Raw genomic sequence first — 54,310 nt, forward strand, 5'->3', positions numbered from 1 at the left:
CGCTGCCGACTTCGACTGCAAAAAACCAATCACCTTGCCGCCGAGCGCAATCAGGTCCACCGGGTCGAGGCTGTTGCACTCCGCTTTGGTCAGCGCAGGCAGCGTAATACGCGGCAGCACCGTCAGCAGCGCATCGACGTCGGAGGAGGCCAGGTCGGCAAGGCGCACGCCGCGCAGCGAGCCGGCGCTCGGCTTAATCAGCTCAACCTGCGCGATGGTCGCATCGCCGCGTTTCAGCGGGGTTTCCAGCTCAACGCTATTTTCATTCTGTTCCATGCTTCTCTCCAGGTTCCCACAGGGTAAAAAAGCCAGCGCCGGGCGCTGGCGTCAGGGTTAAGCCAGGCCGAGGTTTTTACGGCGCTGCGCAAGGCGATCGTCGCCGTTCACCTTTTCGACCATGTTGACGGTATCGATCTCAATCAGCTCTTTACCGTTCCAGGTGAGTTTGAAGTAGGTATTTTTGGTGGTGATTTTGGTTTCGGTCTCTTCGCCCTGTTTGGCTTCGCCAAAGTCGAACGCCTGATGACGGCCGCGCACCTCAATCTCTACCGCGATCTCTTCGCCGGTGTCGTCACGCTGGTAAGAGCCGGTAAAACGCAGCGGCACGGCGGAACCGCCCCACTGGGTCAGCACCAGATCGTCCATCCCGGCGATGGTCCACTCCATATCGAGCGCGTCATCATCCAGGCCGTTATCGATAAAGGCGGCGCCGTTCATGCCGCCGCCGCGATAGGCGTCCAGCTTGCGAGAGAGTTTCGGCAGGGTGACGGAAGAGACAACGCCCTGATAGCTGTTTGAATCATTGAAAAGGTTCAGCCCTTTCAGTTTGCGGGGTAGTGCCATTTATCCGGCTCCTTAGCTGTTTACGGATGCGGCGAAGTTCGCCAGATAGGTGTCGGTGATGCGCTGGCGCAGGGTCAGATCTTCCAGCGGCGGCACCGGCGTGTAGTCGTAGTCGATAAAGAGTTTGCCCGCCTTCAGGGTGTCGGCGTCGTTGGCGCTCTCGTCGTACCAGGCGGAGACACCCAGCAGGTAGCCAGCGCTGACCAGCTCGCGGAATTTGGCGTTGATGCCCGCGATGATCTCGCGCACCAGAACCGGCGTCAGCGGTTTGTCTACCGCCCACATGTGCGCTTCAGCCATGGTGTCAGCCAGAACCTGCGCGGTGCGGGTGTAGTTCTCAAACTGAAACAGCGGGTCGTCGCTACAGGTGCGGTTGCCCCAGAAGCGGAAGCCGTCTTTGCGGATCAGCGTGGTGACGTCCGCCGCGTTGAGCAGGTCAGCGTCTGTGCCGGTCTGTTGCAGATCCCAGAACACCGACGCAGAGATGCCGGTGACGCCGTTGACGCCGACGTTCGACAGGGTTTTATGCCAGCCGGTGTCGTTGTCGATTTTGGCGCGCAGGCCCAGCGCACGCGCGGTGGCGTAAGCGGTATCGGATTGGCTGGTTGCGGTGTTCCAGGCAACAAAGTCCGGCCAGATCACCATCAGTTCGCGCTGGCTGAAATTTTTGCGGTAATTCATGGCGTCGCTGATGGTTTTGCAGTTCCAGGCTGACACATAGGCGAAGGCGCGCAGCTGCTGCGCGATACTCGCCAGCGCGGTCGCCACCTCCTGCGAGTCGAGGCCCGGTACGGCGAGAATACGCGGCTTAACGTCAAGCTGCGTCTGCGCCGTCAGCAGCGCCTTCATACCGGTGTACTGGCCATTCTCATCGGTGGAGCCGATGATATTGGAGGTGGTCGCTTCGGGGGTCTCGCCTTCAGCAACGCGTACCACGACGGTGACCGGTTTTGACTGATCGGCAATCGCCTGCAGCGATGCCGCCAGCGTGCCTTTGCTGCCGGCTTTGGCGATAGCGGCCTGCACGTTGGTCAGCAGCACCGGGGTGTTGAGGGGAAAAGCCTTAGCGTCTGCGTCCGCTGCAGTGCAGACCAGACCGACTACGGCGGTGGATACAGTAGAGATGGTGCGCGTGCCGTCATTGATTTCGACAACGCGTACACCGTGATGATAATCAGACATCTGATGTACTCCGTGTTGAGGGTGGAGTCAGATTGTCAGGTCAGCTGAGAGAAATCATGCGGTTGCGGTTTGCTGGGGGATGAGCGGACAGCGGCCTCGCGCGGGAAGAACCACTGCGGTTTTTCAGCCGTTGCTATTACGCTCAGGATGCCGCTTCCTGCCTGCTTTCGGGTGCTCTGGCCGGAAAGTATTTATAGAGGGTAGATAGCGCGACGTTATAAATGATCGCCAGCTGCTGGCGGCTGTGTCCCTTAGCCAGCAGCCGACTTATTTGCTCGACCTCCTCCGGGCTTAACGCTTTGGGCCGCCCGCCCAGCCGTCCTTTTGCTCTGGCAGCGGCCAGCCCGGCCAGGGTGCGCTCAACGATAAGCTCGCGCTCCATTTCTGCCAGCGCCGACATAACGTGAAAAAAGAAGCGCCCCATCGCGCTGCTGGTGTCGATGCTGTCGGTTAAAGAGCGGAAATGCGCGCCGCGTTCGTGCAGTTCGGAAATTAGCGCAATCAGGTTTTTCACGCTGCGGCCGAGCCGGTCCAGTTTCCAGACGACCAGCGTATCGCCTTTGCTGATGCATTTAAGCGCCTGTTTAAGGCCCGGACGGGTTGCGGTTTTGCCGCTGATACGATCTTCAAAAATACGGTCACAATTTGCGCTTAACAGCGCATCGCGCTGTAAGTCGCAGTTCTGGTCAATTGTTGATACGCGAATATAACCAATCATGGCCATACATTTTTCTCTTCGGCTTATCTGGGACGGTTTTTGGCGGATTTTGCCATGTGGAACGGGTTTATCAAAAACCTTGGTTTAGGAGAAGCAGCGAAAAAGAATGTGGGAAATGGTGCCGGGCAGCTCCCTGACATGAGTTTTTTTGCCGCTGTTAAGAGTGGAACTGGTTACTGCAAATTACCCAGCGGCATTATTTTTCAGTGGGGTTATGGGAGTTTTGCCCAGCAGGCAACTACTGTTGTGACATTGCCTATAGCCTTTCCAAATACAGGATTCTCAGTTGTTGCGAATAAAGGCTCATCGGTTCCACTAACTGGTGAGTATGCGGTTTGTGTGCAATTTCGCGATAAAACATCTTTTTATCTTTCGAATACCGGCCCCGAAGTCACACAGCAGGGTATTTGGTGGTTGGCGGTGGGCTTCTGAATGAAAAAATATTCCCCTTCATATAATGCTTTTTACGATACCCATATCAATGAATTTATTCCTGATGATGCGGTCGATATTACAGAAAACGAATGGTCAGATTTACTGAACGGCCAGGCAAATGGAAAGGCGATAACCAGCGGGCCCGACCATTTACCTTGCCTCACTGAGCAGCCCGCTCCGACAGTTGAGGAGTTGATCGCTCTTGCGGAGAGCAAGCGTAGCAAGTTGCGAGCAGAAGCTGATGCGGTTATACAGCCATTGCAGGATGCAAGCGATCTTGAGATAGCGACAGAAAATGAGACAAGTCAGCTTGTTGGCTGGAAGAAATATCGTGTGATGCTGATGCGAGTGAATACGGAAAAGCCAGAAGATATTGAATGGCCTAAAAAACCAAGTTAAACCAAGGCCCGCCGCTGCGGGCCTGTATTTATTACAATTAAGGTTTTTTCGGCCAGATAATGTCTGGCGCGGCTGAAATATCAACCGCCTGAACCGCCTGAATATATTTCATCCATGCGGTAAGCGAGGCTTTGTCTGCATCTGTAATAATGCCGAGCAGCAGCTGCGTCTGCCATGCCTGAGTGATGTCGTTCGCCTCGCTGATGAGCGCTGATTTCTCCCGAGCTGCGCTATTCACAGCGGCTGCCTGCTGCGCATCCGTATCCGTTACCCACTTTTCCCCGTCCCAACGATCCCAGTCGGTTACAGGTGCAATGGTGGTTGTTTCTTCCGGATAATCCCCTAACTCTGAAATTACGATTTTCGAACCATCAGCAATGGAGTAAACCGTTTCACCGCGATGGTCGGAAACAACCTGCCATTCGTCATCACGATAAACTGCTGTGTGCCCTGTCCTGGTAGCTGGCGGCACAGTGACGCAGGCGTTAGCAGGCAGTCCAACGCCTTGCGCCAGAAACTCATCGCTGGAGCCGGTAAACTCACCACTCAGCGCGTCGAAGTTATATATCGTTAATGTGCCGGCTGATTTTGCCAGGCCATTTTTATCCAGTACAGCCTTAGACATTAGGCGGCCCTCACGATGTAGTTAAATGCAATGTTGCGGGGACGTGTTTCGCTACTGCCTGTAGTTGTAGTTGAATATTTACTGTTAAGCATCCCATTGACAGTGCCTGTACTTGTACTGACAGCGTTATCAGTCGACAGCAGTCTGTCTCCCCCCTTATCGTTTGGTGTCAGCACGCTGCTATCCCAGGCATCCCAGGCGGGAACGTTGTGTGCATGGCTTGCGAACAAGTGCTGCTGAGAGCTTAGTAATTCACGCCCGGAATCCACTCCGCGCCCGTCATCCCAGCCCCTGATAAATTCACCTCGAAGATCTGGTAGCACCAGCCCCGGATAAATCAGCGCCAGCTTCGGATAAAGCGTACCGCTAAAACTTGCCCCGTTACTTTTCAGAAAGACCATGCCAGCCATCGAGGGAAACAGCTCATTTGGCATTTTTGAGTGCGGCCAGGGGAACGGTGAACCGATAACTGGCGAGCCTTCTCCTAAACCAAGGTTTTGTAGAACCTCCGCCACCTTCCCTGCACTCTTCACCTCCGCCAGCGCATTAGCGATCTGCAGATACTGCTGATGCGGATTAGCCGCGGCAATATGGTCGGCCAGCCCCTTATCCGCATACTGCTTCGCCTCAATCACCCCGTTGTCCACATACTGACGCGTCGCCAGCACCACCGACGGGTCAATCTTCAGCGTGACCGCATCCGTGCTGTTAACGATGATAATCATGCGCACCGTCTGCGTACGGCCGCTGCCCTCCTGCAGCTGCGGCTTATAGGTCTCCGCGCAGTTGGCGACGGCAATCATCACGCCATCGGCGTCAAACAGGCCGATTTCGCGGATCCAGAAGCCACCTTCGTTCTCCGGGATAATCTGCTCGGCGATAATCTGGCTGCTGTTGTTGGCGTCGACGCTGAGGGAATTAAGCGCCGCACGGCGTTTTTCTCCCACCAGCCCGGTCTGCGAGGCATTGGGCGTCGGCAGCGAACCGCCGCCGTCGCCTACCGCCATCTCTGTGATTTGCAGCTTAGTGCCGAGCGCCGTGGCGTTCGCCAGCTTAGCCGCGCCCTGATTAGTCAGCAGGGCATAATATTTCGTTGTCATGTGCGCACTTCCGTCAGGTCAATTAAATGTACCGCTGTGCCGGTGTAGCCCGGCCCGTTCACGGTGATGATTTCAGGGGTATAGGGGTAAACCGTCAGCTCGTCGCCGCTGTAGCTGGCAGCAGCCACCGGCAGCGTTCCGCTGGAGTCCAGATTGATAGAGAGGCCGATCAGATGACGACTGCACGGCTTCGCGTCAGCAATTAACCGCTCCAGCTCGTTGTACATCTCCTCGGTAATCCCGGTTTCGAGCACGCCAACATCGAGGCGAAACGTGCCCGGAGCCTCGCCAGACTTCCACCACTCGGTGATGCGGATCAGATAGCCGAGCGGCTCCACAACGCGTCGCAGCGAGCCAATGGTGCCTTTATGGCGATGTACATACTCCGAGGCGGCCACGACGCTGCGTTTGGTTGCCTCGCTCCAGCCAGCGTCCCAGCGGTCCACCGACCAGGCCCAGGCGAGATAAGGCAGCAGTTCCACCGGACAGGTCTGCGCATTCCACAGCTGGCGCAGCGGGACCGGCATCGCCTCGATAGCGGCGCAGGCCCGGGCGGCCGCCACCTCCAGCGGCGAGGAGCCAGTCGGCAGCAGCCGATCACTCATCAGAACCTCCTACCGTGATGCTGTAGCCGCTGCACCAGGCGGCCTGGGTTTTATCCAGCACCACATCTGCCGCCGGCTGCGCCAGCTCGACGCGCTGTACGCCTTCCACATGCAGCGCGGCGTAGAGCGCCGACTGGCGAATATCGCGCCCCAGCCGCGACTGGGCGTTGATAAAGGCGAGCAGCTTCGCCTCGGCGGCGGCGCGGATCGGCTCCGCTTCGGGGCCGGGATAGAGAAACAGCGTCGCGTCAACGCGGTAGCTGACGATAGTCGCCGCCTGTACCTGAACGCGATCGGCGACCGGACGCACATCCTCATCGTTAAGCGCGCTCGCCACGATTTCCAGCAGATCGGCAGGCGCAGTGCCGTCGCCTTCGCGGCTCAGCACGGTGATCACCACCTCCGCCGGCGCCGGACTGGTGGCGGAAACGTCCGCCACGCGTCCATCGGCACTTTTGGCGTGATACTCATAGGCGCCGCTCGGCCCCGCCACGCTCAGCCCTTCAAAGGCGGCGGCGATGCGCATGCGGAAGTTATCGTCGCTCTCCATCACCGCCGCGGTCGGCGGCAGCGTGCTGTTGTCCGCCGCCCTCAGCGTCAGCCGGGTCACGCCGTTATTGGCGCCCAGCTGGTCGAGATCGGCGCCGGTCGCCCAGGCGACCATATTGGCTTTCGCCGCCTCGTTGATGCGCTGACGCAGAATCAGCTCGCGGTAGGCGTTCTCCTGCAGCAGCTTCACCAGCGGCTCCGACTCCAGCGCCAGCGTGCGGGTTATCGCCGCCTGCTGCTCGGGCGGATAGAGGGAAATCAGCGTCGCCTTACGCTCGGCCAGCAGGGTTTCATAATCCAGCGCCTCCACCACATCGGGCGCAGGCAGCTGGCTCAGGTCAATGGTTGCCATAGGTTCAGCTCACGGGAATGGTCAGGGAAAATTCTTGCGCCGTATCGCTGCGGCTGCCGGTAAGCTCTACCGTCATGCCGCCGTCATACGACGCCTCATAGCTGATAGCGCTCAGCTGAATGCGCGGCTCCCACTGCAACAGCGCCATATAGCAGGCGGACATAATTTGCAGGCGCAGCGCCGGGTTTTGCGGCTGGTCGAGCAGCGCCGACAGCAGCGAGCCGTATCGGCGGCGCATCACGCGCGAGCCAAGCGGCGTGGTCAAAATATCGCGCACCGACTGCCGGATATGCTCCAGGTCCGTTAGCGCCGTGCCGCTGTCGCGGCTCATACCGAGATATTTTTCAGCCATTACTGCGGCCCTCCCGACAGATCGCCGCCCGATTTCACGCCGCCATGCTGATGGGCGTCAACCACGATGCCGTTAGAGCTCAGGCTGCCGCCGCTGTGGGTCACGTTGCCCTGCAGCGTGCCGCCGCCGGTTACCTCCAGCGTGGCGGTTTTCAGCTTTGCGCTGCACTCCACCAGCGGCGCGTCAAACAGAATGCGGGTTGCCGCCTGGATGCGGGCGGTCTGAATGCCGCTCGCCTGCAGCGCACCGTTCTGCGGCTCATACTCGATAACCGCGCCGTCGGGAAAGGCCCAGTGCAGCGCGTCAGCCGAGGCGGAAGGCGCGGGATGGCTGTCGGAAAAGATGCCCGGCAGGATAAAGCCGGTATTCAGCTCGCCGCCCAGGCTCAGCACCAGCACCTGTTCGCCGATCGACGGCGCGCTCCAGGCGCGGGAGCGTCCGGCGCGGGCGCTGAGCCACGGCAGCCAGCCGGTTTCAATGTCGCCGCTGCGTACGCGGCAGCGCCCGCTCTGGGGATCCACCGCCGAGACGGTGCCGATGCGGATAAGGTTGCGCAGCAGGCGCAGGATTTCGCTGATATGTTCGTTCATGTCGCTAGTGTTACCTCGGGTGCATGCGGCCAGCAACGCAGTGCCGACCGCTGAGAGATGACAGGACAGCTTTAGCGCTGCCACTCGCTGACCAGCGCGCCGTGCACCCAGAGCTGCAGCGGTGCCTCGTCGTTCGCGGGCGGCGTCGGCTCGCCGGGAAAGGTGACCTGCAGCGCGCTGTCCGCCTGCGTGACCAGCACGCGCTCGCTCAGCTGCAGGCCGATGCTGAGCGTGCCGGCGGCGTCGGACGCGAAGGTAAAATCGCTGCGTCGTTTCTCTGCGTTGCCCATCATCTCCGGCTGGTTATCACGCAGCCAGGCGAGCAGCGGCACGATAACCGCCTCGATATCCTGCTCAACGTCGGCGAGGGTTAATTCCAGCCGGTAGCGATACTCAAAAGAGAGCGACGGCGCGCTGGTCGCCACCACCGTTCCGGCGGCTATCGTCATGATCAGCCGCTCCGGGTTTTGCTGAAGCAGCGGGACGCTGCGGTTCAGCGCCGCGCGTAGCTGTTGAGGTTTCTGCATCTTGTTGCTCCTGACACGCTTTAATGGTTTCAATCTGCAGCCCGCACGACACGAGCGCAGCCTCTAGCTGACGGTTATCTGCCGCCAGATCGCCCTGGGTTTGCAGGCTGTTGCCCGGCACTGGACAGCTGTTCACGCGCGGACAGCCAGCCCAGATAATCGCGGGCGTTGTCGAAGGCGGGACGGCTGTGCAGCCGGATAAGATCGTCAGGCAGAGCGGCAGCAGACCACTCGCGTAACGCCTGATTTGCATCGGTTTCCCTCGCTATATGCACTTCACGGTTGAGGGCGAGGCGGCTGGCACGACTCTGCTGCTGACGCAGCGCCGCCTCGCGTTTGCTGTTCGCCTGCGCCTCGTCACTCAGGCGGGCGATGGTCTGGTCACGGCTGGCGAGATCGGCGGAGAGCGCGAGGCTGATGCGCTGCGCCTCGCGGAGCTGCGCCCCGACCTGAACAACGCGCCAGCCGGTGAGAGCGAGCGCCAGCAGCAGCGCCGCCAGCAGCGCGAGACAGAGGCGGGTCATACCACGCCTCGCAGGCACCAGGCGCGCTCCCGCTCGCGCCGCTGCGCCAGCCCGGTGCTTTTCACGCCGTTCACGTAGATCCAGCGCGGCAGCTGGTCGCACGCCGCGCGCCAGCGCTGCTGGTTGAGATAGCTCGCCATGGTTGAGCGGCAGGCGGCGCCGGTGCCGACGTTAAAGGCAAAGCTCACCAGCGCGTCCCAGACCGGCTGCGGCATCGCCACCGGCACGCAGAGAGAGAGCTGGCGTTCGACGCGTATCAGATCGTCCACCAGATTCACCGCCACCTGGCGCTCGCTGACGACGCTCTGCGGCGTCACGCCTGCGGTATGGCCGATGCCGTTGGTCCAGACGCCAGCGCTGCACTGATAGGGCGAGGTGCGGCAGCCCTCTGCGTCGGCCAGCAGCTGCAGGCCGCCGGAGGAGATTTTCAACGTAGAGAATGACGGCAGCAGCGCGGCGATCCCCAGTACGGCGGCCACGACGCAGCGCTTTGCGTTCTGGCTCAGGATCGCCTCCCTGCGCGCTGGCGCTGAAGCTCATAGGTTTTGCGGCGGTAGTGCCAGTTGATAAAAAAGGTCGCCACGTTAACCATCAGGGTGATGACCGCCACGCCGGAGCCGACCAGAAAAGCGATATCCTGAATGGTGTGACGGCCCAGCCACATCAGAAACAGGCTGACCAGGTAGTTAATCAGCGAGCTGGTTTTCTCCATCTTCAGTCCCACAGATTGACGGTTTCGCCGGTGGCCGCGTCCGGCAGATCGGGCAGCGTCAGGGCATAGCCGTGCGGCAGCACCGCGCCGCGTTCGGCGAGGCCGGGATTGGCGGCGTAAACCTGCTCGACCGCCTGCTGCGTGCGGCCGTAGTAGCGATAGCAGATCTCATCGACCGTATCGCCCTGGAGCGCGTAGATATTCATGGCGATAGCTCCCCATCAGGCCCGCGGACGGGCACGCTAAAATTGTGCGTCACTGTTGTTGTTCCCCGTTGGAGGTAATGTCGGCCAGCCCGGCTTCGGGCCGGCTTTGCGGTTGCGTGCGGCGGCGCTTGCGCGTCATCCGGTCTGCTCAGTCTCCCCGCTGCAGGGCAATGGCTCAACGCCAGGCCGCCCGCTGGAATATGGGCAAACAGCGAGATCGCGGCGCAAAAAAAACGGCACCCTGAGGGTGCCGTTAGCGCTTCCAGCTGGCCGTCGCCGAAGGGCGAGCGCGTTATAAGGAAAGGATGAGAATTAGTCGCTGTTTGTGCCTTGAGCCGTCGTATCTCATCGCCATACCTGCATTGTTATTTGTTGGTGGGTATCGCGGAGAACGAAACGGCAAATTCCTTGTTCTTTATCATCATATCGCCGGCAATCTCGGCAATCAGAGCGAGGGCCACTTCCCGGTCGCGTTCCCTGCAAACTCCTTCAGTGGTCAGACGTGCAATGAGCTCGACGCGCTCAAGCATTACCTGTTCTTGTAAATCAGTATCCACTTTCCCTCCCCCATCTTATAACTGTATATCTATACAGTAGCACAGCATGCAATCTGATATAAAGAAAATTAAGGCCCGAATACCCTCCTCTTAGGCTATTGATATAGCGACTTTTTTGGCGGCGTTAGCGCTAAGCCAAATGAGTAAAAAAGGCGGAAAAAGCGCGTCAGGGCGGCGCGTTCTGGCTGTATAAACCGCCCTCGCCAGCCGGTTTTGCCCGGTTTTTTACTGCCGGTTCGGGCCAATGATTTAACCGCGCTAATAGCCCTGGCCGATGCGCTATCCGCGTACAGTTAATGACAGAACTCGAACTACAGGCTGATGCGTTCTGCTCAACAGGGCCAGCCTCCGCTTTACGCTTCGGCACCAGCTTCCAGCTGACCAGTCGGGTCAGCAGCGGTTGCTTATCGCCCAGCACGTTGAGGTAGACCCCTTTAATGCGCGTAATCTCTTCGCCCCAGCTGTTGCACTCCTCCGCCTGTTGATACCAAACGCGCACCGCCAGCTCATCGCGACGCACGAACGGGCCGCCCTGGACGTTCACATAGGTGGCCCAGTCGCCGCTGTCGGCCGCCGCGCGCGCCTCGGCCAGCTCTGCGCTCAGCCCCTCGCCCTGAGTCAGACGGCGCAGCTCACGCCAGACGGTCACCGGCGCGCCGCCGACAAACTGAAACTGGCGGATATGCCAGCGCCCCGCCCAGGCGGAAACCGCGGCGGCGCAGTCGCGCAGCGGCTCGCCGCTCTCGCTGTCGCGCTCGCCGTCGAGGGCGTAGCCGTCGATATTTTTGGCGATATATTTCGCGATATAGCCCGTGGCGCTGCCCTTTTGCGGGTCGATGGCGGTGGTGTGGAAGCGGGCCTTGCGCGCTTTTTCGCCGGTCAGCTCTTCGCTGTCCTGCTGGCAGGCATATTCCGTCAGGATCTGGCGCACCTGCGCAGCCTGCTGGGGGCGCATAAACAGCAGCAGATGCCAGTGCGGCGTGCCGTCATGGTGGGGTTCAGCGACGCGGATGCCGAACAGGCGGATCTGCTCGCGGTGCAGCCTGGCGCGCACCTTTTGCCAGAGCTGACAGAGGTAGCGCTGCGTCTCAGCGGGGCTGGCACCGCCCCATTTGGGGTTGTGCTGGCCGCTGCTGAGCGTGGCGTGATAGCGCGCCGGCGCGGTCAGGGTGCAAAACTCGCCGATGTAGCCCATCTCATTGCAGATCGTCTCAAAGCCGCGAATGCGCGTCATCAGCTCGCAGCGGCGGATGGCGGGATTGGCAACGCTGCCGTCATGCTTGTCGATCAGGCTGATGCGGTTGCCCTCTTCATCTTCCAGCTCCATGCCCTGTAAAAAGTCGCGGGTGCGCCGCTTCTGCTCGCGCCATTCGGCAATGGTGGCGCGGCTGACATAGGGCGAACGCGTCTTACTGACCTGCGCCAGCGCAATCTGCAGATGCTCGCGCCATTCGGCGGCGAGACGGCGCAGCCGCCCTTTCCACCAGCTTTCACCCTGCATGCGCATGATCGCCGGCGTCACCTCTTCCGGTGCGAAGAGGCGCGTGGTGACCTTCTGCCACAGCGGCGGCGTCTGGCGGAATTCGCGGGTAAGGGTCGCGGCGGTCAGATAGAGGGAGTGGCTATAGCGCCAGTCCGATTCGCCGCCGTTCTGCCCGTGCAGCTGCACCAGCTCGGCGAAGATAAAGCTGGCGATATCCCCTGCCAGCCGATCGACATCGGCGCGCGCCATATCGGGCAGCTGGTTAAAGCGGCGCATCAGCTCCCACAGCGTGCCTGCCGCCGCTGCGGCACCCTTTTCCTGCGCCGCGTGGCCGCACAGCCGCGCGGCGGTGCCGTGCCCCATGGCGCCGAGCCGATACTGCGCGCTGACCCGCTCCAGGCGCGGCAGCAGGCGTTCGGCGAAGGCGCCTGTCAGCCAGTCCGCGGCGCTGGCCGGGCCGCGCTCGCGTTCCAGCTGGCCGTGACGCAGCCTGACCACGCGCTGCACCAGCGACGGCTGCTGCTCCAGCGCCTTCCAGGCCTGTGAGATCGCGGCCAGCCGGCGGCTGCGCTGCTGCATAGCGGCGTGCGTAGGATAAGGCGAGGCGATAGCCTGACGCGGCGCGCTCCACGGCCAGAGAAAATGCTGCACTAGCGGCCGCCCTGATAGTGGCGGCCGCGCAGCTCGGCGATCTCCTGACAGGCGACGCAGCGGGAGACGCCGCTCAGGGCACGGCGGCGCGCCTCGGGGATCGCGCTGTCGCACGCCTCGCAGAACAAGGCGCTGACGCCTTTCGGCCGCTGCGTCACCGCAGCGATATCGAGCGCCAGCTGCTCCGCCTGGCGCTGCTGTTCAATGTCCATGCTATCGACCATCAGCGCAGCTCCTGCGCTTCATTGCGGTAGCGCTGCGCTTCATAGCGAAGCAGCTCGGCAGCCTCAATACCGCTCAGACCCTGGCGGCCGATATGCGTCGCCATCGCGGCCAGACGGTTTGCCACCGCCTGCGCGCGACCTTTACGTTCGTCGTCGCGCGCCGCGCTGAGCAGAGCGTTCAGCGCATCACTGTCGGCGTTAAAATTCGGGTATTTCATCTCATCTCTCCTGAATGTGGGCAAAGGGAGGCCCGACGGGTTGACGTCATTGTTTTGCGGTTAAGATCGATTATTCAGACAGATACTGGTCGGCGTCGGAAAAGGGACGCGGCATCAGCCTGCCCCAGCGCACCATTTTGTTCATGGCGGCAATAATCAGCGCGCGCCGCGCCTCATCGAAAGATTCAAAGGCGTTGCCCACCTCCTGAAGCCGGAAGCTGCCGGGGCTTTCCCGGTTCGCCAGCGTCAGCACGCAGAACTTAAATTCATCGCTCTGCCGGTTAAAGGCGACCAGCGCCGGATTACGGCTGTCGCTCCGCATTCGCCGCCAGCTTTTGCGAAACTCATCGAAGCTCATGGTCGCCGCAGGTTCAGACGGGCTATTCATCATAAGTGAATCAGACTGGCTGAAAATTAACAGAAAAAGAAAACAGCGTTTTCGCCGCGCTCGCTGGCCCCTTTTGCCCCTCTTCTGCTGCTGCGGCTGGTGCGCAGGGCGTCGCGCGCAGCCAGGCTAACAGGCGGTTTGCCTGAGCAAAAAGGGGCGAAACAGAAGATTTAACGCTGATTCGTAATAAAAGGAGCGCAGCTATGGCATTTGTAATATCAGGCCTCATAGGGCATCATCTCCAGTTAACCAAATGTCAGTCATATGCGATAACATTCACAACGCAGTGATGCTAATTCAAATATGTTAGTAACACAAGAGGAAGCTCAAAAATGTTAGTCACTAATTTTAACGGGAGCGGCGGGGCTATCCTCGACAGGCTGATTCAGGCCTATGGGTTTAAACAGAAATCGCAATATGCAGAGCATGTCGGTCTCTCTTCGAGCAACCTGGCAATGCGTTATAAAAGAGACGCTTTCCCGGCAGACCTGGTGGTGCAGTGCCTTATCGACACCGATGCGGAGCTGAACTGGATCCTCTACGGTCAGGGTAATCCCCCCAGCGCGGTGCAGGCGCTGACGGCGGAAAAAGGCAGCGAAAGTCACCCGATGAAGAGTCTTACCGATATCGAACGGGTAAAGTTAACAAATGGTGAACTCGCGCCTGTCGATTTTGTGACTCTGGAGAGTAAGCTGTTCCTTGATAAGGTCGCGCCTCACAGCAACCTGCTGGCGGTGATTGAAGGGGAGCAGCAGTACATCGTTAACCGCAGCTTTAAGGCGGTGGTGGACGGCAAATGGCTGCTGGATATTGAAGGCATGGCCAGCCTGCGTAACCTTTCGCGCCTGCCCGGCGGCCGGGTCAGAATCAGCGGCGGCGACGCTGAATTTGAATGCGCGCTGAACGAGATTTCCGCCACCGGCATCGTTGTGCTGACCTTAATTTAATGGAGCCGCGTTTCGCCTCAGCGAACCGAACTGACAGATGAGATCCAGACTGACCCTTCTCCTTCCGCTTCTCCTCCTCTGCGTAGCCGCTGCCTGGTACTGGCTGACGCCGCACTACAGCAAAGAGGATGAGGCCTACTACATCTCGGTGTTCTGCGCGATTCATCATGACGACAGCCGCCGCTTTGTGGCGGATATGCGCACGGTTATCGAAGGCGGTAACTCCGACTATGCGCTGCAGAAAACCCACTTCCAGCCGCGCCTCGGCGAGCACATAGCGGAGGCCTGGCAGAAGCTGAGCGCCGGGCAAAAAGCGCAGGCCAGCGCCGACGCCGCCCAGTGCCGCGCCCTGCTCTCCGCCGCGCTGAATTAAGCTGCCCCCAGGCTGCGCCATGCCGTTACAGCGCGAAATCCGCGTGTTATCTTGTGGGTTTCGCAACATCTTTTCAGGCAAGCTCTAATGACAAAACTGCGGGTAGGCATTGTGTTCGGCGGCAAATCGGCCGAGCACGAAGTATCGTTACAGTCGGCTAAAAATATCCTTGATGCGATTGATAAGACGCGTTTCGAGCCGGTGCTGTTAGGCATTGATAAGCAGGGCCAGTGGCATCTGAACGACGCCTCTGACTTTCTGATCAACGCGCAGGATCCGGCGCTGATCGCCCTTAACCGCGCTGGCGAAAGCGTGGCGCTGGTGCCGGGCGAGTCGCAGCAGCAGGTGATCGCCCGCCAGAGTGGCGATGCGCTGTCGCAGATCGATGTGATCTTCCCTATCGTCCACGGCACGCTCGGCGAAGATGGGTCGCTGCAGGGACTGCTGCGCATGGCGTCGCTGCCTTTTGTCGGCTCCGGCGTGCTTGGCTCGGCGGTCAGCATGGATAAAGATTTCACCAAACGTCTGCTGCGCGACGCCGGGCTGCAGGTCGCGCCCTGGATTAGCGTTACCCAGGCGCAGCGGCCGCATATTCAGGCGGCGGAGATCGTCGCGCAGCTGGGCCTGCCGCTGTTTATCAAGCCAGCCAACCAGGGCTCTTCGGTAGGCGTCAGCAAAGTCGACAGCGTTGACGACTTCGACCGCGCGCTGGACCTCGCCTTTACCTTTGACCGTAAAGTACTTATAGAAACCGGCATCAAAGGCCGTGAAATCGAGTGCGCGGTGCTGGGCAACGACGAACCGCAGGCGAGCCCGTGCGGCGAAGTGGTGGTGCACGACGCCTTCTACTCCTACGAAACCAAATATATCAGCGAAACCGGCGCGCAGACGCAGGTGCCCGCCGCCATCGACGACGGGCGCAGCGAAGCGATCCGCGCCGTGGCGATCAAGGCGTTTCAGGCGCTGGAGTGCAGCGGAATGGCGCGCGTGGACGTTTTCCTGACGGAAGCGGGCGAGATTATTGTCAACGAGGTGAATACCCTGCCCGGCTTCACCAATATCAGCATGTATCCCAAACTGTGGCAGGCGGCGGGACTGAGCTATCGCGATCTTATTAGCCGCCTGATCGAGCTGGCGCTGGAGCGCCATCAGCAACTCAGCCAGCTTAAAAGCAGCGTGTAGAGATAAGGCGACGCGGCGGTTACGCCACGTCGCTGGCCAGCGTCAGGGTTCTGAAGGCGGGCGTGGTCTGGTTGCGCCCGTTGCGCTTGGAGAGATAGAGATTTTTATCCGCGGCGGATATGAGCTGGTTAACCAGGCTGTGCCAGTCGCGCTCTTCGCCCGCCTTACCCTGCGCCAGCCCCAGGCTAACGGTAACGGTGACGGTGTTGCCCTGCAGCCAGAACTTCTCTTTGCCGATCGCCTGCCGCACCGCCTCCGCCAGCTGGTAGAGCCGGGCGGGTCGCGCGTCGAACAGCACAATAGCAAACTCTTCCCCACCGAAGCGGCAGATGCGCCCCTGCGCGCCCACCACCTGCTGCATCCGCAGCGCAATCTCCTCCAGCACGCCGTCGCCGGCGTCATGGCCGAAGTTATCGTTGACCGCTTTGAAATAGTCGACATCCAGCAGGATAACGCCGACGCTGCGCTGCGCCGAGAACGGCTCCTCTTTCAGGCTTTCATACAGCCCGGATCGCGACAGCAGCTGGGTCAGAAAATCGTAGTTGGCGCGCAGCGCCAGCCGCTGATTAAGCTGGCGCACCGCATCCATACTGACGGCGACAATCAGGGGGCTGATGGCGACGGTGGCCACGCCGAGACGCGCCGAGGTGAGATGGCTTAAGTGCAGCAGGTTATCGTTGCCCTGAATGTTCATTACGCCGTGCGATACCAGCACGATTTCGCTGATGCCGGTCAGCAGGATCGCCAGGCTGGTGACCGGGATCGGCAAGACGATGGCGCACCAGATCAGCGCCGGAACCGGAAAGGTCAGACTGCCGGCGCCGCCCATCATGGCGCCGACTACCAGCGACAGCACTACGCTCAGCAGCGGCAGCCATTTGCCCGGCGAGAGCAGCGCGGCGAACGACAGGCTGCGCCAGTTGCGCGCCAGCAGGAACGGCAGCAGCATCAGGCCGGTGGAGAACTGTTCGCTGAACCAGTCGCCCCAGGCGGTGGCGAAGCGGGTGTCAAAGCTCATATCCTGCGCCAGCCCGCCCCAGGTGGCGCAGGCGAAGGCGGCCAGCAGGCAGGCGGGAAAGATGCGCAGCGCGTTGTTTATCTGTCTGCGGTCGGAGTCGCGCAGGTAGTGCTTCACCAGCATCGAGACGGAGATAATGATAAACAGCAGGTTGGCTACGTTCAGGGTCACGGCGGGCCACGCCCAGCCGGAAAAGAGCGTGTCGTTCACCACCATAGCGGCGAAGCTGGCAACGTAGTAGCGCATGCGGTGCAGCCAGGGGTGGCGCACGATAACGGCGGCGACGATGGCGTTTACCGGCCAGAAAAGCGAGAGTTCTGCGGGCACGCGCAGATGGCTGCCCAAAAAACAAAACAGCAGGGTAATAAGAAACAGCGAGAGGAGATTGGTTATCGTGTTGTGCTCTGCAAACAGCTTAACGCGCATAGGTTTAAACCCTGTAGCCTGTAAATTGCCTGCTCCCTGCCCATCCCGGACGTTCGCCGCACGCCATTAAACCGCATCAGCCGCCCGGGCAATTCAGTGAATAAACGGCAGGGATCGGCGCTACTCGCGATGTGGGCTGCGCCGCCTGGCTTACAGCGCAGAGATTATGCCTTAAATAAAAAAATCGGCTATCCGAGATATCCGATTTTTAGCGCGGTCAGCCTGGGTGCGACGGCGGGTGGCAGGGCCCGATCGCAAAGACGCAAAAGCGGCATCCTTGCCGGCTCGGCCCGCAACATCCCTGTTGCGGGACGCTTTGCTCTTCGTGCCCTGCCACCCGCCTGGTTGAACGCCGGTGCGGCCTGAAAAAGCGCAACTGCGTTACTTCACCGCGACCGGCCACTGGCTAAGGCGAATGCCGCGCTTATCCGCGTTGTCGCCGAAATCCTTCAGCACCGCCTTCACGTCGGGATCCAGATACTCAGCGTTATCGTGATCCACGATCACCACGCTGTTCTCCGGGATCTCCGCCAGCAGCCCCTGCAGTTTCGGATTGTGCAGAAAGGTCAGATTCTGCTGAAAGCGCAGCACATAGTGATCATCGTAGCGCGTCAGCTGCAGCGCATTGCGGTGGCTCTTATACAGGCTGTAGAGCATCTGCGTCGCCAGACCGATACCGATGCCCATCAGCATGCCGAAGACGATAATGCCGACGATGGTGGCGAGGAACGGCACGTACTGCTGCGCGCCCATGCGGAACTGCTCCACGAACAGCTGCGGCGTCGCCAGCTTATAGCCGGTATAGATCAGCACCGCCGCCAGGCTGGCCAGCGGAATGGCGTTCAGCATATCGCTGAACCAGAGCCCGCAGATCAGCAGCAGCACGCCGTGGATCAGAATAGAGAGTTTGGTCTGCGCGCCGGTGTTAACGTTCACCGAACTGCGAACGATCACCGCCGTAATCGGCATCGCGCCCAGCAGGCCGGCGCTGAGATTGCCGATCCCCTGCGCGAACATCTCACGATTGGGCGACGGCGGTGGATTTTGCGGGCGCAGCTTCTTCAGCGCCTCCTGGCTCAGCAGCGTCTCCAGGCTGGCGACCAGCGCCAGCGTTACCGCCACCACCCAGACCGACGGGTTTTGCCACGCGTTCCAGGCCGGACGCTCTATCTGCGCCGTCAGCGCGGAGAAGCTGTCGAACGACGGCAGCGCAATGCGCGACAGCTGATCGGCCATCTCCGGCATCAGCCGTCCGCCGAAAACCGTGGCGGCGCAGCCGAACAGCACCGCCACCAGCGGCCCCGGTATCCATCCCAGTGCGCCCGCCTTCTTCACCATCGGCGTGGTCCACAGCCAGAGGATCGCCAGGCTGCCGCCAGCGACCAGCATCGCGGGCGCGGAAAAGGTCGTAGCCCCGCTGGCGAATCCAGCCAGGCCGGCATCGCCCTCAATACCGAACGCCACCGGGATCTGCTGGATAATCAGCAAAATACCGATAGCGGCCAGCATGCCCTTAATCACGCTGCCCGGCACCAGCGAGATAAACCGCCCGGCGCGCAGCAGGCCGAGGCCACACTGCATCAGGCCAGCCAGCACCAGCGCGGTAAGGAAAGCGCTGAAGCTGCCGAGCGTCTCGACCGAGGCGACGACAATCGTCACCAGACCCGCCGCCGGGCCGCTGACGGCAAAGCGCGACGGGCTAAGGGCGGTGACCAGCAGCCCGCCGATCACCCCGGTCAGCAGGCCGACGAACGGCGGCAGACCGCTCGCCTGCGCAATGCCCAGGCAGAGCGGCAGCGCAACCAGAAAAACCACCAGGCCGGCAGGAATATCCTGACGAAGCGTATTCACATTCATGGCGAAGATTCCTCTGCTGATTGCTGGATTAACTCTTTAAGGTGGCCCGACTGCAGATCGTAAACGCAGCCGAACAGATCTAACGTCTGGCCCGCGCGCCATGCGTCGCGCACCGGCGCGGCGGCGGCGAGGCGGGCGAACTGCGCCAGCACGTTCACCTCCACCAGCCGGTTCAGCGTCTCCGCGGCTGGCTGCGGCTCGTCCGGCAGCGCCTCTCCTAATGCCTGACGCAGCGCGGTGATACGGCGCGCCAGCGCTGAATCTTCGTGCGCCAGCGGGCTTCGCGGCAGATCAAGCGCCGCCTGGACGCCCCCGCAGCCGTAGTGGCCGCACAGCACGATGCGCTTTACGCCGAGATAGATGATGGCGTACTGCAGCACGCTCATCAGGTTGTCATCGCCGTCGACCACCATATTGGCGATATTGCGATGCACGAAGAGTTCGCCGGGGTGCGAACCGGTCAGCACCTCGGCCGGGACGCGGCTGTCTGAACAGCCAATCCAGAGGGAGTGTGGTTTTTGTTGATGGAGGTATTGTTCAAAATAGTCAGGGCTACGCTCGCGGCGCTGCAGCGCCCAGCTGCGATTTTTCGCTAATAAAGGTTTCAGTGTCGTCACAATCATCTCTCTCAACAACCGGGGATCCCATATTCAGGCCAACAAGGCGGCGAACCGGCTCACAGTTAACCGGTATGGGTCAAAGGAATAATGCGGTTGATCGCAGAAATTGTTTATAGACGTTTATGTTTAATTACGCACCCGTAATTTCTTTTCAGACCAGAACAGCCCGATTTTTGTAAGGAATAATTCAGTTCAGGTAAATTACAGGTAAAGCTATTTAAGCAGGGCTAATTCAGATGGGATGAAAACCCCATCCAAAGCAGTTAATTATCAATAGCTTAAAATAACCACTTATTTAAAAAGGCTTTTTGGCTGACAAATAATGACATTTTAGCGCGTCCCGCTGTTAAGCAAGCTCAGTTACCAGCGGCACTTTAATACAGATAAATCCGAATTACATTTTTAATCAATAGCGTTTACCACTGGCTGCGAGCGAAAAAGGCAGCGTAATAAACTTAATAAAAGTGCTTTTGAAAGTAAGAGATAATTAAATTAGTTTGCATGAATATAGTTACCAATAACGTAAATAGCGGCGGTCAGAAAAACAGAGCCCGACGACGCGGGCTCTTTCGCTTGACGAATTATTTACCGTTCCACGCCTTCAGCTGCGCATCGCGCGTTGAGAGCTGCTGCTGCGGCGTCAGCTTGTTGTAGTTTTCCGCCATGCCGCTCTCCCAGTCGCCATAGAGCGGATTAGGCAACACGATAAACTGAGTGCCGAACAGCGCGTGGTTCTGGCTGACAAAGGCGCGACGCTGCGCGTTGCCCTGATGCCAGGTCGCCGCGCCAAAATCGTTCAGGTTATCGCCGACGTAGAGCACCACGTTATAGCCCGCCGCTTTGATGGCGTCGAAACGTGCCTGCTTGTTTGAGCTGCCGGTGCTGAGGCGCACGGTCTGCGGCGTCACCTGCGGGAAGCCAAGCTGCATCAGGTTAGCGACGGTGGCATCGAAATCCTTCTGGTCGCGGTTCGACACGTAGAAGAGCGTGCCACCGTGCGAGGTAACGTAGCGGGCGAAATCGACCGCCCCGGGCACCGCCAGCGCCTGCTTCGCCTGAGTCCATGTTGACCAGGTTTGCGCGCTGAACGGCTGGCCGTTTTTCGCCTGCCAGGCGCTGTAGGCGCTGTTGTCGATCATGGTTTCATCGAGATCGACGATCACCGCTTTGGGCTTGCCGGTCAGCGACGGCGCGGCGTCAAACGCCAGCCGCGCGCCGTTAAAGGCCTGCCACGTCAGCGCCTGATACTCGCCGGACTGCTGGAACCAGTTAAGGGCCAGCACCGACTGCTGGCCGAGCTGCTGCTGCGCATGTTGCGCCGACTGCGGGGCGCAGCCCGACAGCATCAGCGCCATCAGGCCGCTGGTCAGCAGCGTTGCGGTTATTTTCATCCTGTTATCCTTAAGCCGAAAGTGGGAAGAGGTAACGCTTTAAAAATGTAGCAGTTAACCTAAGCTGAATGCAGCTAAACGCCTCAGAGGAGATTCATATGGGAATCCGCGTACGCTCTGCCCTGCTCGATGCGCTGGAGTGGGTGGAATATGCCTTTCAGCCCGCCGGGGAAGCGCCGCCCGACAATGTCGCCTACGGCCATCAGCGCCACAGCGCGACGGTGGTGGATGACGAGGCCAACGTGCCGCCAAAAAGCTGCGAGTCGGACGGGATTATTGGCCTGGGCACCCGGCCGGTCGCGGTCTATACCGCCGACTGCCTGCCGGTGCTGATCGCCGATACCCGCCAGCGGCGCGTGGCGGCGGTACATGCCGGGCTGAAAGGCACGCTGGCGGGCGTGCTGGAGCGCGCCATAGCAAGGCTGTGTGAAGCGGGCAGCTCGCCCGACAGCCTCTGTGTCGCTATCGGCCCGGCTATCGCGCCCTGCTGCTATGAGCTGGGCGAAGAGATGCTGGGCGTTATCGCGCCTGCGCGCTCCGACCCCGCGTCACCCTGCTGGTGCCGCGAGCAGCCACAGAATCCGCTCGCCGTCAGGCCGCAGGCGAAGGCGACCCGCAATGGCGTCTGGTTCGATCTGCCGCAGCTGGCGACAGAGCGACTGATCGCGGTGGGCGTACCGGCGGCTAATATAGAGAACGTGCGCTTTTGCACCTACTGCATGGCGGAAACCGGCTCCAGCTATCGCCGCAATACCCACTTCAACAGCGGCTACCAGTCGCGCTTCTCATGGATACGCCGTCGGGAGAGCTAAGGCCTGCTTTTTTGATGCGCCTCACAGCGCGGCAAACTTTCACTTTTTTTTAACATCACGGCAGCTACATTACACTCATCCGACCACTTAACTGAGTGATGCCGCCGTGAAGAGTCCCGCCTACCCTGCTCTGTTCGCCCCGCTCGATCTGGGGTTTACACAGCTGCGCAACCGCTTCCTGATGGGTTCGATGCATACCGGACTGGAAGAGCATCCCGAGGGCGCGCAGCGCCTTGCCGCGTTTTATGGCGAGCGCGCGCGCGAAGGCGTCGCGCTGATCGTCACCGGCGGCGTCGCGCCCAACGCGCAGGGAGTGGCCATAAAGCATGGCGCGACGCTGGTCTCGCCGGAGCAGTGCGACTGGCATCGCCCGATCACCGACGCGGTACATGCGGAAGGCGGCAAAATCGCCCTGCAGATCCTGCATACCGGCCGCTACAGCTACCAGCAGGATCTGGTGGCCCCCTCGGCGATTCAGGCACCCATTAACCCTTATCTGCCGCAGGAGATGAATGAGCAGGCGATCCTGCAAACCATCGACGATTTCGCGCGCTGCGCCCGGCTGGCGCGGCAGGCAGGCTATGACGGCGTGGAGATTATGGGCTCAGAAGGCTACCTGATTAATCAGTTTTTAGCGCCGCGCACCAACCAGCGCAGCGACCGCTGGGGCGGCGACGCCAGGCGCCGACAGGCGTTTGCGCTGGCCGTTACCCGCGCGGTGCGCGACGCCGTGGGCCGCGACTTTATCGTGATTTTTCGTCTGTCGATGCTCGATCTGGTGGAGGACGGCAGCTCGCTGGAAGAGACACTGGCGCTGGCGGCGGAACTGGAAAAGTGCGGCGTCACCCTGTTCAATACCGGCATCGGCTGGCACGAAGCGCGCGTTCCGACCATCGCCACTTCGGTACCGCGCGCGGCCTTCGCCACGGCGGCGCAACGGCTGCGGCAGCATGTTTCGGTGCCGGTGATCGCCACCAACCGCATCAACCATCCGCAGGTCGCCGAGCAGCTGCTGCAGAGCGGCTGTGCGGATATGGTGTCGCTGGCACGTCCGTTTCTCGCCGACGCCGCCTTTGTCAGCAAATCGGCGCGCGGCGCGGCGCAGAGCATTAATACCTGTATCGCCTGCAACCAGGCCTGCCTCGACCAGATCTTTGCGGGTAAGGTCACCTCCTGTCTGGTGAATCCGCGCGCCTGCCACGAAACCCTGATGCCGGTCACGCCCTGCGCTGCGCCGAAGTTTATCGCGGTGGTGGGCGCCGGTCCGGCGGGCATGGCCTTCGCGCTGCAGGCGGCGCAGCGCGGCCATCGGGTGCAACTCTATGAAGCTGACGACGCCATCGGCGGCCAGTTCAATATCGCGCGCCAGATCCCGGGCAAAGCGGAGTTCAGCGAAACCCTGCGCTACTTTGCCCACCAGCTTGCCGCCGCTGGCGTCAGGATATCTACCGGCCGCCGGGTAACGGCGGCAGATCTGGACGAAGCCGATGAGGTGGTGCTGGCGACCGGCATTCAGCCGCGCACGCCAGCGATCCCCGGCATCGATCATCCCAGCGTGCTGAGCTATCTTGAGGTGCTGCGCGACAAAAAACCGGTGGGCCGCCGCGTCGCCATTATCGGCGCAGGCGGCATCGGCTTCGATACCGCCATGTACCTCTCTCAGCCGGCAGAAGAGCAGAACAGCGAAAGCTTCTGCCGCGAATGGGGCATCGATCTGACGCTGGCGCAGCGCGGCGGCCTGACGCACCCCAGGCCGCTGCCTGCCGTGCGCGCCATCTGGCTGCTGCAGCGCAAGCCGGGTAAACCGGGCGCGGGGCTGGGCAAAACCACCGGCTGGATCCATCGCGCCACGCTGCAGGCGCGCGGCGTGCAGATGTGGGGCGGCGTCGAGTATCTGGCGATCGATGATAAGGGGCTGCTGCTGCGCCGTGATGGCGCAGTGGAGAGAGTGGCGGTGGATAACGTGATTATCTGCGCCGGTCAGGAGCCGCAGCGTGCGCTGGAGGCCGCGCTGCGTGCGCGCGGCAAAGCCGTTCACCTTATAGGCGGCGCCGACGTGGCGCTGGAGCTGGATGCCCGCCGGGCGATCGCCCAGGCGGTGCAGCTGGCGCTGGCTATCTGATCAGCGCATCTTTACCGCGCGCAGCACCACGAACTTCTGGTTCGAAGCCACCAGCGTGCAGTTGCCGAACAGTTTTTTCAGCTTGTGGTGATAGTCGAGGTGGCGGTTGCCGACGATGCGCAGCTCGCCGCCGTACTGCAGGCAGCGTTTGGCGTCGCGGAACATCTGCCACGCCAGGTGGTCGGTGACGGCGTGCTGCTGATGGAACGGCGGGTTGCAGAGCACGGCGTGCAGGCGGTCTGAAGGGTAGCCGCTCAGCACGTTGTTGACGCGAAACTGGCAGCGCGCCAGATCCTGCGGCCGGTTCACCTCGACGTTAAGCTGGCTCGACGCCACCGCCATATAAGACTCATCGAGAAAATGCACCTCCGCCTGCGGATTGCTCTCCAGCGCCATCAGGCCGATCACACCGTTGCCGCAGCCGAGATCGACAATCTCGCCTTCGATATTTTCCGGCAGGTGCTGCATAAAGAGGCGTGCGCCGATATCCAGCGAGGTGCGCGAGAAGACGTTGGCGTGGTTGTGGATCTGGTACGGCGTCCCGTCCAGCGGCCAGACGATGGTCGATGCCTGCGGTGCCAGCGTCGGTGCGCTGAACTGGGTATAGATCAGACGCGCTTTTTTCCACGCCAGCGAGGTACGGGTGTCGCCGAGGATCTTCTCGAACAGCTGCAGCGTCGAGTTGTGGATCTCTTTGGCGCGCGCCGCCGCCAGGATCACCGTATCGGCGGTCACCACTTCGCGCAGGGCGCGCAGCTGCTGCTCCAGCAGCGCCAGGGTTTTCGGCACCTTAATCAGCACCGCCGCCGGCGCGGCGGGCAGCGGATCGAGGCTGCTGAGAAAATGCACTTCGCCGTCGTCGAGCGCGTTCAGGCGCAGGTTTTGCCGCGTCGCCTGCTGGCTGAGCCAGGAGTCGCTGACGTGCCAGACCGGACGCGGGTTAAGCGCGCAGGTGAGCGCGCCGAAGCTGTCGTTGAACACCAGGATCGGCCCTTCCGGCAGCGTCTGCTGCAGCAGATATTCATCCGCCGCGTCCCACGCCTGAAGCGGGCTCTCTTCACGCATTTGCGGAAAACGATGCAGGATCAGGGTGCGATCCACTAGTTCAAGTTGGCTCATGAATTCTCCGGCTGGTACAATCTGGCTGTTTTACGCCCTAAAAAGGGGGCGCAGTATACTGTCTTTCGCCGGGAATCCCTAATGTCCTCACTTATCTATCTGCAGGGTTATCCTGAGAACATCCTTCAGCAGGTGCAGACGCTGATCGACAATGAAAAACTTGGCGCTTTTTTGCAGCAGCGCTATCCCGACACCCACGATATCGTTAGCGATAAAGCGTTATACGACTATACCCAGGCGCTAAAAAACCGCTTTATGCGCAACGCTCCGCCCATCAATAAAGTGCTCTGGGACAATAAAATCAAGGTGATGAAGCACGCGCTCGGCCTGCATACGGCGGTATCGCGCGTTCAGGGCGGCAAGCTTAAGGCCAAAGCGGAGATCCGCGTCTCGACCTTTTTCCGCCTCGCCCCCGAGCCCTTTCTGCGCATGATCGTGGTACACGAGCTGGCGCACCTGAAAGAGAAAGAGCACGACAAGGCGTTCTATCAGCTCTGCTGCCATATGGAGCCGGACTACCATCAGCTGGAGTTCGACGCCCGCCTCTGGATGACGGATCAGGCGATGCGCGGCAACGCCGCCTAAAGGAACTCCTGCGCTTTCTGGATCAGGCTGGTTTTGGTCAGCGCGCCGAGGAAACGCTTCTCCTGCGGATTATTCAGCACCGGCAGGCGCTCCAGCGTGACGCGCGCGAACGCCTCCCAGCCTTCGCGCATGCTCTGGTTCTGGTAGACGAAGGGAAAGTTATCGTCCATTACCGTAGAGACCGGCGAATCCAGCGTGATCTCCTGCGCCAGCACCTTGCGCGCAATATCGTGGATCGACACCACGCCGAGAAAGGCGCCCGCCGCGTTGATAACGTAGACGTAGCGCTCGCGCTTCAGCGAGCTGACCGCCAGCGCCTGACCAACCGACTCCTGCGGCTGCAGCGCCGCTCCCGGAATAATCAGCTGCGCCACGCGCATATTGTCGAAGTCATATTTCGCCTCCGAGCGGTGAAAGTGGTTACCGACCACCGGATAGGTGCTGGCGGACTGCAGGCGGTAGACCACCATCGACGCCAGCACGGCGGCGATCATCACCGGAAAGAGCAGCGAGCTGTTGAGCGTCATCTCCAGCACCATCAGGATCGCCATCAGCGGCGCCTGGCTGACCGCGGCCAGCACCGCCGCCATACCGATCGCCGCGTAAAGCAGCACGTTGCCGAGCGGCAGATGCAGCGCCGTGCCCAGCGTCGCCAGCGCCACGCCCAGCAGCGCGCCGATCAGCAGCGACGGCGTAAACAGGCCGCCTACCGCGTTGGAGCCGACCGACAGGGTGGTCGCCAGCGTCTTCAGCACCAGCAGCAGTAGCAGGCCGGGCAGCAGATAGTCGCCCGCCATGATTTTAACGATCACTTCATAGCCGTTGCCCAGAATATCGGTGGAGATCAGCGCCAGCAGCCCCACCGCCAGGCCGCCGGCACCCAGCCGCAGCGGCAGCGAACGGATATGGCTGAACAGCGCTTTGCTGCGCGCGATAAGTTTAATCAGCAGCCAGCCCGCCAGCCCGGCCGCCAGGCCAATAACCACCGTCAGCAGCAGGCTGCTGAGGTCCATCTGAAAGCTTGCGTCCGCCAGCGGATAGAGCGCGTTGCGGAAGCCCAGCGACCACATGGTCATCACGGCGACCGAAGAGGCGATGACCAGCGGGATCAGACGCTGCAGCGCCGAGATGCCGAAGGCGATTTCCGCGACGAAGATCGCCGACGCCAGCGGCGCGTGGTAGACCGATGAGAGCCCTGCGGCGGCGGCCATCGCCACCACATCGCTGTTTTTCAGGTTGAGTGCGGCGGGCATACAGCGGCCCAGCACGCTGCCGCACAGCGCGGAGAGCTGCACCATCGGCCCCTCTTTACCGATAGAGGCGCCCGATCCGATGCTGGCGATAGAGGAGAGCGCGCGAAACAGCGAGGTACGGGTCGGCACCGCATCGAGCCGCGCGTTAATGACCTCCAGATAGTCGGTCTTAACCGTCTGCTGCTGCTCGATACTCACCGCGTAGCGCAGAAAAAATCCCGCCAGCACGCCGCCCGCGCCCACCAGCAGCGGCCAGAAGATCCACGGCCAGACGTGCATCGCCACGGTAATCTCACTGTCGCTGCTGAACAGCACGCGGTTGATCAGCTCAATAACGCCGCGAAACGCCAGCGTCACCAGCGACGCCGCGACGCCTACCGGGATTGCGACCAGCAGCGTGGTCCAGTTCAGTGCGTGTTTACTTCCTTTCAAGCGCCTTCTCCACCTTTTTCAGCCAGTCGCCGTTGCGTCATCACTATATTGGAAGGCGGATCGCAGGATCAAATACCCCTTCTTTCCGACGCTTGCGCCCGCTCGCCTGCATGCTACTCTGCCGCTATTTGCCGCAGGAGAGCCGATGTGATCCGTTTTGCTATTGTGGGAACCAACTGGATAACGCGCCAGTTTATCGATGCTGCGCATGAAACCGGCCATCTGCGCCTGAGCGCCATCTATTCGCGCACGCAGCAGCAGGCGGAGGCCTTCGCCGCTGACTATCCCTGTTCGCATCTTTTTACCTCGCTGGAGGCGCTGGCCGCCAGCGATCTTATCGACGCGGTCTACCTGGCGAGTCCGAACGCCCTGCACTGCGAGCAGGCGCTGCTGTTTATGGCGCACGGCAAGCACGTTATCTGCGAAAAGCCGCTCGCCTCCAACCTGCATGAGGCGGAGCAGATGATCGCCTGCGCCCGGCAGCATCAGGTGATCCTGTTCGAGGCGTTTAAAACCGCCAGCCTGCCTAATTTCGCGCAGCTGCAGCAGGCGCTGCCCGCCATCGGGCCGCTGCGCAAAGCGCTGTTCAGCTACTGCCAGTATTCGTCGCGCTATCAGCGCTACCTCGACGGCGAGCATCCCAACACCTTTGATCCGCGCTGGTCTAATGGCTCGATAATGGATATCGGCTACTACTGCCTGGCGACGGCGGTGGCGCTGTGGGGCGCGCCGCAGGGGGTGAAGGCCAGCGCGACGCTGCTGGCGAGCGGCGTTGACGGCCACGGCAGCGTGCTGCTCGACTATGGCGACTTCGACGTCACGCTGCTGCACTCCAAGGTGAGCGACTCGCGCATCGCCAGCGAAATTCAGGGCGAAGCGGGTTCACTGCTGATCGAAAAGCTGTCGGAGATGCAGTCGGTCAGCCTGGCGCTGCGCCAGAGCGCCCCACAGGTGCAGGATCTCAGCCAGCCTCAGCATATCAATACCATGCTTTATGAGGCCCACACCTTCGCGCAGCTGGTGCGGCAGCATTGCGTCGAGCATCCGGGGCTGGAGCGCGCGCGCATCACCGCCGCGCTGCTGACCGAGATCCGCCGCCAGACCGGCGTCATTTTCCCTGCCGATCATCGGCTTGTGTAAATATGTCTAAATATGAATGGTCCGCTATTGCCTCTTTCCCGGCCAGCGCCTATCTTAACTGCCAGCAAAGGGGAGTAACTTGTGAGCTGTACGATCGTCATTACGATGCCTGAGCATCCGGTCGGCAGGCAACCCGGAATCTGATTCTGCGTTGTAAGTGAGACCTTGCCGGAAGGCGAGGTTTGCTTACATCTTTGTAAAGCGGCTGACGTCTTCTGACTTCAGCCGTTTTTTATTTCAGGGCAGGAAACGCTATGCAGACTGTAGGAACGCCTCTTCTCTGGGGCAGCTTTGCGGTAGTGGTGCTTATCATGCTGGCGATCGATCTCTTTTTACAGGGACGTCGTGGCTCGCAGACCATGAGTTTTAAACAGGCGGCCGTCTGGTCGCTGATTTGGGTGTCGGTGTCGCTGCTGTTTAGTGCCGCCTTCTGGTGGTATCTGGAGGGGAGCGCCGGGCGCGAAGTCGCCACCTCACAAACCCTGGCGTTTTTAACCGGTTACGTGCTGGAAAAAGCGCTGGCGGTCGATAACGTCTTTGTCTGGCTGATGCTCTTCAGCTACTTCTCTATTCCCGCTGCGCTGCAGCGCCGCGTGCTGATTTACGGCGTGCTGGGCGCGATTGTGCTGCGCACCATTATGATCTTCGCGGGCAGCTGGCTGGTAACGCAGTTTAGCTGGATCCTCTATCTGTTCGGCGCGTTCCTTCTGCTGACCGGCCTGAAGATGGCCTTCGCCAAAGAGGATGATGAAAACGCGGTGGGCGACAAGCCGGTGGTGCGCTGGCTGCGCAAGCATCTGCGCATGACCGACGAGCTGGAGGGCGAGAAGTTTTTCACCCGCCGGAACGGCGTGCTGTTTGCCACGCCGCTGCTGCTGGTATTGATTATGGTTGAGCTGAGCGACGTGATTTTCGCGGTCGACAGTATCCCGGCGATCTTCGCCGTGACCACCGATCCCTTTATCGTGCTGACCTCTAACCTGTTCGCTATTCTCGGCCTGCGCGCGATGTACTTTCTGCTGGCCAACGTCGCCGAGCGCTTCTCGATGCTCAAATATGGCCTGGCGATCGTGCTGGTGTTTATCGGCATTAAGATGCTGATCGTCGAGTTCTATCATATCCCGGTGGCGGTCTCGCTGAGCGTCGTCGGCGTGATCCTCGGCTCGACCCTGTTGATCAACACCTGGGTGAATCGCAAAAGGGACCAGAAAAAACTCTCGCAATAATCCGCTACAGGGGCAGGTAATGCCCCTGTTTTATTTTGCCAGCCCCGGATGCGACATTTCATCGCTCTGTCACACTCTCTTCATACAGCATAATAGAAACCCGATCCTCCTCTCAGCGGCAGAATTATCTCTTTCCTCGCCCGCTCTTTTCCTTATACTTCGCCGGGCAAACCGCTTCAGGCGCGTTAATCGACGCCCTCTGAAGCCACATCCCGCTACAACGTAAAGAACAATTATGCAGAACTCACTTTCCGGTCGTCTGGGCGCGCTACTCGCAGGAAGCCTGGTGAAACAAATTATGGTAGGGCTGGTGGCCGGCGTGGCGCTGGCCTGGGTCTCGAAGGATGCCGCGCTGGCCGTCGGCCTGCTGGGCGAGCTGTTCGTCAGCGCGCTGAAGGCGGTTGCGCCGCTGCTGGTGCTGGTGCTGGTGATCGCTTCGATCGCTAATCATCAGCAGGGTCAGAAGACCAATATCAAACCGATTATCGCGCTCTATCTGTTAAGCACCTTTTTTGCCGCGGTGATTGCGGTAGTGTTCAGCCACCTGATGCCGCAGACGCTGACGCTGGCGGTGGGCAAAACCGAGATTACGCCGCCGTCGGGCATTACCGAGGTGCTGCGCGGTCTGCTGATGAATATGGTGGCGAACCCGATTACCGCGCTGATGGAAGCAAATTATATCGGCATTCTGGTATGGGCGATCGGTCTCGGTCTGGCGTTTCGTCACAGCACGCCCGGCACGCGCGCCCTGCTTAACGACGCCTCCAGCGCCGTCACCTGGCTGGTTCGCTGCGTGATCCGCTGCGCGCCAGTCGGCATTTTCGGCCTGGTGGCCTCGATTCTGGCCTCTACCGGCTTTGGCGCGCTGTGGCAGTATGCGCACCTGCTGGCGCTGCTGCTGGGCTGTATGGCGCTGATGGCGCTGGTGGTGAACCCGATGCTGGTCTACAGCAAGATCCGCCGTAATCCCTATCCGCTGGTGTTTACCTGCCTGCGCGAGAGCGGCGTGACCGCCTTTTTTACCCGCAGTTCTGCTGCCAATATTCCGGTGAATATGGCGCTGGCGAAACGCCTGAAGCTGGATGAGGATACCTATTCGGTGTCGATTCCGCTGGGCGCGACCATCAGTATGGCGGGCGCCTCTATCACCATTACCGTGCTGACGCTGGCGGCGGTGCATACGCTGGGGATTCAGGTGGACGTGTCGACCGCGATTCTGCTGAGTCTGGTGGCGTCGCTGTGCGCCTGTGGCGCTTCGGGCGTGGCGGGTGGTTCGCTGCTGCTGATCCCGGTGGCCTGTAATATGTTCGGTATTCCCAACGAGCTGGCGATGCAGGTGGTGGCAACCGGTTTTATTATCAGCGTGCTGCAGGATTCCGCCGAAACGGCGCTGAACTCCTCGACCGATATTCTGTTTACCGCCGCGGTCTGTCAGGCGGAAGCCGAGCGGGAAACCAGCCGGGCTTAATCTTTAGCTATGCGGCTGAGGTTGCGGTTAAAGCCGCAGCCAAAGCCGTTTCATCCGCGCTGGCTCGTCGTTACCTTTCGCTATTGCCGTCTGTTAGCGTCGTGCCGTCGCGGTGTATTGCCGTCTGTTAGCGTCGTGCCCTCGCGGGTGGCATGGATCGATCGCAAAGGCGCTTTTCGCATCCCTGCTCGCTCGGCCCGCGCCGTCCATGGCGCGGGACGCTTTGCTCCCCGTTCCATGCCGCCCGCGCTTTGAACTTTTGCGCCGTTTAATCCGCGCCCAGGCTCGTCGTTACCTTTCGCTATTGCCGTCTGTTAGCGTCGTGCCCTCGCGGGTGGCATGGACCGATCGCAAAGGCGCTTTACGCATCCCTGCTCGCTCGGCCCGCGCCGTCCATGGCGCGGGACGCTTTGCTCCTCGTTCCATGCCGCCCGCGCTTTGAACTTCTGCGCCGTCTCATCCGCGCCCAGGCTCGTCGTTACCCTTCGCTATTGCTGTCTGTTAGCGTCGTGCCCTCGCAGGTGGCATGGACCGATCGCAAAGGCGCTTTTCGCATCCCTGCTCGCTCGGCCCGCGCCATCCATGGCGCGGGACGCTTTGCTCCCCGTTCCATGCCGCCCGCGCTTTGAGCTTTTGCACCGTTTAATCCGCGCCCAGGCTCGTCGTTACCCTTCGCTATTGCCGTCTGTTAGCGTCGTGCCCTCGCGGATGGCATGGACCGATCGCAAAGGCGCTTTTCGCATCCCTGCTCGCTCGGCCCGCGCCGTCCATGGCGCGGGACGCTTTGCTCCTCGTTCCATGCCGCCCGCGCTTTGAACTTTTGCGCCGTCTCATCCGCGCCCAGGCTCGTCGTTACCCTTCGCTATTGCTGTCTGTTAGCGTCGTGCCCTCGCAGGTGGCATGGACCGATCGCAAAGGCGCTTTACGCATCCCTGCTCGCTCGGCCCGCGCCATCCATGGCGCGGGACGCTTTGCTCCCCGTTCCATGCCGCCCGCGCTTTGAGTTTTTGCGCCGTCTGAAATTGCTACATCAGCGTCTGTACTCTGTCAGATGGCTATAACGTAACGCCGCTTTTAAAAATCGCCAGCTCGCGGAAATCGTTCTTCTCGTTATTGGTCAGCTCGCCGCTGGCTATCGCCACGATGGTGTCGACGAAATCTTCCAGCAGCGCATCCATGCTCATCCCTTCCAGCAGACGGCCCGCATTAAAATCGATCCAGTGCGGCTTCTTCTCCGCCAGCGGCGTGTTGGTCGCGAGCTTCACCGTCGGTACAAAACCGCCGTAGGGGGTGCCGCGCCCGGTGCTGAACAGCACCATATGGCAGCCCGCGCCCGCCAGCGCGCTGGTGGCGACCGCGTCGTTGCCCGGCGCGCTCAGCAGATTCAGCCCCGGCGTTTTCAGCCGCTCGCCATACTTCAGCACGTCCACCACCTGGCTGGAGCCCGCTTTCTGGGTGCAGCCCAGCGACTTCTCCTCCAGCGTGGTAATGCCGCCCGCTTTATTGCCCGGCGACGGATTCTCATAAATCGGCTGCTGATAATCGATAAAGTAGCGCTTGAAGTCGTTGATCATCGCCACGGTCTTCTCAAAGGTCGACTCATCGCGGCAGCGGCTCATCAGAATACGCTCCGCGCCGAACATTTCCGGCACCTCGGTCAGCACCGTGGTGCCGCCGTTGGCGATCATCTGATCGGAGAAACGCCCCAGCAGCGGGTTAGCGGTAATGCCGGAGAAGCCGTCGGAGCCGCCGCACTCCAGCCCGAACTTCAGCTCGCTCAGCCTGCCCGGCTGGCGTCTGTCGTGACGCATCGCCTCATACAGGGCGCGCAGATGCTCCAGGCCCGCTTCTACCTCGTCGTCGTGCTGCTGGCACACCATAAACTGAATGCGATCGCTTTCCGGCAGCCCCAGCGTCTCGCGGAAGGCATCGACCTGGTTGTTTTCGCAGCCGAGGCCAATTACCAGCACCGCGCCGGCGTTAGGGTGGCGCACCATATTTTGCAGCATGGTGCGGGTATTCTCATGGTCCTGCCCCAACTGCGAACAGCCAAAGGTATGGCTGAACAGAAACGCACCGTCGGTGCCCGCCGCGTTATCGGTCTCTTTCAGAAAACGCTGCAGGATCTGACGCGCAATGCCGTTAACGCAGCCGACGGTCGGCAGGATCCACAGCTCGTTGCGGATCCCGACATCACCACTGGCGCGGCGATAGATCTGCACCTCGCGATCGCCCGGCTGCGGCGGCACCTCAACAAACTCCGGCTGGTAGTCGTACTCGTCGAGATCGCTCAGGTTGGTGCGTGCGTTGCTGGAGTGGATCACCTCGCCTGCGGCGATCGGCTGCGTGGCGTGCGCGATCGGCAGCCCATACTTGATCACCAGCTCGCCCTCGGCGAGGGGACGCAGCGCAAACTTATGGCCGCGCGTCACCGCCTGCAGCAGCTGCACCGCCGTCTGCTGCAGATCGATGGTCTGCCCCGCCTCTAAGTCGCGCAGCGCCACGGCGACATTATCCTGAGAGTGAATCTTAATCGCGTCTTGCATAGCTTTATCCCAGTGTGCTCAACGCCTCACGCATGCCGTGGACGATGATATTTTGCAGGTGTCGGCTGACCTCGTGCGCCAGCTTCGGCCACCGGGTCAAATCTTCTCCCCAGTGCTGCGCGTCGCTTAACACCTCGCGCACCAGCTGTTCCGGGGAGATCTGGTCGTTATTAAGGGCGTGCCAGTTTTTTTCAAAGCGCGCCAGCCAGTGCGCGTCATCCTGCAGCGGCCAGCTTTTTTCTCCCGACGCGCCGCGATAGAAGGCGATCAGCGCCGCCAGCGCAAAGGTCAGGCGCGGCGGCCAGACCCCGCTCTGCGCGTGCGCCGCCAGCAGCGGCGTCAGCAGGCGGGTGCGAAACTTGGTCATTCCGTTAAGCGCGATAGAGAGCAGCGCATGGCGGATAAAAGGGTTGCGGAAACGCCGCTCGACCGCGTCGGCAAAGGCGTGCAGCTCGCTGCGCGGCAGATCCAGCGTAGGAATGATCTCCTCGCGCAGCAGGCGATCGACAAAGTCCGCAATGGCGGGATCGGCCATTGCGTCGCCGACGCTCTCCAGACCCGCCTGAAACGCCACCGGCACCATGGCGGTATGCGCGCCGTTGAGGATCGCCACTTTCTGCGCCTTCCACGGCGCAATGTCCTCTACCAGCCGCACCTGCGGCGCCAGCGCATCGAGCTTCAGCTCATCGAACAGCGCGCGCGGCCCCTGCAGAATGAACTGGTAGTAGACCTCGCCCGCCACCAGAAAACGATCCTCGTAGCCGAGCTGAGCGGCAAGCGCCTCGCTCTCCGGCGGGAAACCGGTCACGATGCGGTCCACCAGTGTGTTGTAAAACACGCAGTGCTGCGACACCCAGGCGGCGAAGCTTTCCGGCAGCTGCCAGTGGCGCGCATAGCGCAGCACCAGCTCGCGCAGCGCGTCGCCGTTATGGTCGATCAGCTCGCAGGGCACAATCAGCCAGCCCTTGTCGCTGGCGCCGCTGAAGTGTTCAAAGCGCGTCCATAACAGCTGCGTCAGCTTGCCGGGAAAGCTGGATGCGGGCGCATCCGTCAGGCGATCCCCTTCGGCAAAGGTGATGCCCGCTTCGGTGGTGTTAGAAAAGAGGAACCGCATCTGCGGCGCGCGCGCCAGCGCCAGAAAATCGTCGTACTGGGTAGCGGGCTGGATCTCACGGTTCAGACTGCGGATCAGACGCGTTTCGCTGACGCGCTCGCCCTGCTCGTTAAGCCCGCGGATCAGGGTGGTATAGAGCCCGTCCTGCTGGTTCAGCGTGTCGCTGACGGCGCGGTTGCGCGGCCGCACCACCACGATGCCCGCGTCGATGCCCTGATGCTGGTTCAGCCAGTCGAGCTGCCAGTCGATAAAGGCGCGCAGAAAGTTGCCTTCGCCAAACTGGATAACGCGCTCGCTGTAGATCGCGCCGGGAAAGTCGTGACGGTTTAGCCGCTGCATGCTCAGGCTCCCAGCTCGATGCCGAAGTAGTCGCGCGCGTTATTGAAGCAGATGTTTTGCACCATCTGGCCCAGCAGCGCCTCGTCGTCCGGCGCTTCGCCGTTCTCAACCCAGCGGCCAATCATCTGGCACAGCAGGCGGCGGAAATATTCGTGGCGCGTATAGGAGAGGAAGCTCCGGCTGTCGGTCAGCATGCCGACAAAGCGGCTGAGCAGGCCCATCTGCGCCAGCTGCGTCATCTGGCGCTGCATGCCGTCGAGCTGGTCATTAAACCACCAGGCGGAGCCGAACTGCATTTTGCCCGCCTCGCCTTCGCCCTGGAAATTGCCCGCCATGGTCGCCAGCACCTCGTTGTCGCGCGGGTTCAGGCAGTAGAGGATGGTTTTCGGCAGCGCGTTATGCAGATTCTGCGCGCCGAGCAGCTTCGCCAGCGGTTCCGCCAGCGGCCGATCGTTAATGGAGTCAAAGCCCACATCCGGGCCGAGCAGCTCGAACTGGCGGCGGTTGGTGTTGCGCAGCGCGCCGATATGGTACTGCTGCACCCAGCCGCGACGCGCATATTCACCCCCCAGCCACACCAGCACGGCGGTTTTAAACTGCGCGATCGCCTCTGCATCCGGCGTCTTGCCGGCGCGGCGGGCGGCGAGAATGGCGTCCAGCGTCGCGTCGTCCGCTTCGGCGTAGAGCACCACGTCGAGCGCGTGGTCCGACACCTTGCAGCCGTGCTCGGCGAAGTAGTCGAGACGCTTGCTGAGCGCGCTGCGCAGATCGTCGAAGCGGCGCACGCTAATGTCGGTCAGTGATTCGAGCTTCTCAATCCAGGCGAGGAAGCCGTCCGCTTCGATATTAAAGGCTTTATCCGGACGCCAGCTCGGCAGCACCTTGACGTCAAAGCTGCCATCCTGCGCCAGCGCCCGGTGATGCTGCAGATCATCCAGCGGATCGTCGGTGGTGCCAACCATCTTCACGTTCATCTGCTGCATGATGCCGCGCGCGGTAAAGTCATCCTGCGCCAGCAGCGCATTGCAGCGATCCCAGATGGCGTCGGCGGTTTTCTCAGAGAGCAAGGTGTCGGTGATGCCGAAGGGGCGACGCAGCTCGAGGTGCGTCCAGTGATAGAGCGGGTTGCCAATGGTGTGCGGCACGGTGCGCGCCCATGCGTTGAATTTTTCGCGGTCGCTGGCGTCGCCGGTGCAGAACGCCTCCGGTACGCCATTCGCGCGCATGGCGCGCCATTTGTAGTGATCGCCTTTCAGCCAGATATCATAGAGGTTGGCAAAGCGGTAATTTTCGGCAATCTGCTGCGGAGGAAGATGGCAGTGATAGTCGAAAATCGGCTGATCCTTTGCGTAGTCATGGTAAAGACGACGGGCAAATTCGGTATCCAGTAAAAAATCCTCGGTCATAAAACGCGACATGCTTGCTTCCTCTTGGATAGAGCCTTAATGCGCTCAAAGTTATCATACCAATTTTAGCCCACCACAGAATTGTTTGAGATCTCGCTCACATAAACAGCAGTAATTCCCTGGTCTCATGGACGTTTTTGCTCTCCACAGCGTGCTAAATGGCTGTACTGACGCCTGTTTAAAGTATCCCACATTGCAAAAGGGGCTTTTGTGATGGCTCTCAACTTTTAAAGTTGTATAACAAGTTACGCTCTCGCTCCGTAATGGCAAGGTAAACACAGGGTCGCTTTTGTGCGGCCTGCGGGCGTGAGATTAGGTCGGATCACGGTTGTCCCGCTCCAGATAACAACAGCGGCAAGACCGCAAAGAGAACACTGGAAGAGGTAAAAGATGCGTAAGATTAAAGGGCTACGCTGGTATATGATCGGCCTGGTGACGCTGGGCACCGTGCTGGGTTATCTCACCCGCAATACCATCGCCGTCGCCGCACCGACGCTCCAGACCGATTTACATATCACCACCCAACAATACTCCTACATCGTGGCGGCCTACTCCGCCTGCTATACCCTTATGCAGCCGGTCGCCGGTTACGTGCTCGATCTGCTCGGCACCAAAGTCGGCTATGCCGTGTTCGCCGTGCTGTGGGCAATCTTCTGCGCTGCCACGGCGATGGCCGGCAGCTGGGGCGGATTCGCGCTGGCGCGCGGCGCGGTGGGCGCGGCGGAAGCGGCGATGATCCCGGCGGGGCTGAAGGCGAGCAGCGAATGGTTCCCGGCTAAGGAGCGCTCGATCGCCGTGGGCTACTTCAACGTCGGCTCCTCTATCGGCGCGATGCTGGCGCCGCCGCTGGTGGTGTGGGCGATCGTGGCGCACAGCTGGCAGATGGCGTTTATCATTACCGGCGTGCTGAGCCTGCTCTGGGCGATCTGCTGGCTGATCTTCTATAAACATCCGAAGCAGCAGACCAAACTCAGCGAGGAGGAGCGTCAGTACATTATTTCCGGTCAGGAAGCGCAGCATCAGACCGGCAACACGAAAAAAATGTCGGCGCGTCAGATCCTGCGCAACCGCCAGTTCTGGGGCATCGCGCTGCCGCGCTTCCTGGCGGAACCGGCCTGGGGCACCTTTAACGCCTGGATCCCGCTGTTTATGTTTAAGGTCTATGGCTTCAACCTGAAAGAGATTGCGCTGTTCGCCTGGATGCCGATGCTGTTCGCCGATCTCGGCTGCATCCTCGGCGGGTATCTGCCGCCGCTGTTTCAGCGCTGGTTCGGCGTGAACCTGATCGTGTCGCGCAAGCTGGTGGTCACCATGGGCGCGGTGCTGATGATTGGCCCCGGCACCATCGGCCTTTTCACCAGTCCTTATGTCGCTATCGCCCTGCTCTGCGTCGGCGGCTTCGCTCATCAGGCGCTCTCCGGCGCGCTGATTACCCTCTCCTCCGACGTTTTTGGCCGTAATGAAGTAGCGACCGCTAACGGTCTGACCGGCATGGCGGCCTGGACGGCCAGCACCCTGTTTGCGCTGGTGGTGGGCGCGCTGGCCGACACGCTGGGCTTCAGCCCGCTGTTCGCCGCGCTGGCGGTGTTTGATTTGCTGGGTGCCGTGGTGATCTGGACGGTACTGCGTAATAAGCCAGTCTCTGAGCTGGAAAAAGAGGTGACGCCGCCGCAGGCCACCCCGCTACGCAGCTAATCGCGCTGATAAATCGGCAGGTAATGCGTCCCGCGCATGGAGTGCGCGGGACCTTTTATTTCATGCCCGCAAAGTGGTATAACAACTTTATTTGCGACACGAGAATGCCCTATGGAACTGACCGAACCTCGTCGACTTTATCAACAGCTCGCCAGCGATCTGAAAAGCCGTATTGAAACAGGCGTTTATCCTGTGGGCGACAAACTGCCCGCCGAACGCCTGATCGCGGAAGAGATGAACGTCAGCCGCACCGTAGTGCGCGAAGCGATCATCATGCTGGAGGTGGAAGGCTACGTCGAGGTGCGCAAAGGCTCCGGCATTCACGTTATCGCCAGCCAGCAGCAAAACCGGGTGATGACCTCCAGCCAGCTCGAGTTCGCCAGTTTTGGCCCGTTCGAACTGCTGCAGGCGCGCCAGCTGATTGAGAGCAACGTCGCTGAGTTCGCCGCGACCCAGGTGACGCGCCAGGACATTATCGAGCTGATGGCGATTCAGGAAAAAGCGCGTCAGGAAGATCATTTTCGCGATTCGCAGTGGGACATGCAGTTTCACGTGCGCATTGCGCAATCCACCCAAAACAGTGCGCTGGCGGCCATTGTCGAAAAAATGTGGCTGCATCGCCTGCATAACCCCTACTGGCTCAAACTCCACGAGCATATCGACCAGCGCAGTATCCTCAGCTGGTGCGACGACCACGATCAAATCCTCAAGGCGCTTATGCGCAAAGATCCCGCCGCCTGCAAACTGGCGATGTGGCAACATCTGGAAAATACTAAGCAGATGCTGTTTAACGCGACCGCCGATGACTTTGAATTTAATGTGGATCGTTATATGTTTGCCGAAAATCCCGTCATCCTGCCGGACGGCTCGAGCAATTCACATTGATTCTGCTACCTTTTCAGGCAGTAAAGTCAGTTAATCTGCAATAGTGTCAGGTCGTGTAAAGCTCCTTTTGACGGGCCGCGTCAAAGGGTAAAACTCCTGTGCGGCGGGCACATTCCCCTGTCTCAGACCTGTGATTTTTGTTACAGTTATCGACCCTTTCTTACCCTTTGCGACAGGGTTTAAAAATTCGCTGATTTAACAATCTATTCTGGAAGGATCCGGAAAGCCCTGCACAGACTGCGCTCCAAAAACAGATAACCAACCGCCGGTCTGCGCTTATGTCTTCTAAGACGCGTTAAACAATGATGTTCAGGAATGATTGATGGATATTTTGCATGCGTTGCTGCAGGCGTTGTGGCAACAGGATTATGAAACCCTTTCCGATCCAACGCTGGTATGGGCCATTTACGGCGTGCTCTTCTTGATCCTGTTTCTCGAGAATGGCCTGCTGCCCGCCGCCTTTCTGCCGGGCGACAGCCTGCTGATTCTGGTGGGGGTGCTGATCGCCAAAGGCACCATGAGCTTTCCGCTTACCGTGCTGGTGCTGACCACCGGCGCCAGCCTCGGCTGCTGGGTCAGCTATATTCAGGGCCGCTGGCTCGGCAACACGCCAACGGTGCAGAAATGGCTCTCCCATCTTCCCGCGCAGTATCACGCCCGCGCGCACAGCCTGTTTCATCGCCACGGGCTCTCTGCCCTGCTGATTGGCCGCTTTATCGCTTTTGTGCGCACCCTGCTGCCGACTATTGCCGGGCTTTCCGGGCTGGATAACGCGCGCTTCCAGTTTTTTAACTGGGTCAGCGCCCTGCTCTGGGTGCTGATTCTCACCGTATTCGGCTTTGCGCTGGGCAAAACGCCCATTTTCCGCCGCTATGAAGATGAGCTGATGTTCTGCCTGATGCTGCTGCCGCTGGTGCTGCTGGTGGTTGGCCTGGTGGGATCGCTGGTGGTGCTGTGGCGCAAGCGCCAGGCGAATCAGAACGGCAAGGGCGAGTCATGAAGATTTATGGCCTCTTTCGCCGCCGCATGATCCCCTGGCTGGCCCTCGGCACGCTGCTGCTGCTGGCGATCTGCCTGACGCCGACGCTGCTGCAGCACGAAAGCGTGGTGCAGATCCGCGTATCCCACGCCGGCGGCCCGCTGCCGGACGGCTTCTACCTCTATCAGCAGCTGACGGCTCAGGGCATTCGTATCAAAAGCATTACCCCTTCGGGCGATGCGCTGATTATTCATTTCGAAAACGAAGAGCAAAGCCTCGCCGCGCAAAAAGTGCTGCGCCGACTGCTGCCGGACGGCTTTGTCGTGGCCAGGCATCCCGACTCCGCTTCCGCCGCCTCGACAACGCTGAACATCTCCTGATCCGCCGTTGCCGTTCTGCGCTGACAGAACGGCAACAGAATAATCTGTATCCCCCCGTCTTTTTTGAACTTTTTACAGGCGCTGTCTATGCTTAGTGGGTGGCTCAGCATCTGACACGCCAGGACGATGACGCTGTCCGCTCGCGGCAGGTCAGCAACAAAGGAAGGTAACAAGCCTGATGAAACATCAATTACTTCTTGGCCTCGCGCTGTTTTCTCTCTCAGGTTCGCTGATGGCGGCAGAATCGCTCTGTCAGCAGAAAGAGCAGGATATTCAGCATGAAATTGCGATGGCAAAACAGCATAACAATCAGCGTCGCGTTAATGGACTGGAGCGCGCCCTGACCGAAGTGCGCGCGAACTGTAGCGACAACAAACTGAAAGCCTCTCACCAGGCGCGCATCAAGGCGCAGCAAGAGAAAGTTGCTGAGCGCGAGCGCGAACTAAAAGAGGAGCGTCAGGATGGCGACGACAGGGACAAAATCGCCAAACGCGAACGTAAACTGGAAGAAGCACGCCAGGAGCTGAAAAAGTTACAGGCGGAGCCTTATTAACCCGGACTCAACCACTGAAGCTAAAAGGAACATTACATGTCAAAAGACACTTCATCAGAACATTTGCGTGCTGAGTTAAAAAATCTGGCGGACACTCTGGAAGAGGTGCTGAGCAGCACAACGGATAAGTCCAAAGGCGAACTGGATAAGCTGCGTCAGAAAGCGCGCGTCGCCCTCGACAGCTCGCGCGAGAAGCTGGGCGACTCCGGCGAATATCTGGCGCAGACCACGCGTGAAGCCGCGCAGAAAGCAGACGGCTACGTGCGTGAAAATCCCTGGCATGGCGTTGGCATCGGTGCGGCCATTGGCGTAGCGATCGGCATCCTGATTTCACGGCGTTAATTATGGCGGATTCTCAGCAGAGCCACGGCCCCGGCAAAGGGGTCATCAACATTGGTCAGCGCATTGTTACTACGCTGGTCAGCATGGTCGAGACCCGCGTACGGCTGGCGGTGGTCGAGCTGGAAGCGGAAAAGGCCAACCTGATTCAGCTGCTGCTGATGGTTGGCCTGACCATGCTGTTTACCGCATTCGGGCTGATGAGCCTGATGGTGTTGATTATCTGGGCCGTTGACGCACAGTATCGCCTGATGGCGATCGGCATCACCACCGGCGTTCTCTTTCTTCTGGCGATTATCTTCGGCCTGTGGAGCCTGCGTAAATCGCGCCAGTCCACGCTGCTGCACCATACGCGCAAAGAGCTGGAGACCGATCGCAAGCTGCTGGAGGATGACCACGTATGAGCCGCAGCAAACTGGAACGTGAAGCGCGCATTCATGAGTTACTCGGCGAAGTTCAGCAGCAGCGGCTCGACCTGAGCGCGAGCCGCCGCGACTTCCTGCTCAGCACGGCGCAGTACGATCGCGGCTGGCTGACGTTCCTCAGCATGCGGCGCTATCTGGCAATCGGCAGCAGCGCATTAGCTATCTGGTCGGTGCGCAGCCCGAACAAATTTATGCGTCTGATTAAGCGCGGGTTCGGCGTCTGGAGCACCTGGCGCATGCTGAAAGCAGCACTGCCGCAGCGCTGATCCCCTCTCTGCATTCAGCCGGTGCGAAACCACCGGCTTCGCTTCATCAGATTTCCTGAATAACACCTACAGAATATCTCGCTTACAACCTTTCCACTGCGCGACTATTATCTCCAGCTATCAGCTCAGCAAACGGCAACAGCGCCTTTTGCCGGGAATTATCCCACGCAGGCGCGATTGCCCTGCCGAAAATCTAGCCTGGAGTTAATGATGAAAAAATTCGAAGATACTGGTCTGCTGCTGGCGCGCATCTTAATGCCAATCCTGTTTATCACGGCCGGCTGGGGCAAAATTACCGGCTATGCTGCCACGCAGCAGTATATGGAAGCGATGGGCGTGCCGGGCTTTATGCTGCCGCTGGTGATCCTGCTCGAATTTGGCGGCGGCCTGGCGATCCTGTTTGGTTTTCTGACCCGTTTTACCGCGCTGTTTACCGCCGGTTTCACCATCCTGACGGCGTTTCTGTTTCACAGCAACTTCGCGGAAGGCGTGAACCAGCTGATGTTTATGAAAAACCTCTCTATCGCGGGTGGTTTCCTGGTACTGGGCCTGGTAGGTCCGGGCGCCTACAGCATCGACCGTCTGCTGCGTAAGAAAGCTGCGCCGGCTGCGGCGCTGCGTTAAGCACACATCTGGCGTAATGCCACATATACTTAGCAGGGCGAGGATACTCCTCGCCCTGTTTGCACTGGAGGCGATATGGGCCAACTGATTGAGGGTGTCTGGCACGACACCTGGTACGACACCAAATCAACCGGCGGACGCTTCAAGCGCACTGAAGCGGTCTGGCGCAACTGGGTGACAGCGGACGGCAGCGCCGGCCCGACGGGCAAGGCGGGCTTTAAAGCCGAGCGCGATCGCTATCATCTGTACGTTTCTCTCGCCTGCCCCTGGGCGCACCGCACGCTGCTGATGCGTCAGCTCAAAGGGCTGGAGTCGATGATTGACATCTCCGTGGTGCATCCGTTGATGCTGGAGAACGGCTGGACCTTCGACGACGATTTTCTCGACGCCACCGGCGACAAGCTCTATCAGAACGAATTTCTCTATCAGCTCTACCTGCATGCCGATCCGCACTACAGCGGACGCGTGACGGTGCCTGTGCTGTGGGATAAGCAGCAGGGCACCATCGTCAGCAACGAATCGGCGGATATTATTCGCATGTTCAACAGCGCCTTTGACGCCGTCGGCGCGCGCGCCGGGGATTACTACCCGCCTGCCCTGCGCGAGAAGATCGACGAGCTGAACGGCTGGATTTACGACACGGTTAACAACGGCGTCTACAAATCGGGCTTCGCGACCTCGCAGGCGGCCTATGACGAGTCGGTGACCGCGCTATTCCATTCGCTGTCGCGTCTGGAGCAGATTCTGGGGCAGCATCGCTATCTGACCGGCGATCGGCTGACCGAAGCGGATCTGCGCCTCTGGACCACGCTGGTGCGTTTCGATCCGGTCTACGTCACCCATTTTAAGTGCGATCGCCACCGCATCGGCGACTATCTCAATCTGAGCGGCTTTCTGCGTGATATCTACCAGATGCCGGGCATCGCCGAGACGGTGAACCTGCCTCATATCCGCCATCACTATTACGTGAGCCATAAAACCATCAACCCGAACGGCGTGATTTCGCTGGGTCCGGCGTTTGACTGGGATGAGCCGCACGGGCGCGGCTAAACGCACGCGCCGTTCTTACGGGACGGCGCGCTGCATAACTGTTATAAAAATTCTGCGCGTTTCTGTCTCTCCTCCGGCTAGCGGTTATCTGTTCTACTGAGCAGAAAAATGACGGTGAGGTGAACAATGGACGCCATTAAACAAATCTTAATCGACGAAATCGCGACGCTTAATCGTGAAGAGCGCCGTGACAACCGGCCGCGGTTTAGCTTCTCTTTTCTGAAAACTCATCCCGGCCTCTGGGCGCTGATGTATCTCTGCTACGCTCTCTGCGTGGCGCTGATCTTCTCTACCGAGATGCTGGGCTGGCCCGCCTTCTGGTTCGCCACCCTGTTCGTGCTGGTGATGAGCTTTCTGATGCTGCTGGATATCAACCCGAAATATCGCTTCGAGGATATCGACGCGCTGGATCTGCGCGTCTGCTATAACGGCGAGTGGTACTACGTGCAGCCGGTCTCTGAAGGCAGCGTGAAAAAGATCCTGAATCTGCCGGACGCGCCGGAAGAGGTGAAGAGCGGCATTCATCGCCTGCTGCTGCAGAAAGGCGAAGTGGATTTCTATGACGTCTACTATCTGACCTGGGGCCACCGGCAGGCGGCGCAGGTTTAATCTGTCCGCTGGTCGGCAATCAGCCGGCCCAGCGTTTCGATCGCCGCTTCGGCGCGCGTATCCCACGGCCAGGCGGCGTTGATGCGAAAACAGTGGGTAAACTCTTCGCCCGCTGAAAACAGCCGCCCCGGCGCAATGCTGATCCCCTGCTGCAACGCCTGTTGATAGAGCTGCGTGGTGTCATAGCCGCGCGGCAGCGTCACCCACAAAAAGAAGCCTCCCGGCGAATCGCTCACGCTGGCGCCCTCCGGCAGCGCACGGCAGAGCGCCTGACGCACCCACTCTTTGCGCCGCGCCAGCGTCTGCCGCAGCTTTTTCAGATGGGTATCGTAGCGGCGCGTAGCGAGAAAGTCCGCCAGCGCCAGCTGCATCGGCGCGCTGGTAGAGAGCGTGCTCATCAGCTGCAGACGCTGGATGCGCTGGGCGTGCTGTCCCGCCGCGACCCAGCCGACGCGGAACCCCGCCACCAGGCATTTGGAAAAAGAGCCGCAGTGCAGCACGTCTCCGCCGCGATCCCAGTATTTCGCCGGATGCGGCGCGTCAGCGCCCGCCCAGAGTTCGGCGTAGACATCATCTTCAATCAGCGGCACCTGATAGCGCGCCAGCAGCGCCACCAGCTGCGCCTTGCGCGTGGGCGAAAGCGTCACGCCGAGCGGATTTTGCAGCGTGGTCATCAGCCAGCACGCCTTTACCGGCCAGCGCTGCAGCGTCTCCTCCAGCTGCTGCATATCGATGCCCTGCTGCGCGTCGCTCGGCACCGCGAGCGCTTTAAGCTTTAGCCGCTCGATCGCCTGCAGCGCGCCATAGAAGGTCGGCTGCTCGACAACCACGTAGTCGCCGGGCTCGGTCAGCGCCTGCAGGCTGAGATTAAGCGCTTCCAGCGCGCCGTTGGTAATGACGATTTCATCCGGCGACAGCGTGATGCCCTGCCGCGCGTAGCGCTGCGCCAGCATCTGTCGCAGCGCCGCATTGCCGGGCGGCAGGTTATTGAGCGCGTCGAGCGGCGTCAGCTGATGGGAGACGTTGGTCAGCGAGCGCATCAGCTGACGCTGCGGGAAGAGTTCGGGATCGGGAAAGGCGGAGCCAAACGGGACAATCGCCGGATCGCGGATCGCCTGCAGCACGTCGAAGACGAAGTTGTTGATATCGACCTGCTCGCTGAGCGCCACCTGCGCCGGCGCGGTTTGCAGCGCGCGCGGCGCGACGTAGTAGCCGGACTGCGGCCGCGAGACGATCCAGCCCTGGCTCTCCAGCACCTCGTAGGCGTGCATCACCGTCATCAGGCTCAGCCCGTGCTGCGCCACCTGCTGACGCAGCGACGGCAGCTTCGTGCCCGGTGGCCAGATGCCCGCCTCGATCTGCTGCTGAATCTCATCCGTCAGTTGCTGGTATTTCGCCACGGGCTGCTCCTTCTGTTGCCGGGGCGCAGTTTAGCATGGCGAGGCGCCGGTGTGCCGTCGTCAGATCCTGAGAAGCGTGAAATGGAGCGATAAAGCCACAAGGGATAAGGCATCAGCCAGCAGAAAGCAAAAACCCCGCTTGCGCGGGGTCTTCACCTGAAAAGTCGAAACTGACCGATAAGCCGGGTTCTGTCGTGGACAGTCATTCATCTAGGCCAGCAATCGCTCACTGGCTCAAGCAGCCTACCCGGGTTCAGTACGGGCCGTACCATGCGAACCCCTATTTGGCCTTGCTCCGGGTGGAGTTTACCGTGCCGCGAACTGTTACCAGACGCGCGGTGCGCTCTTACCGCACCCTTTCACCCTTACCTGATCCCATAAATGGGCCATCGGCGGTTTGCTCTCTGTTGCACTGGTCGTAGGCTTGCGCCCCCCAGGCGTTACCTGGCACCCTGCCCTATGGAGCCCGGACTTTCCTCCCCTCTGCCCGTCTCCCTACAAGAGGGACGACGACAAAGCGGCGACTGTCTGGTCAGCTTCGGCGCAGGATATTAGGGCATTCAGCCCCATTTGTCACGCCTCTTGCTGATCGAGGGCAAAGCGATAGAGCGCATTTTTCTTCACGCCGTGGATTTCCGCCGTCAGCGCCGCGGCCTTTTTCAGCGGCAGCTCTTTCTGCAGCAGCGCCAGGGTGCGCAGCGCATCGGCGGGCAGCGCCTCTTCATCCGCCTTATGCCCTTCGACGATCAGCACCATTTCGCCCTTGCGGCGATTCTCATCCTCTTTGATCCAGGCGAGCAGCTCGCCCACCGGCGCGCCGTGAATCGACTCCCAGGTTTTGCTCAGCTCGCGCGCCAGCACCACGTAACGATCGGCGCCCAGCTCGTTCGCCATATCCTGCAGGCTGTCGATCAGACGGTGGGTGGACTCGTAGAAAATCAGGGTGCGCGGCTCCTGTGCCAGCGCGCGCAGCGCGTCGCAGCGCGCCTTGGTTTTGGCGGGCAGAAACCCTTCGTAACAGAAACGATCGGACGGTAATCCGGCGGCGCTTAATGCTGTGACGGCGGCGCAGGCACCGGGCAGCGGCACGACGCGAATGCCCGCCTCGCGGCAGCGGCGCACCAGATGGTAGCCCGGATCGTTGATTAGCGGGGTACCGGCGTCGGAAACCAGCGCAATGCTCTGCCCTTGCTGCAGCTTCGCCAGCAGCAGTTCGGCCTTCTGCTGTTCATTGTGGTCGTGAAGTGCGAAGAGCCGCGCAGCGATGGCGAAATGTTGTAGCAACAGTCCGGTATGACGTGTATCTTCCGCTGCGACCAGATCGACGCCCGAAAGCACCGTCAGCGCCCGCTGGGTGATATCACCCAAATTACCAATCGGGGTTGGAACGATGTAGAGCGTGCTGGCAGAAATCTCTGCCCGATCGAGTTGTTTCATTGTTTCATCCGAATTGCCGATTTAATATTGAGCATCTTGAAAAAAACATCACTGGATACAGTATGCTTCCTTCAAAAGTCGTTCGTCATAAAGCAGGACGCTTTGTGCCTGTCCTTCTTGCTGGGCTGATTTTAGCCGCCTGTAGCGGTCAGGGGCCGCAAACCTCAAACGTAAATATTCAGGGGCCCATTACCGGCGGGTCTGATTACTATCTGCAGCAAGTGCAGCAAAGCAGCGATGATAGCAGGACAGACTGGCAATTACTTGCCATCCGTGCCCTGATGAAAGAAGGAAAGTATCCTCAAGCCGGCCAGCAGCTGAACCTGCTGCCGAGCCAGCTCAGCGACACGCAACAGCAGGAGCTGCTGCTGCTTAAATCGCAGTTCCTGTTTAGCCAGCAGAACGTGCCAGGGGCGACGCAGCTGCTGAATCAGGTCAAGGTGGACGATCTGTCGAAAGAGCAGCAGGCGCGCTACTATGGCCTGCAGATCGCCGCCGCGCAGGGCAAACCCTCGCTGACGCTGCTGCGCGCCTATATTGCGCAGGAGCCGCTGCTGAGCGGCGACGATCGTCAGAAAAACATCGACGCCACCTGGCAGACGCTGACGCAGATGACGCCGCAGGAGGCGAGCAGCCTGGTGATCAACGCCGATGAAAACACCCTGCAGGGCTGGCTGGATCTGCTTAACGTCTGGCGCGCCAACGCGCAGGACGGCGAGATGCTGAAGTCCGCCCTGAAAGACTGGCAGACGCGCTATCCGCAAAACCCGGCGGCTAAAACCCTGCCGACGCCGCTGAGCCAGGCGCAGAACTACACCAAAGCCTCAACCAGCACTATTGCGCTGCTGCTGCCGCTGAACGGTCAGGCGCAGGTTTTCGCCAGCGCCATTCAAAAAGGCTTTAACGATGCGAAAAATGGCGCGCTGAACGCCGCGCCGCAGCCTGCCGCACAGCCCGCGACCCAGTCGGCCGCCGCGGATAGCGCGCAGCCTGCGAACCCGCCAGCTGCCGCGGAAAGCGCGCCAGCCGGTGAAGCCAACGCCGTGGTCAGCCCGGCTGCCGCCGCCATCACGCCAGAGGCGGCCCAGCAGCCCGCTGCCGCACAGCCTCAGCCAGCGGCCAGCGCGCCCTCCAGCAGCGCTCAGGTCAAGGTGTACGACACCAGCAGCCAGTCGATTCAGCAGGTTATGCAGCAGGCGCAGCAGGATGGCGCGACCCTGGTGGTCGGCCCGCTGCTGAAAAATAATGTCGAAACGGTCGCCAACAGCCAGACGCCGCTCAACGTGCTGGCGCTCAACGCGCCGGAGCAGATCCAGAACCATCCGAATATTTGCTATTTTGCGCTTTCTCCTGAAGACGAAGCGCGCGATGCCGCGCACCATATGTGGAACCAGGGCAAGCGCCAGCCGCTGCTGCTGGTGCCGCGCAGCAGCTTCGGCGATCGCGTGGTCAACGCCTTTGCGCAGGAGTGGCAGAAGCTGGGCGGCTCGGCGCCGCTGCAGCAGCGCTTCGGCTCGACCGCTGAGCTGAAACAGGGGATCAACAGCGGCGCGGGCATTACGCTGAGCGGCACGCCGGTCAATGTCCAGCCTGCCGCAGCTGACTCCCAGGGCGTGACTATTGCCGGACTGAATATTCCGGCGCCGCAGCAGCAGAGCGAGCCGGCGGCAGCGAGCGGCGGCGGCGTCGATTCGGTCTATATCGTCTCGACGCAGGATGAGCTGCAGCTGATCAAGCCGATGATCGCTATGCGCACCGGCAGCCGCAGCGCAGCCTCGCTCTACGCCAGCTCGCGCAGCTATCAGGCAGGCGCTGGCCCGGACTTCCGTCTGGAGATGGAAGGCCTGCAGTTCAGCGATATTCCGCTGCTCTCGGGCCGTAATCCGGCGCTGATGCAGCGCGCGGCGCAGTCGTTCAATAACGACTACTCGCTGGTTCGCCTCTATGCGATGGGCATCGACGCCTGGACGCTGGCGAACAGTTTCAACCAGATGCGCCAGACGCCGGGCTTCACCATCGACGGCAATACCGGCAAGCTGAGCGCGAATCAGGATTGCGTGATCAACAGGACGTTGTCATGGAGCCAGTATCGTCAGGGCGAGATCGTTCCCGCCTCCTGACCACTCGGCGCCTCGGCGCTGAACAGGAACAGCGCGCCCGGCGCTATTTAGAGCGCGCCGGGCTGCGCTGGGTCGCCAGCAACGTGACTTATCGCGGCGGCGAGCTGGATCTCATCATGCGCGACGGCGCATGCTGGGTATTCGTAGAGGTGCGCTACCGGCGCGATGCGCGCTACGGTGGCGCGCTGGCCAGCGTGACTCGCCTCAAACGGCAAAAGCTGCTGCGCGCCGCCGCCCTCTGGCTGGCCCAGCGCGGCGGCAGTTTTGATACGGTGGATTGCCGTTTCGACATCATCGCCATTACCGGTACGGCGCTGGAGTGGCTGCTCAATGCCTTTAATGCAGACGTATAGAACCAGGTGGTCGTGTGCAGGACAGAATTAAAGCGTGTTTTACTGAAAGTATTCAAACCCAGATTGCCGCCGCAGAAGCGCTGCCGGATGCCATTTCCCGCGCCGCGATGACGCTGGTGCAGTGCCTGCTTAACGGCAATAAAATCCTCAGCTGCGGCAACGGCGCATCGGCCGCCAACGCGCAGCATTTCGCCGCCAGCATGATCAACCGCTTCGAGACCGAGCGCCCCAGCCTGCCTGCGCTGGCGCTCAGCGCGGACAACGTGATGCTGACGGCGATCGGCAACGATCGTCAACACGATGAAATCTACGCCAAACAGGTACGCGCGCTGGGTCAGACCGGCGACGTCCTGCTGGCAATCTCCACCCGCGGCAACACGCGCGATATCGTTAAAGCGGTGGAAGCCGCGGTTACCCGTGATATGACCATCGTTGCGCTTACCGGCTATGACGGCGGCGAGCTGGCGGGCCTGCTCGGCCCGCACGACGTGGAAATTCGCATTCCGTCGCACCGCAGCGCCCGCATCCATGAGATGCATATGCTGACGCTGAACTGTCTGTGCGATCTGATTGATAACACCCTGTTTCCCCACCAGGAATGACTGAAGGAGCAAACATGAAAGCATTGAACGCTGTCGCTATCCTGTTAACCGCTATGCTGTTGCAGGGCTGCGTTGCCGTGGTCGCCGGCGGCGCGGCCGTCGCCACTAAAACCGCCACCGATCCGCGCACCGTCGGCACCCAGGTTGATGACGGCACGCTGGAGCTGCGCGTCAGCAACGCGCTGGCGAAAGATCAGCAGATTAAAAGCGACGCGCGCGTTATCGCCACCGCCTACCAGGGCAAAGTGCTGCTGACCGGCCAGGCGCCGTCGCAGGATATCGCCAGCCGCGCGAAGCAGATCGCCATGGGCGTTGATGGCGCAACCGAGGTCTACAACGAGATTCGCATTGGTCAGAAGGTCAGCCTTGGCACCTCGTCGTCGGATACCTGGATCACCACCAAAATTCGCTCGCAGCTGCTGGGCAGCGATCAGGTGAAATCATCGAACGTGAAGGTGACCACCGAGAACGGCGAAGTGTTCCTGTTAGGTCTGGTGACCGAGGAGGAGGCGAAGGCGGCGGCGGATATCGCCAGCCGGGTGAGCGGCGTGAAGCACGTGACCACCGCGTTCACTATGCTGAAGTAAGTGAGCCTCTTCTCCGCTCATCTGTTCACAGGCGGAGAAGAGGAGACGCAGAGCCACGGATAAAACCCGCGGCAACAGATGCAAAAGGGCGGCTCTGGCCGCCCTTTTTTACACCGGTATATCGATCACCAGCGCCCGCGTCGCGGTTTTTGCCCGCAGCCGGATCTGCTGCTCCTCCTGCAAAAACGCCCCGTCGCCACAGCCCAGCTTCTCATGACGATCCTCGTGCGTCACCGCCTCCAGCGAGCCGTGAATCGACTGCAGATAGGCGCGCGGCCCGCGCAGCGTCAGCGACTGCTCTTCGCCCGGCGCCAGCAGCAGCTGATGCACCCACACCTGCTGACGCAGCTGCAGGCTGTTGCCCGCGCCGTCCGGCGAGGCGATCAGCTGCAGATGGCCATGCTCCGACAGCGCGATCTTTTGCAGCGTCGGGTTTTCCCGCTCGGGACAGGCGGCCAGCCAGATCTGCATGCGCGTCAGCGGCTGATCCTTACGCAGGTTGATTTCGCTGTAGCTGACGCCCTGCTGCGTGGCAAGCAGCAGCGCTTCGCCCTCGCGTGCGACGATATGGTTGCCTTCGCTGTCGCGGTACTCCGCCTCGCCCTGCAGCACGATATTCAGCACGTCGACCTGTGGATAGGTGCGCGGCTGAAAGGCGGCCCCTGGCGCCAGCACTTCCTGATTCAGCACCCGTAGCGAGGCGTAGCCCATTAATTTGGGATCGAAATAGTGACCAAAAGAGAAACTGTAGCGTGCCTGCAACCAGCCAAAATCGGCCTGACCGCACGCGGACGCACTGCGCGTCGTTATCATAATTTACCTCCAGCTCGCTGCGGCAGAGAGCGGCCGCAGACTTGATACCCATTATGGTAAAAGGCTGGACGCCGTATTGTTAGCCAGTTAATCTGCCGTGCATATTCAAATTTCCTGAAAGAGAGTTCGGATGGCTAAAGAGCGTGCCTTAACCCTTGAAGCGCTGCGCGTTATGGATGCAATCGATCGCCGCGGCAGTTTTGCGGCGGCGGCGGACGAGCTGGGGCGCGTCCCGTCGGCGCTCAGCTACACCATGCAAAAGCTGGAAGAGGAGCTGGATGTGGTGCTGTTCGACCGCTCTGGCCACCGAACGAAATTCACCAACGTCGGGCGTATGCTGCTGGAGCGCGGGCGCGTGCTGCTGGAGGCGGCAGACAAGCTCACCACCGACGCCGAAGCGCTGGCGCGCGGCTGGGAAACCCACCTGACTATCGTCACCGAAGCGCTGGTGCCGACCGACGCCCTCTTCCCGCTGGTAGAGAAGCTGTCGGAAAAAGCCAACACCCAGATTTCATTGATCACCGAGGTGCTGGCGGGCGCGTGGGAGCGGCTGGAGCAGGGCCGCGCCGATATCGTCATCGCCCCGGATATGCACTTCCGCGCCTCGACCGAAATCAATACCCGCAAGCTCTACACCATGATGAGCGTCTATGTCGCCAGCGCTGACCACCCTATTCACAACGAGCCGGAACCCCAGTCGGAGGTGACGCGCGTGAAGTATCGCGGCATTGCGGTGGCCGATACGGCGCGCGAGCGCCCGGTGCTGACGGTGCAGCTGCTGGATAAACAGCAGCGTCTGACGGTCAGCAGCATGGATGACAAGCGCCGCGCGCTGCTGGCGGGGCTGGGCGTCGCTACCATGCCCTATTCGCTGGTGGAGAAGGATATTGCGGAAGGTCGGCTGCGCGTCGTCAGCCCGGAATATACCCGCGAAGTCGATATTATTATGGCGTGGCGCCGCGACAGCATGGGCGAAGCCAAAGCCTGGTGCCTGCGCGAGATCCCGCGTCTGCTGGCGAAAAAAAGCTAGTCGCCCAACGGCACCAGATTACCTCAGAGACGGGAGCCGGCTATTACAGCCGCCCCAGACACTCAATCGCCACCGCCTTGAAGGCGGCAAAATCCTGGCTGTCACGCAGCCGGGTCATCGCCCTTTCGCGCATAAAGGTCACGAAGAGATCGTAGATCGCCATCGCCTCTTCATACTCGCTTTTACTGATCGCCAGCAGGAAGATCACCGACGCGGTATCGTCGCCCCACGCGATGCCCTGCGGCGCCAGCACCGTATAGACCACGGTCTTTTTCGCCAGCAGGCCGAGCGAGTGCGGCAGCGCGATGCCCTCGCCCAGCATGGTGCTGACGATCGCCTCGCGCTCCTCTACCGAGGGATAAAAGCTCGCGTCGACAAACCCCTCCGCCTCCAGCTGGTCGCATAGCTGGCGAAACAGCTGCGACTGCGTCATCGGCTTATCGACGATCAGGAAGTGCTGCGCGTCGAAAAACTTCTCCAGCATATAGGGGCGGGTGCGATCCACCAGCACCAGCTTGCCGATCTGCTCCAGCTGGAAGCCGGTGGGAAACGGCGATATCACCACCACCGGCTTATCCTTCTCGCTTAGCCGCGTGGTAGAGATAACGAAATCTTCGTCGATGCGCGTGCGCGCCTCATAGTCGCGCTGCGACAGCCGACCGGTGACCTGCAGCTGCGGATATTTGCGCAGCAGCATCGCCTCAATCATCCGCAGCGTGGAGTTGCCGCTGTCGCACACCAGCAGCACCTGCGGACGGCGCTGGTAGCCGACGTCGTAGTGGCGCTCCAGCCCGACGCCGATATGCAGCACCAGAAAGCCAATCTCATTCTCGCTGATAACGTAAGGCGTGTATTTGCCCCAGCTGGAGACCGCCGCCAGCGTCACGTCATAGGCCATCGGGTAGTGCTGTTTGATATTGCTCAGCAGCGGATTAGGGATATGGATCTGATAGCGCACGCGGGTGATCATGGTTTTAATGTGCGTCAGCAGATCGGCGCGCAGCTGTTCGTCGCCCTGCAGGTTGTAGTTGTAGTGGGTGTTGATATAGCTCAGCAGATAGTCCACCAGCGCGTCGGCGTCATCGGCGTTGATGGTGCTCGGCGCCACCTCCTGCATCTGGCGCGCCGCAATATTGACGCGTAGCCAGCCCTCTTCCGCCGGCGACACCGGCTTGCCCACCAGCGGCCGCAGCAGATTAATCAGCTCGTGCGCCGCCTCGCGTACGTCCAGCCCGACATCCTCCGCGCCGGGATCGCTCAGCGGATAGCCTTCGCTGATGCGCCGCACCGCCACGGCGCAGTAGAGGCGCAGATAGCGCTCCCCCTCGTCGCTGAGGCGAACGTTATGGCGCGTCAGGCACTGCTGCAGCAGCGGACGCAGCGTCTCCAGAATATTGCTGTGCAGCGCTTCAATGGTGATCAGCGGGCTGTCGGCCTGCTCCTGATCGATCTGCCACAGCAGATCGGTCAGGCAGGTGCGGATCGCCACTTCGCTGCCGAACAGCTTCATGCCGTAGTGGGGCTTGCTCTCGATAGTCAGGTGATAG

60 protein-coding genes, 1 other RNA gene and 2 pseudogenes (1 of these 63 cut by a window edge) are annotated in these 54,310 nt (G+C 60.7%); 27 read left to right on the top strand and 36 right to left on the bottom strand.

Features of this window, described 5'->3' with window-relative positions; genetic code table 11:
• From MHZ97_RS12845 to MHZ97_RS12860, 4 genes are all read right to left on the bottom strand, one after another.
• The coding region (locus tag MHZ97_RS12845; protein WP_239323748.1) for a phage tail assembly protein at positions 1–276 on the bottom strand (276 nt) is incomplete at its 3' end.
• A gap of 57 nt (positions 277–333) precedes the next feature.
• Positions 334–843: a phage major tail tube protein gene (locus MHZ97_RS12850; protein WP_103794576.1), complete on the bottom strand. Its 510-nt coding sequence runs from the start codon at positions 841–843 to the stop codon at positions 334–336.
• Positions 844–855: 12 nt separating this feature from the next.
• Positions 856–2,025, bottom strand: coding sequence for a phage tail sheath protein (locus MHZ97_RS12855; protein ID WP_239315699.1), 1,170 nt, complete (start codon positions 2,023–2,025; stop codon positions 856–858).
• Between the two features lie 142 nt (positions 2,026–2,167).
• Positions 2,168–2,749, bottom strand: coding sequence for a recombinase family protein (locus MHZ97_RS12860; RefSeq protein ID WP_103794574.1), 582 nt, complete (start codon positions 2,747–2,749; stop codon positions 2,168–2,170).
• A 33-nt stretch (positions 2,750–2,782) separates the two neighbouring features.
• On the opposite strand from MHZ97_RS12860, the gene MHZ97_RS12865 reads away from it, so the two are divergent.
• Both MHZ97_RS12865 and MHZ97_RS12870 read left to right on the top strand, forming a co-directional pair.
• On the top strand, positions 2,783–3,175 hold the full coding sequence (locus MHZ97_RS12865) for a hypothetical protein (protein ID WP_239323749.1): 393 nt from the start codon (positions 2,783–2,785) through the stop codon (positions 3,173–3,175).
• On the top strand, positions 3,176–3,577 hold the full coding sequence (locus MHZ97_RS12870) for a tail fiber assembly protein (RefSeq protein ID WP_239315703.1): 402 nt from the start codon (positions 3,176–3,178) through the stop codon (positions 3,575–3,577).
• 37 nt (positions 3,578–3,614) lie between these two features.
• Here MHZ97_RS12870 and MHZ97_RS12875 read toward each other — a convergent pair whose 3' ends face one another.
• The 18 genes and pseudogenes from MHZ97_RS12875 to MHZ97_RS12960 form a co-directional block, all read right to left on the bottom strand.
• The gene (locus tag MHZ97_RS12875) at positions 3,615–4,202 is read right to left on the bottom strand and encodes a tail fiber assembly protein (protein WP_239315702.1); all 588 of its coding nucleotides are present in this window, start codon (positions 4,200–4,202) and stop codon (positions 3,615–3,617) included.
• On the bottom strand, positions 4,202–5,302 hold the full coding sequence (locus MHZ97_RS12880; RefSeq protein WP_239323750.1) for a phage tail protein: 1,101 nt from the start codon (positions 5,300–5,302) through the stop codon (positions 4,202–4,204). The genes MHZ97_RS12875 and MHZ97_RS12880 overlap by 1 nt, the downstream gene beginning before the upstream one ends.
• Positions 5,299–5,907, bottom strand: coding sequence for a phage tail protein I (locus MHZ97_RS12885; protein WP_239314836.1), 609 nt, complete (start codon positions 5,905–5,907; stop codon positions 5,299–5,301). Before MHZ97_RS12885 ends, MHZ97_RS12880 begins: the two co-directional genes overlap by 4 nt.
• Positions 5,900–6,808 (bottom strand): baseplate J/gp47 family protein, encoded by a 909-nt coding sequence (locus tag MHZ97_RS12890; RefSeq protein WP_239314835.1) that lies wholly within the window; start codon positions 6,806–6,808, stop codon positions 5,900–5,902. Before MHZ97_RS12890 ends, MHZ97_RS12885 begins: the two co-directional genes overlap by 8 nt.
• 4 nt (positions 6,809–6,812) lie before the next feature.
• Positions 6,813–7,160 carry a GPW/gp25 family protein gene (locus tag MHZ97_RS12895; protein WP_239314834.1) on the bottom strand — a complete coding sequence of 116 codons (348 nt, stop codon included), beginning with the start codon at positions 7,158–7,160 and terminating at the stop codon, positions 6,813–6,815.
• Positions 7,160–7,750: a phage baseplate assembly protein V gene (locus tag MHZ97_RS12900; protein WP_239314833.1), complete on the bottom strand. Its 591-nt coding sequence runs from the start codon at positions 7,748–7,750 to the stop codon at positions 7,160–7,162. Before MHZ97_RS12900 ends, MHZ97_RS12895 begins: the two co-directional genes overlap by 1 nt.
• A gap of 71 nt (positions 7,751–7,821) precedes the next feature.
• On the bottom strand, positions 7,822–8,277 hold the full coding sequence (locus MHZ97_RS12905; protein WP_239314832.1) for a phage tail protein: 456 nt from the start codon (positions 8,275–8,277) through the stop codon (positions 7,822–7,824).
• A pseudogene (gene lysC, locus MHZ97_RS12910) lies at positions 8,216–8,530 on the bottom strand (Rz1-like lysis system protein LysC); the annotation flags it as partial. The gene MHZ97_RS12905 and the pseudogene lysC, both read right to left, overlap by 62 nt.
• Positions 8,451–8,801 (bottom strand): annotated as a pseudogene (locus tag MHZ97_RS12915) (LysB family phage lysis regulatory protein); the annotation flags it as partial. The pseudogenes lysC and MHZ97_RS12915, both read right to left, overlap by 80 nt.
• A complete protein-coding gene (locus MHZ97_RS12920) occupies positions 8,798–9,307 on the bottom strand; it encodes a lysozyme (RefSeq protein WP_239314838.1) in 510 nt (169 codons plus the stop codon). The gene MHZ97_RS12920 and the pseudogene MHZ97_RS12915, both read right to left, overlap by 4 nt.
• Positions 9,304–9,513: an HP1 family phage holin gene (locus tag MHZ97_RS12925; protein WP_103794562.1), complete on the bottom strand. Its 210-nt coding sequence runs from the start codon at positions 9,511–9,513 to the stop codon at positions 9,304–9,306. The genes MHZ97_RS12920 and MHZ97_RS12925 overlap by 4 nt, the downstream gene beginning before the upstream one ends.
• Before the next feature lie 2 nt (positions 9,514–9,515).
• Positions 9,516–9,719, bottom strand: coding sequence for a tail protein X (locus MHZ97_RS12930; RefSeq protein WP_103794561.1), 204 nt, complete (start codon positions 9,717–9,719; stop codon positions 9,516–9,518).
• A 365-nt stretch (positions 9,720–10,084) separates the two neighbouring features.
• Positions 10,085–10,276 (bottom strand): hypothetical protein, encoded by a 192-nt coding sequence (locus MHZ97_RS12935; protein WP_033755060.1) that lies wholly within the window; start codon positions 10,274–10,276, stop codon positions 10,085–10,087.
• A 166-nt stretch (positions 10,277–10,442) separates the two neighbouring features.
• On the bottom strand, positions 10,443–12,410 hold the full coding sequence (locus MHZ97_RS12940; protein ID WP_239314831.1) for a replication endonuclease: 1,968 nt from the start codon (positions 12,408–12,410) through the stop codon (positions 10,443–10,445).
• Positions 12,410–12,634, bottom strand: a complete 225-nt coding sequence (locus MHZ97_RS12945; protein ID WP_103794559.1) for a TraR/DksA C4-type zinc finger protein — start codon at positions 12,632–12,634, stop codon at positions 12,410–12,412. Before MHZ97_RS12945 ends, MHZ97_RS12940 begins: the two co-directional genes overlap by 1 nt.
• On the bottom strand, positions 12,634–12,852 hold the full coding sequence (locus MHZ97_RS12950; protein ID WP_103794558.1) for a DUF2732 family protein: 219 nt from the start codon (positions 12,850–12,852) through the stop codon (positions 12,634–12,636). The genes MHZ97_RS12945 and MHZ97_RS12950 overlap by 1 nt, the downstream gene beginning before the upstream one ends.
• 70 nt (positions 12,853–12,922) lie before the next feature.
• Positions 12,923–13,243 (bottom strand): hypothetical protein, encoded by a 321-nt coding sequence (locus MHZ97_RS12955; protein ID WP_224481606.1) that lies wholly within the window; start codon positions 13,241–13,243, stop codon positions 12,923–12,925.
• Positions 13,244–13,250: 7 nt separating this feature from the next.
• Positions 13,251–13,469 (bottom strand): hypothetical protein, encoded by a 219-nt coding sequence (locus MHZ97_RS12960; protein ID WP_146053800.1) that lies wholly within the window; start codon positions 13,467–13,469, stop codon positions 13,251–13,253.
• Positions 13,470–13,572: 103 nt separating this feature from the next.
• On the opposite strand from MHZ97_RS12960, the gene MHZ97_RS12965 reads away from it, so the two are divergent.
• The 3 genes from MHZ97_RS12965 (at position 13,573) to ddlA (ending at position 15,742) form a co-directional block, all read left to right on the top strand.
• Positions 13,573–14,187 (top strand): phage repressor protein CI, encoded by a 615-nt coding sequence (locus MHZ97_RS12965; RefSeq protein WP_239314830.1) that lies wholly within the window; start codon positions 13,573–13,575, stop codon positions 14,185–14,187.
• A 37-nt stretch (positions 14,188–14,224) separates the two neighbouring features.
• Positions 14,225–14,560, top strand: coding sequence for a hypothetical protein (locus MHZ97_RS12970; RefSeq protein ID WP_103794555.1), 336 nt, complete (start codon positions 14,225–14,227; stop codon positions 14,558–14,560).
• Between the two features lie 87 nt (positions 14,561–14,647).
• Positions 14,648–15,742 carry a D-alanine--D-alanine ligase gene (gene ddlA, locus MHZ97_RS12975; RefSeq protein ID WP_239314829.1) on the top strand — a complete coding sequence of 365 codons (1,095 nt, stop codon included), beginning with the start codon at positions 14,648–14,650 and terminating at the stop codon, positions 15,740–15,742.
• Positions 15,743–15,761: 19 nt separating this feature from the next.
• Here the strand turns inward: ddlA and MHZ97_RS12980 are convergent, their stop codons facing one another.
• The 4 genes from MHZ97_RS12980 to MHZ97_RS12995 form a co-directional block, all read right to left on the bottom strand.
• Positions 15,762–17,186 (bottom strand): GGDEF domain-containing protein, encoded by a 1,425-nt coding sequence (locus MHZ97_RS12980; protein WP_239314828.1) that lies wholly within the window; start codon positions 17,184–17,186, stop codon positions 15,762–15,764.
• A 381-nt stretch (positions 17,187–17,567) separates the two neighbouring features.
• Positions 17,568–19,043, bottom strand: coding sequence for a SulP family inorganic anion transporter (locus MHZ97_RS12985; RefSeq protein WP_103794552.1), 1,476 nt, complete (start codon positions 19,041–19,043; stop codon positions 17,568–17,570).
• On the bottom strand, positions 19,040–19,666 hold the full coding sequence (locus tag MHZ97_RS12990) for a carbonic anhydrase (RefSeq protein ID WP_239314827.1): 627 nt from the start codon (positions 19,664–19,666) through the stop codon (positions 19,040–19,042). Before MHZ97_RS12990 ends, MHZ97_RS12985 begins: the two co-directional genes overlap by 4 nt.
• Positions 19,667–20,244: 578 nt before the next feature.
• Complete coding sequence (locus MHZ97_RS12995) at positions 20,245–21,054, bottom strand: 5'-nucleotidase, lipoprotein e(P4) family (RefSeq protein WP_239314826.1); 810 nt, start codon at positions 21,052–21,054, stop codon at positions 20,245–20,247.
• Positions 21,055–21,152: 98 nt separating this feature from the next.
• Between MHZ97_RS12995 and MHZ97_RS13000 the strand changes: the two genes are divergently transcribed.
• Both MHZ97_RS13000 and MHZ97_RS13005 read left to right on the top strand, forming a co-directional pair.
• A complete protein-coding gene (locus MHZ97_RS13000) occupies positions 21,153–21,866 on the top strand; it encodes a polyphenol oxidase family protein (RefSeq protein WP_239314825.1) in 714 nt (237 codons plus the stop codon).
• Positions 21,867–21,972: 106 nt separating this feature from the next.
• Positions 21,973–23,988, top strand: coding sequence for an NADPH-dependent 2,4-dienoyl-CoA reductase (locus tag MHZ97_RS13005; RefSeq protein WP_239314824.1), 2,016 nt, complete (start codon positions 21,973–21,975; stop codon positions 23,986–23,988).
• On the opposite strand, the gene rlmG is transcribed toward MHZ97_RS13005, so the two are convergent.
• Positions 23,989–25,107, bottom strand: a complete 1,119-nt coding sequence (rlmG, locus tag MHZ97_RS13010; protein WP_239314823.1) for a 23S rRNA (guanine(1835)-N(2))-methyltransferase RlmG — start codon at positions 25,105–25,107, stop codon at positions 23,989–23,991.
• Between the two features lie 81 nt (positions 25,108–25,188).
• Between rlmG and MHZ97_RS13015 the strand changes: the two genes are divergently transcribed.
• Positions 25,189–25,692: a M48 family metallopeptidase gene (locus MHZ97_RS13015; protein WP_103794547.1), complete on the top strand. Its 504-nt coding sequence runs from the start codon at positions 25,189–25,191 to the stop codon at positions 25,690–25,692.
• Here the strand turns inward: MHZ97_RS13015 and MHZ97_RS13020 are convergent.
• The gene (locus MHZ97_RS13020; RefSeq protein ID WP_239314822.1) at positions 25,689–27,377 is read right to left on the bottom strand and encodes a chloride channel protein; all 1,689 of its coding nucleotides are present in this window, start codon (positions 27,375–27,377) and stop codon (positions 25,689–25,691) included. The two genes, MHZ97_RS13015 and MHZ97_RS13020, sit on opposite strands and share 4 nt — an antisense overlap.
• Positions 27,378–27,524: 147 nt before the next feature.
• On the opposite strand from MHZ97_RS13020, the gene MHZ97_RS13025 reads away from it, so the two are divergent.
• The 3 genes from MHZ97_RS13025 to sstT all read left to right on the top strand — a co-directional run bounded on the left by MHZ97_RS13025 (position 27,525) and on the right by sstT (position 31,211).
• A complete protein-coding gene (locus MHZ97_RS13025; protein ID WP_239314821.1) occupies positions 27,525–28,517 on the top strand; it encodes a Gfo/Idh/MocA family protein in 993 nt (330 codons plus the stop codon).
• A 254-nt stretch (positions 28,518–28,771) separates the two neighbouring features.
• On the top strand, positions 28,772–29,743 hold the full coding sequence (locus tag MHZ97_RS13030) for a TerC family protein (protein WP_239314820.1): 972 nt from the start codon (positions 28,772–28,774) through the stop codon (positions 29,741–29,743).
• A 235-nt stretch (positions 29,744–29,978) separates the two neighbouring features.
• Positions 29,979–31,211 carry a serine/threonine transporter SstT gene (sstT, locus tag MHZ97_RS13035; protein ID WP_103794543.1) on the top strand — a complete coding sequence of 411 codons (1,233 nt, stop codon included), beginning with the start codon at positions 29,979–29,981 and terminating at the stop codon, positions 31,209–31,211.
• A 1,055-nt stretch (positions 31,212–32,266) separates the two neighbouring features.
• Here the strand turns inward: sstT and MHZ97_RS13040 are convergent.
• The 3 genes from MHZ97_RS13040 to uxaC are packed head-to-tail and all read right to left on the bottom strand — an operon-like array spanning position 32,267 to position 36,628.
• Positions 32,267–33,757: a UxaA family hydrolase gene (locus tag MHZ97_RS13040; protein WP_239314819.1), complete on the bottom strand. Its 1,491-nt coding sequence runs from the start codon at positions 33,755–33,757 to the stop codon at positions 32,267–32,269.
• A gap of 4 nt (positions 33,758–33,761) precedes the next feature.
• Complete coding sequence (locus tag MHZ97_RS13045; protein WP_239314818.1) at positions 33,762–35,210, bottom strand: tagaturonate reductase; 1,449 nt, start codon at positions 35,208–35,210, stop codon at positions 33,762–33,764.
• Positions 35,211–35,212: 2 nt separating this feature from the next.
• On the bottom strand, positions 35,213–36,628 hold the full coding sequence (gene uxaC, locus MHZ97_RS13050; protein WP_103794540.1) for a glucuronate isomerase: 1,416 nt from the start codon (positions 36,626–36,628) through the stop codon (positions 35,213–35,215).
• 378 nt (positions 36,629–37,006) lie between these two features.
• Between uxaC and MHZ97_RS13055 the strand changes: the two genes are divergently transcribed.
• From MHZ97_RS13055 to MHZ97_RS13105, 11 genes are all read left to right on the top strand, one after another.
• Positions 37,007–38,311 (top strand): MFS transporter, encoded by a 1,305-nt coding sequence (locus MHZ97_RS13055; protein WP_103794539.1) that lies wholly within the window; start codon positions 37,007–37,009, stop codon positions 38,309–38,311.
• Positions 38,312–38,422: 111 nt separating this feature from the next.
• The gene (exuR, locus tag MHZ97_RS13060; RefSeq protein WP_103794538.1) at positions 38,423–39,196 is read left to right on the top strand and encodes a transcriptional regulator ExuR; all 774 of its coding nucleotides are present in this window, start codon (positions 38,423–38,425) and stop codon (positions 39,194–39,196) included.
• A 322-nt stretch (positions 39,197–39,518) separates the two neighbouring features.
• Complete coding sequence (locus MHZ97_RS13065) at positions 39,519–40,196, top strand: DedA family protein (protein ID WP_103794537.1); 678 nt, start codon at positions 39,519–39,521, stop codon at positions 40,194–40,196.
• Positions 40,193–40,555: an EnvZ/OmpR regulon moderator MzrA gene (mzrA, locus tag MHZ97_RS13070; RefSeq protein ID WP_103794536.1), complete on the top strand. Its 363-nt coding sequence runs from the start codon at positions 40,193–40,195 to the stop codon at positions 40,553–40,555. Before MHZ97_RS13065 ends, mzrA begins: the two co-directional genes overlap by 4 nt.
• Before the next feature lie 178 nt (positions 40,556–40,733).
• Entirely contained in the window at positions 40,734–41,108 is a 375-nt protein-coding gene (locus MHZ97_RS13075) for a DUF1090 domain-containing protein (RefSeq protein WP_239314817.1), read from the top strand.
• 36 nt (positions 41,109–41,144) lie between these two features.
• On the top strand, positions 41,145–41,450 hold the full coding sequence (locus MHZ97_RS13080) for a YqjD family protein (RefSeq protein WP_048784365.1): 306 nt from the start codon (positions 41,145–41,147) through the stop codon (positions 41,448–41,450).
• 2 nt (positions 41,451–41,452) lie between these two features.
• Complete coding sequence (locus tag MHZ97_RS13085) at positions 41,453–41,851, top strand: phage holin family protein (protein WP_199187292.1); 399 nt, start codon at positions 41,453–41,455, stop codon at positions 41,849–41,851.
• Positions 41,848–42,138, top strand: coding sequence for a YqjK-like family protein (locus tag MHZ97_RS13090; RefSeq protein ID WP_103794533.1), 291 nt, complete (start codon positions 41,848–41,850; stop codon positions 42,136–42,138). The genes MHZ97_RS13085 and MHZ97_RS13090 overlap by 4 nt, the downstream gene beginning before the upstream one ends.
• A gap of 210 nt (positions 42,139–42,348) precedes the next feature.
• Entirely contained in the window at positions 42,349–42,762 is a 414-nt protein-coding gene (locus MHZ97_RS13095) for a DoxX family protein (RefSeq protein WP_239314816.1), read from the top strand.
• A 75-nt stretch (positions 42,763–42,837) separates the two neighbouring features.
• Entirely contained in the window at positions 42,838–43,812 is a 975-nt protein-coding gene (locus MHZ97_RS13100) for a glutathione S-transferase family protein (protein WP_239314815.1), read from the top strand.
• A gap of 126 nt (positions 43,813–43,938) precedes the next feature.
• Positions 43,939–44,421 carry a YlaC family protein gene (locus MHZ97_RS13105; RefSeq protein WP_239314814.1) on the top strand — a complete coding sequence of 161 codons (483 nt, stop codon included), beginning with the start codon at positions 43,939–43,941 and terminating at the stop codon, positions 44,419–44,421.
• Here MHZ97_RS13105 and MHZ97_RS13110 read toward each other — a convergent pair.
• From MHZ97_RS13110 to rsmI, 3 genes are all read right to left on the bottom strand, one after another.
• Positions 44,418–45,821: a PLP-dependent aminotransferase family protein gene (locus tag MHZ97_RS13110; protein WP_239314813.1), complete on the bottom strand. Its 1,404-nt coding sequence runs from the start codon at positions 45,819–45,821 to the stop codon at positions 44,418–44,420. The two genes, MHZ97_RS13105 and MHZ97_RS13110, sit on opposite strands and share 4 nt — an antisense overlap.
• Positions 45,822–45,983: 162 nt before the next feature.
• Positions 45,984–46,361: RNase P RNA component class A (gene rnpB, locus MHZ97_RS13115), an RNA gene on the bottom strand.
• A gap of 33 nt (positions 46,362–46,394) precedes the next feature.
• Positions 46,395–47,258, bottom strand: a complete 864-nt coding sequence (rsmI, locus tag MHZ97_RS13120; RefSeq protein WP_239314812.1) for a 16S rRNA (cytidine(1402)-2'-O)-methyltransferase — start codon at positions 47,256–47,258, stop codon at positions 46,395–46,397.
• 62 nt (positions 47,259–47,320) lie between these two features.
• Here rsmI and MHZ97_RS13125 point away from each other — a divergent pair, with 62 nt between their 5' ends.
• From MHZ97_RS13125 to dolP, 4 genes are read left to right on the top strand one after another with little or no spacing between them, the layout of a single operon-like run.
• The gene (locus MHZ97_RS13125; RefSeq protein WP_103794527.1) at positions 47,321–49,378 is read left to right on the top strand and encodes a penicillin-binding protein activator; all 2,058 of its coding nucleotides are present in this window, start codon (positions 47,321–47,323) and stop codon (positions 49,376–49,378) included.
• A complete protein-coding gene (locus MHZ97_RS13130) occupies positions 49,336–49,731 on the top strand; it encodes a YraN family protein (protein WP_239314811.1) in 396 nt (131 codons plus the stop codon). Before MHZ97_RS13125 ends, MHZ97_RS13130 begins: the two co-directional genes overlap by 43 nt.
• Before the next feature lie 14 nt (positions 49,732–49,745).
• Positions 49,746–50,333: a DnaA initiator-associating protein DiaA gene (diaA, locus tag MHZ97_RS13135; RefSeq protein ID WP_103794525.1), complete on the top strand. Its 588-nt coding sequence runs from the start codon at positions 49,746–49,748 to the stop codon at positions 50,331–50,333.
• Between the two features lie 14 nt (positions 50,334–50,347).
• Complete coding sequence (gene dolP, locus MHZ97_RS13140) at positions 50,348–50,920, top strand: division/outer membrane stress-associated lipid-binding lipoprotein (RefSeq protein WP_103794524.1); 573 nt, start codon at positions 50,348–50,350, stop codon at positions 50,918–50,920.
• 108 nt (positions 50,921–51,028) lie between these two features.
• Here the strand turns inward: dolP and MHZ97_RS13145 are convergent, their stop codons facing one another.
• On the bottom strand, positions 51,029–51,733 hold the full coding sequence (locus MHZ97_RS13145; protein WP_103794523.1) for a pirin family protein: 705 nt from the start codon (positions 51,731–51,733) through the stop codon (positions 51,029–51,031).
• A gap of 130 nt (positions 51,734–51,863) precedes the next feature.
• Between MHZ97_RS13145 and MHZ97_RS13150 the strand changes: the two genes are divergently transcribed.
• Positions 51,864–52,763, top strand: coding sequence for a LysR family transcriptional regulator (locus MHZ97_RS13150; protein ID WP_048784382.1), 900 nt, complete (start codon positions 51,864–51,866; stop codon positions 52,761–52,763).
• A 43-nt stretch (positions 52,764–52,806) separates the two neighbouring features.
• Here MHZ97_RS13150 and MHZ97_RS13155 read toward each other — a convergent pair whose 3' ends face one another.
• On the bottom strand, positions 52,807–54,310 hold the 3' portion of the coding sequence (locus MHZ97_RS13155; RefSeq protein ID WP_103794522.1) for a transcription antiterminator. 407 nt of this gene lie beyond the right edge of the window; 1,504 of the gene's 1,911 nt are visible here — the last part of the coding sequence; the start codon falls outside the window, past its right edge; its stop codon occupies positions 52,807–52,809.

Source organism: Pantoea sp. ACRSC, assembly GCF_022346785.1.
GTDB classification, from domain to species: Bacteria; Pseudomonadota; Gammaproteobacteria; order Enterobacterales; family Enterobacteriaceae; genus Pantoea; species Pantoea alvi.

Excerpts from the sequence above, each read along its gene's own strand:
- MHZ97_RS12850 (WP_103794576.1), bottom strand. The coding sequence starts at position 843 with ATGGCACTACCCCGCAAACTGAAAGGGCTGAACCTTTTCAATGATTCA.
- MHZ97_RS12855 (WP_239315699.1), bottom strand. The coding sequence starts at position 2,025 with ATGTCTGATTATCATCACGGTGTACGCGTTGTCGAAATCAATGACGGC.
- MHZ97_RS12860 (WP_103794574.1), bottom strand. The coding sequence starts at position 2,749 with ATGGCCATGATTGGTTATATTCGCGTATCAACAATTGACCAGAACTGC.
- MHZ97_RS12870 (WP_239315703.1), top strand. The coding sequence starts at position 3,176 with ATGAAAAAATATTCCCCTTCATATAATGCTTTTTACGATACCCATATC.
- MHZ97_RS12875 (WP_239315702.1), bottom strand. The coding sequence starts at position 4,202 with ATGTCTAAGGCTGTACTGGATAAAAATGGCCTGGCAAAATCAGCCGGC.
- MHZ97_RS12880 (WP_239323750.1), bottom strand. The coding sequence starts at position 5,302 with ATGACAACGAAATATTATGCCCTGCTGACTAATCAGGGCGCGGCTAAG.
- MHZ97_RS12885 (WP_239314836.1), bottom strand. The coding sequence starts at position 5,907 with ATGAGTGATCGGCTGCTGCCGACTGGCTCCTCGCCGCTGGAGGTGGCG.
- MHZ97_RS12890 (WP_239314835.1), bottom strand. The coding sequence starts at position 6,808 with ATGGCAACCATTGACCTGAGCCAGCTGCCTGCGCCCGATGTGGTGGAG.
- MHZ97_RS12895 (WP_239314834.1), bottom strand. The coding sequence starts at position 7,160 with ATGGCTGAAAAATATCTCGGTATGAGCCGCGACAGCGGCACGGCGCTA.
- MHZ97_RS12900 (WP_239314833.1), bottom strand. The coding sequence starts at position 7,750 with ATGAACGAACATATCAGCGAAATCCTGCGCCTGCTGCGCAACCTTATC.
- MHZ97_RS12905 (WP_239314832.1), bottom strand. The coding sequence starts at position 8,277 with ATGCAGAAACCTCAACAGCTACGCGCGGCGCTGAACCGCAGCGTCCCG.
- MHZ97_RS12925 (WP_103794562.1), bottom strand. The coding sequence starts at position 9,513 with ATGGAGAAAACCAGCTCGCTGATTAACTACCTGGTCAGCCTGTTTCTG.
- MHZ97_RS12930 (WP_103794561.1), bottom strand. The coding sequence starts at position 9,719 with ATGAATATCTACGCGCTCCAGGGCGATACGGTCGATGAGATCTGCTAT.
- MHZ97_RS12945 (WP_103794559.1), bottom strand. The coding sequence starts at position 12,634 with ATGGTCGATAGCATGGACATTGAACAGCAGCGCCAGGCGGAGCAGCTG.
- MHZ97_RS12950 (WP_103794558.1), bottom strand. The coding sequence starts at position 12,852 with ATGAAATACCCGAATTTTAACGCCGACAGTGATGCGCTGAACGCTCTG.
- MHZ97_RS12955 (WP_224481606.1), bottom strand. The coding sequence starts at position 13,243 with ATGATGAATAGCCCGTCTGAACCTGCGGCGACCATGAGCTTCGATGAG.
- MHZ97_RS12960 (WP_146053800.1), bottom strand. The coding sequence starts at position 13,469 with ATGAGGCCTGATATTACAAATGCCATAGCTGCGCTCCTTTTATTACGA.
- MHZ97_RS12965 (WP_239314830.1), top strand. The coding sequence starts at position 13,573 with ATGTTAGTCACTAATTTTAACGGGAGCGGCGGGGCTATCCTCGACAGG.
- MHZ97_RS12970 (WP_103794555.1), top strand. The coding sequence starts at position 14,225 with ATGAGATCCAGACTGACCCTTCTCCTTCCGCTTCTCCTCCTCTGCGTA.
- ddlA (WP_239314829.1), top strand. The coding sequence starts at position 14,648 with ATGACAAAACTGCGGGTAGGCATTGTGTTCGGCGGCAAATCGGCCGAG.
- MHZ97_RS12980 (WP_239314828.1), bottom strand. The coding sequence starts at position 17,186 with ATGCGCGTTAAGCTGTTTGCAGAGCACAACACGATAACCAATCTCCTC.
- MHZ97_RS12985 (WP_103794552.1), bottom strand. The coding sequence starts at position 19,043 with ATGAATGTGAATACGCTTCGTCAGGATATTCCTGCCGGCCTGGTGGTT.
- MHZ97_RS12990 (WP_239314827.1), bottom strand. The coding sequence starts at position 19,666 with ATGATTGTGACGACACTGAAACCTTTATTAGCGAAAAATCGCAGCTGG.
- MHZ97_RS12995 (WP_239314826.1), bottom strand. The coding sequence starts at position 21,054 with ATGAAAATAACCGCAACGCTGCTGACCAGCGGCCTGATGGCGCTGATG.
- MHZ97_RS13000 (WP_239314825.1), top strand. The coding sequence starts at position 21,153 with ATGGGAATCCGCGTACGCTCTGCCCTGCTCGATGCGCTGGAGTGGGTG.
- rlmG (WP_239314823.1), bottom strand. The coding sequence starts at position 25,107 with ATGAGCCAACTTGAACTAGTGGATCGCACCCTGATCCTGCATCGTTTT.
- MHZ97_RS13015 (WP_103794547.1), top strand. The coding sequence starts at position 25,189 with ATGTCCTCACTTATCTATCTGCAGGGTTATCCTGAGAACATCCTTCAG.
- MHZ97_RS13030 (WP_239314820.1), top strand. The coding sequence starts at position 28,772 with ATGCAGACTGTAGGAACGCCTCTTCTCTGGGGCAGCTTTGCGGTAGTG.
- sstT (WP_103794543.1), top strand. The coding sequence starts at position 29,979 with ATGCAGAACTCACTTTCCGGTCGTCTGGGCGCGCTACTCGCAGGAAGC.
- MHZ97_RS13040 (WP_239314819.1), bottom strand. The coding sequence starts at position 33,757 with ATGCAAGACGCGATTAAGATTCACTCTCAGGATAATGTCGCCGTGGCG.
- MHZ97_RS13045 (WP_239314818.1), bottom strand. The coding sequence starts at position 35,210 with ATGCAGCGGCTAAACCGTCACGACTTTCCCGGCGCGATCTACAGCGAG.
- uxaC (WP_103794540.1), bottom strand. The coding sequence starts at position 36,628 with ATGTCGCGTTTTATGACCGAGGATTTTTTACTGGATACCGAATTTGCC.
- MHZ97_RS13055 (WP_103794539.1), top strand. The coding sequence starts at position 37,007 with ATGCGTAAGATTAAAGGGCTACGCTGGTATATGATCGGCCTGGTGACG.
- exuR (WP_103794538.1), top strand. The coding sequence starts at position 38,423 with ATGGAACTGACCGAACCTCGTCGACTTTATCAACAGCTCGCCAGCGAT.
- MHZ97_RS13065 (WP_103794537.1), top strand. The coding sequence starts at position 39,519 with ATGGATATTTTGCATGCGTTGCTGCAGGCGTTGTGGCAACAGGATTAT.
- mzrA (WP_103794536.1), top strand. The coding sequence starts at position 40,193 with ATGAAGATTTATGGCCTCTTTCGCCGCCGCATGATCCCCTGGCTGGCC.
- MHZ97_RS13075 (WP_239314817.1), top strand. The coding sequence starts at position 40,734 with ATGAAACATCAATTACTTCTTGGCCTCGCGCTGTTTTCTCTCTCAGGT.
- MHZ97_RS13080 (WP_048784365.1), top strand. The coding sequence starts at position 41,145 with ATGTCAAAAGACACTTCATCAGAACATTTGCGTGCTGAGTTAAAAAAT.
- MHZ97_RS13085 (WP_199187292.1), top strand. The coding sequence starts at position 41,453 with ATGGCGGATTCTCAGCAGAGCCACGGCCCCGGCAAAGGGGTCATCAAC.
- MHZ97_RS13090 (WP_103794533.1), top strand. The coding sequence starts at position 41,848 with ATGAGCCGCAGCAAACTGGAACGTGAAGCGCGCATTCATGAGTTACTC.
- MHZ97_RS13095 (WP_239314816.1), top strand. The coding sequence starts at position 42,349 with ATGAAAAAATTCGAAGATACTGGTCTGCTGCTGGCGCGCATCTTAATG.
- MHZ97_RS13100 (WP_239314815.1), top strand. The coding sequence starts at position 42,838 with ATGGGCCAACTGATTGAGGGTGTCTGGCACGACACCTGGTACGACACC.
- MHZ97_RS13105 (WP_239314814.1), top strand. The coding sequence starts at position 43,939 with ATGGACGCCATTAAACAAATCTTAATCGACGAAATCGCGACGCTTAAT.
- rsmI (WP_239314812.1), bottom strand. The coding sequence starts at position 47,258 with ATGAAACAACTCGATCGGGCAGAGATTTCTGCCAGCACGCTCTACATC.
- MHZ97_RS13125 (WP_103794527.1), top strand. The coding sequence starts at position 47,321 with ATGCTTCCTTCAAAAGTCGTTCGTCATAAAGCAGGACGCTTTGTGCCT.
- MHZ97_RS13130 (WP_239314811.1), top strand. The coding sequence starts at position 49,336 with ATGGAGCCAGTATCGTCAGGGCGAGATCGTTCCCGCCTCCTGACCACT.
- dolP (WP_103794524.1), top strand. The coding sequence starts at position 50,348 with ATGAAAGCATTGAACGCTGTCGCTATCCTGTTAACCGCTATGCTGTTG.
- MHZ97_RS13145 (WP_103794523.1), bottom strand. The coding sequence starts at position 51,733 with ATGATAACGACGCGCAGTGCGTCCGCGTGCGGTCAGGCCGATTTTGGC.
- MHZ97_RS13150 (WP_048784382.1), top strand. The coding sequence starts at position 51,864 with ATGGCTAAAGAGCGTGCCTTAACCCTTGAAGCGCTGCGCGTTATGGAT.